The organism is Pseudomonas sp. Os17, from assembly GCF_001547895.1.
Lineage (GTDB): Bacteria > Pseudomonadota > Gammaproteobacteria > Pseudomonadales > Pseudomonadaceae > Aquipseudomonas.
The window spans coordinates 54889-111358 of sequence record NZ_AP014627.1 but is presented as its reverse complement, the minus strand read 5'-3'; the positions used below and the strand labels follow the sequence as shown (position 1 = coordinate 111358).

The 56470-nt window shown below is 63.8% G+C and carries 54 protein-coding genes (2 of these 54 running past the window's edge); 25 read left to right on the top strand and 29 right to left on the bottom strand.

Annotation, left to right across the window (positions count from 1 at the left end; translation table 11 throughout):
• Positions 1-333 carry the 3' portion of a DUF7844 domain-containing protein gene (locus POS17_RS00555; RefSeq protein WP_060836904.1) on the top strand. Its footprint begins 1629 nt before the window's first position, so only the last 333 of its 1962 coding nucleotides appear in the window; its start codon lies off the left edge, out of view; its stop codon occupies positions 331-333.
• A 101-nt stretch (positions 334-434) separates the two neighbouring features.
• Here the strand turns inward: POS17_RS00555 and POS17_RS00550 are convergent, their stop codons facing one another.
• The gene (locus tag POS17_RS00550; protein WP_060836903.1) at positions 435-836 is read right to left on the bottom strand and encodes a GFA family protein; all 402 of its coding nucleotides are present in this window, start codon (positions 834-836) and stop codon (positions 435-437) included.
• 319 nt (positions 837-1155) lie between these two features.
• On the opposite strand from POS17_RS00550, the gene POS17_RS00545 reads away from it, so the two are divergent.
• The 9 genes from POS17_RS00545 to POS17_RS00505 all read left to right on the top strand — a co-directional run bounded on the left by POS17_RS00545 (position 1156) and on the right by POS17_RS00505 (position 11387).
• Positions 1156-2463: a CitMHS family transporter gene (locus POS17_RS00545; protein ID WP_060836902.1), complete on the top strand. Its 1308-nt coding sequence runs from the start codon at positions 1156-1158 to the stop codon at positions 2461-2463.
• Positions 2464-2530: 67 nt separating this feature from the next.
• A complete protein-coding gene (locus POS17_RS00540; protein ID WP_060836901.1) occupies positions 2531-3298 on the top strand; it encodes a TerC family protein in 768 nt (255 codons plus the stop codon).
• Between the two features lie 216 nt (positions 3299-3514).
• The gene (locus POS17_RS00535) at positions 3515-5173 is read left to right on the top strand and encodes a Na/Pi cotransporter family protein (RefSeq protein ID WP_060836900.1); all 1659 of its coding nucleotides are present in this window, start codon (positions 3515-3517) and stop codon (positions 5171-5173) included.
• Between the two features lie 56 nt (positions 5174-5229).
• On the top strand, positions 5230-6624 hold the full coding sequence (locus POS17_RS00530) for a M16 family metallopeptidase (RefSeq protein WP_060836899.1): 1395 nt from the start codon (positions 5230-5232) through the stop codon (positions 6622-6624).
• 150 nt (positions 6625-6774) lie between these two features.
• Positions 6775-7818, top strand: a complete 1044-nt coding sequence (locus POS17_RS00525; RefSeq protein WP_060836898.1) for a DUF5924 family protein — start codon at positions 6775-6777, stop codon at positions 7816-7818.
• Positions 7819-7872: 54 nt separating this feature from the next.
• Positions 7873-9021, top strand: coding sequence for an ABC transporter permease (locus tag POS17_RS00520; protein ID WP_060836897.1), 1149 nt, complete (start codon positions 7873-7875; stop codon positions 9019-9021).
• Positions 9018-9821 carry an ABC transporter ATP-binding protein gene (locus tag POS17_RS00515; protein WP_060836896.1) on the top strand — a complete coding sequence of 268 codons (804 nt, stop codon included), beginning with the start codon at positions 9018-9020 and terminating at the stop codon, positions 9819-9821. The genes POS17_RS00520 and POS17_RS00515 overlap by 4 nt, the downstream gene beginning before the upstream one ends.
• 1 nt (position 9822) lies before the next feature.
• A complete protein-coding gene (locus tag POS17_RS00510) occupies positions 9823-10761 on the top strand; it encodes an MlaD family protein (RefSeq protein ID WP_060836895.1) in 939 nt (312 codons plus the stop codon).
• Complete coding sequence (locus tag POS17_RS00505) at positions 10758-11387, top strand: ABC-type transport auxiliary lipoprotein family protein (protein WP_060836894.1); 630 nt, start codon at positions 10758-10760, stop codon at positions 11385-11387. Before POS17_RS00510 ends, POS17_RS00505 begins: the two co-directional genes overlap by 4 nt.
• Before the next feature lie 72 nt (positions 11388-11459).
• Here the strand turns inward: POS17_RS00505 and POS17_RS00500 are convergent, their stop codons facing one another.
• The 5 genes from POS17_RS00500 to POS17_RS00485 form a co-directional block, all read right to left on the bottom strand.
• Entirely contained in the window at positions 11460-12689 is a 1230-nt protein-coding gene (locus tag POS17_RS00500; protein ID WP_060836893.1) for a nucleoside recognition domain-containing protein, read from the bottom strand.
• A gap of 176 nt (positions 12690-12865) precedes the next feature.
• Complete coding sequence (gltP, locus tag POS17_RS00495; protein WP_060836892.1) at positions 12866-14197, bottom strand: glutamate/aspartate:proton symporter GltP; 1332 nt, start codon at positions 14195-14197, stop codon at positions 12866-12868.
• 744 nt (positions 14198-14941) lie between these two features.
• Positions 14942-15409 (bottom strand): inhibitor of vertebrate lysozyme family protein, encoded by a 468-nt coding sequence (locus POS17_RS00490; protein WP_060836891.1) that lies wholly within the window; start codon positions 15407-15409, stop codon positions 14942-14944.
• 2 nt (positions 15410-15411) lie between these two features.
• Complete coding sequence (locus tag POS17_RS30640) at positions 15412-15576, bottom strand: DUF1328 domain-containing protein (RefSeq protein WP_003170804.1); 165 nt, start codon at positions 15574-15576, stop codon at positions 15412-15414.
• Positions 15577-15657: 81 nt separating this feature from the next.
• Positions 15658-15942: a hypothetical protein gene (locus POS17_RS00485; RefSeq protein ID WP_060836890.1), complete on the bottom strand. Its 285-nt coding sequence runs from the start codon at positions 15940-15942 to the stop codon at positions 15658-15660.
• Positions 15943-16382: 440 nt separating this feature from the next.
• Here POS17_RS00485 and algB point away from each other — a divergent pair, with 440 nt between their 5' ends.
• Positions 16383-17729: a sigma-54-dependent response regulator transcription factor AlgB gene (algB, locus tag POS17_RS00480; RefSeq protein WP_016963951.1), complete on the top strand. Its 1347-nt coding sequence runs from the start codon at positions 16383-16385 to the stop codon at positions 17727-17729.
• Between the two features lie 10 nt (positions 17730-17739).
• Positions 17740-19524, top strand: a complete 1785-nt coding sequence (locus POS17_RS00475; RefSeq protein ID WP_060836889.1) for an ATP-binding protein — start codon at positions 17740-17742, stop codon at positions 19522-19524.
• A 4-nt stretch (positions 19525-19528) separates the two neighbouring features.
• On the opposite strand, the gene POS17_RS00470 is transcribed toward POS17_RS00475, so the two are convergent.
• The 7 genes from POS17_RS00470 to POS17_RS00440 form a co-directional block, all read right to left on the bottom strand.
• The gene (locus tag POS17_RS00470) at positions 19529-21148 is read right to left on the bottom strand and encodes an EAL domain-containing protein (protein WP_060836888.1); all 1620 of its coding nucleotides are present in this window, start codon (positions 21146-21148) and stop codon (positions 19529-19531) included.
• 75 nt (positions 21149-21223) lie between these two features.
• On the bottom strand, positions 21224-22003 hold the full coding sequence (locus POS17_RS00465) for an N-acetylmuramoyl-L-alanine amidase (RefSeq protein ID WP_060836887.1): 780 nt from the start codon (positions 22001-22003) through the stop codon (positions 21224-21226).
• Between the two features lie 103 nt (positions 22004-22106).
• The gene (locus POS17_RS00460) at positions 22107-24314 is read right to left on the bottom strand and encodes a GGDEF domain-containing protein (protein WP_060836886.1); all 2208 of its coding nucleotides are present in this window, start codon (positions 24312-24314) and stop codon (positions 22107-22109) included.
• Positions 24311-25189, bottom strand: a complete 879-nt coding sequence (locus POS17_RS00455; protein WP_060836885.1) for an endonuclease/exonuclease/phosphatase family protein — start codon at positions 25187-25189, stop codon at positions 24311-24313. Before POS17_RS00455 ends, POS17_RS00460 begins: the two co-directional genes overlap by 4 nt.
• An 11-nt stretch (positions 25190-25200) precedes the next feature.
• Complete coding sequence (locus POS17_RS00450) at positions 25201-25830, bottom strand: thiol:disulfide interchange protein DsbA/DsbL (protein WP_016963942.1); 630 nt, start codon at positions 25828-25830, stop codon at positions 25201-25203.
• 195 nt (positions 25831-26025) lie between these two features.
• Positions 26026-26631, bottom strand: coding sequence for a c-type cytochrome (locus POS17_RS00445; RefSeq protein ID WP_060836884.1), 606 nt, complete (start codon positions 26629-26631; stop codon positions 26026-26028).
• Between the two features lie 45 nt (positions 26632-26676).
• Positions 26677-26967 carry a c-type cytochrome gene (locus POS17_RS00440; protein WP_016963939.1) on the bottom strand — a complete coding sequence of 97 codons (291 nt, stop codon included), beginning with the start codon at positions 26965-26967 and terminating at the stop codon, positions 26677-26679.
• Between the two features lie 193 nt (positions 26968-27160).
• On the opposite strand from POS17_RS00440, the gene yihA reads away from it, so the two are divergent.
• Complete coding sequence (gene yihA / locus POS17_RS00435) at positions 27161-27802, top strand: ribosome biogenesis GTP-binding protein YihA/YsxC (protein ID WP_060836883.1); 642 nt, start codon at positions 27161-27163, stop codon at positions 27800-27802.
• Between the two features lie 411 nt (positions 27803-28213).
• Here the strand turns inward: yihA and polA are convergent, their stop codons facing one another.
• On the bottom strand, positions 28214-31006 hold the full coding sequence (gene polA / locus POS17_RS00430) for a DNA polymerase I (RefSeq protein WP_060836882.1): 2793 nt from the start codon (positions 31004-31006) through the stop codon (positions 28214-28216).
• A gap of 74 nt (positions 31007-31080) precedes the next feature.
• Here polA and POS17_RS00425 point away from each other — a divergent pair, with 74 nt between their 5' ends.
• Positions 31081-31368, top strand: coding sequence for a DUF2782 domain-containing protein (locus POS17_RS00425; protein WP_047306771.1), 288 nt, complete (start codon positions 31081-31083; stop codon positions 31366-31368).
• 65 nt (positions 31369-31433) lie between these two features.
• The gene (locus POS17_RS00420) at positions 31434-32384 is read left to right on the top strand and encodes a homoserine kinase (RefSeq protein WP_060836881.1); all 951 of its coding nucleotides are present in this window, start codon (positions 31434-31436) and stop codon (positions 32382-32384) included.
• A gap of 85 nt (positions 32385-32469) precedes the next feature.
• Here POS17_RS00420 and POS17_RS00415 read toward each other — a convergent pair whose 3' ends face one another.
• On the bottom strand, positions 32470-33390 hold the full coding sequence (locus POS17_RS00415; RefSeq protein ID WP_060836880.1) for a zinc ABC transporter substrate-binding protein ZnuA: 921 nt from the start codon (positions 33388-33390) through the stop codon (positions 32470-32472).
• 66 nt (positions 33391-33456) lie between these two features.
• Between POS17_RS00415 and zur the strand changes: the two genes are divergently transcribed.
• Genes zur through POS17_RS00395 form a run of 4 tightly spaced genes read left to right on the top strand, consistent with a single transcriptional unit; the run spans position 33457 to position 36262 of the window.
• Positions 33457-33939 (top strand): zinc uptake transcriptional repressor Zur, encoded by a 483-nt coding sequence (gene zur / locus POS17_RS00410; RefSeq protein WP_060836879.1) that lies wholly within the window; start codon positions 33457-33459, stop codon positions 33937-33939.
• Positions 33939-34724: a zinc ABC transporter ATP-binding protein ZnuC gene (gene znuC, locus POS17_RS00405; protein WP_060836878.1), complete on the top strand. Its 786-nt coding sequence runs from the start codon at positions 33939-33941 to the stop codon at positions 34722-34724. Before zur ends, znuC begins: the two co-directional genes overlap by 1 nt.
• Entirely contained in the window at positions 34717-35505 is a 789-nt protein-coding gene (gene znuB / locus POS17_RS00400; RefSeq protein WP_060836877.1) for a zinc ABC transporter permease subunit ZnuB, read from the top strand. Before znuC ends, znuB begins: the two co-directional genes overlap by 8 nt.
• A gap of 37 nt (positions 35506-35542) precedes the next feature.
• On the top strand, positions 35543-36262 hold the full coding sequence (locus tag POS17_RS00395) for a PA5502 family lipoprotein (protein ID WP_060836876.1): 720 nt from the start codon (positions 35543-35545) through the stop codon (positions 36260-36262).
• Positions 36263-36318: 56 nt separating this feature from the next.
• On the opposite strand, the gene katE is transcribed toward POS17_RS00395, so the two are convergent.
• Positions 36319-38514 (bottom strand): catalase HPII, encoded by a 2196-nt coding sequence (gene katE, locus POS17_RS00390; protein WP_269451981.1) that lies wholly within the window; start codon positions 38512-38514, stop codon positions 36319-36321.
• 212 nt (positions 38515-38726) lie between these two features.
• On the opposite strand from katE, the gene POS17_RS00385 reads away from it, so the two are divergent.
• The 3 genes from POS17_RS00385 (at position 38727) to POS17_RS00375 (ending at position 41245) form a co-directional block, all read left to right on the top strand.
• On the top strand, positions 38727-39734 hold the full coding sequence (locus POS17_RS00385) for a methionine ABC transporter ATP-binding protein (protein ID WP_060836874.1): 1008 nt from the start codon (positions 38727-38729) through the stop codon (positions 39732-39734).
• Positions 39734-40408: a methionine ABC transporter permease gene (locus POS17_RS00380; RefSeq protein ID WP_060836873.1), complete on the top strand. Its 675-nt coding sequence runs from the start codon at positions 39734-39736 to the stop codon at positions 40406-40408. Before POS17_RS00385 ends, POS17_RS00380 begins: the two co-directional genes overlap by 1 nt.
• Before the next feature lie 63 nt (positions 40409-40471).
• A complete protein-coding gene (locus POS17_RS00375) occupies positions 40472-41245 on the top strand; it encodes a MetQ/NlpA family ABC transporter substrate-binding protein (RefSeq protein WP_060836872.1) in 774 nt (257 codons plus the stop codon).
• 251 nt (positions 41246-41496) lie between these two features.
• Here POS17_RS00375 and POS17_RS00370 read toward each other — a convergent pair whose 3' ends face one another.
• Genes POS17_RS00370 through POS17_RS00350 form a run of 5 tightly spaced genes read right to left on the bottom strand, consistent with a single transcriptional unit; the run spans position 41497 to position 45405 of the window.
• Positions 41497-42132, bottom strand: a complete 636-nt coding sequence (locus tag POS17_RS00370) for an SCO family protein (RefSeq protein ID WP_060836871.1) — start codon at positions 42130-42132, stop codon at positions 41497-41499.
• Positions 42129-43031, bottom strand: coding sequence for a heme o synthase (gene cyoE / locus POS17_RS00365; RefSeq protein WP_060836870.1), 903 nt, complete (start codon positions 43029-43031; stop codon positions 42129-42131). Before cyoE ends, POS17_RS00370 begins: the two co-directional genes overlap by 4 nt.
• Entirely contained in the window at positions 43019-44098 is a 1080-nt protein-coding gene (locus POS17_RS00360; protein WP_060836869.1) for a COX15/CtaA family protein, read from the bottom strand. The genes cyoE and POS17_RS00360 overlap by 13 nt, the downstream gene beginning before the upstream one ends.
• A gap of 10 nt (positions 44099-44108) precedes the next feature.
• Positions 44109-44699 carry a hypothetical protein gene (locus tag POS17_RS00355; RefSeq protein ID WP_060836868.1) on the bottom strand — a complete coding sequence of 197 codons (591 nt, stop codon included), beginning with the start codon at positions 44697-44699 and terminating at the stop codon, positions 44109-44111.
• Positions 44665-45405, bottom strand: a complete 741-nt coding sequence (locus POS17_RS00350) for an SURF1 family protein (protein WP_060841855.1) — start codon at positions 45403-45405, stop codon at positions 44665-44667. The genes POS17_RS00355 and POS17_RS00350 overlap by 35 nt, the downstream gene beginning before the upstream one ends.
• A 70-nt stretch (positions 45406-45475) precedes the next feature.
• Here POS17_RS00350 and POS17_RS00345 point away from each other — a divergent pair, with 70 nt between their 5' ends.
• Positions 45476-45679, top strand: a complete 204-nt coding sequence (locus POS17_RS00345; RefSeq protein ID WP_060836867.1) for a twin transmembrane helix small protein — start codon at positions 45476-45478, stop codon at positions 45677-45679.
• 25 nt (positions 45680-45704) lie between these two features.
• On the opposite strand, the gene POS17_RS00340 is transcribed toward POS17_RS00345, so the two are convergent.
• From POS17_RS00340 to coxB, 4 genes are all read right to left on the bottom strand, one after another.
• On the bottom strand, positions 45705-46592 hold the full coding sequence (locus POS17_RS00340) for a cytochrome c oxidase subunit 3 (protein ID WP_060836866.1): 888 nt from the start codon (positions 46590-46592) through the stop codon (positions 45705-45707).
• A 33-nt stretch (positions 46593-46625) separates the two neighbouring features.
• A complete protein-coding gene (locus POS17_RS00335; protein WP_060836865.1) occupies positions 46626-47183 on the bottom strand; it encodes a cytochrome c oxidase assembly protein in 558 nt (185 codons plus the stop codon).
• 111 nt (positions 47184-47294) lie between these two features.
• A complete protein-coding gene (gene ctaD, locus POS17_RS00330; RefSeq protein WP_060836864.1) occupies positions 47295-48890 on the bottom strand; it encodes a cytochrome c oxidase subunit I in 1596 nt (531 codons plus the stop codon).
• 82 nt (positions 48891-48972) lie between these two features.
• Positions 48973-50100 carry a cytochrome c oxidase subunit II gene (coxB, locus tag POS17_RS00325; RefSeq protein ID WP_060836863.1) on the bottom strand — a complete coding sequence of 376 codons (1128 nt, stop codon included), beginning with the start codon at positions 50098-50100 and terminating at the stop codon, positions 48973-48975.
• A 370-nt stretch (positions 50101-50470) separates the two neighbouring features.
• Here coxB and POS17_RS00320 point away from each other — a divergent pair, with 370 nt between their 5' ends.
• On the top strand, positions 50471-51121 hold the full coding sequence (locus POS17_RS00320) for a hypothetical protein (RefSeq protein WP_060836862.1): 651 nt from the start codon (positions 50471-50473) through the stop codon (positions 51119-51121).
• 65 nt (positions 51122-51186) lie between these two features.
• On the opposite strand, the gene POS17_RS00315 is transcribed toward POS17_RS00320, so the two are convergent.
• The 3 genes from POS17_RS00315 to POS17_RS00305 all read right to left on the bottom strand — a co-directional run bounded on the left by POS17_RS00315 (position 51187) and on the right by POS17_RS00305 (position 54849).
• Positions 51187-52722: a SulP family inorganic anion transporter gene (locus POS17_RS00315; RefSeq protein ID WP_060836861.1), complete on the bottom strand. Its 1536-nt coding sequence runs from the start codon at positions 52720-52722 to the stop codon at positions 51187-51189.
• Between the two features lie 92 nt (positions 52723-52814).
• Entirely contained in the window at positions 52815-53549 is a 735-nt protein-coding gene (locus tag POS17_RS00310) for a carbonic anhydrase (RefSeq protein ID WP_011058446.1), read from the bottom strand.
• Positions 53550-53790: 241 nt separating this feature from the next.
• Complete coding sequence (locus tag POS17_RS00305; RefSeq protein ID WP_060836860.1) at positions 53791-54849, bottom strand: PA0069 family radical SAM protein; 1059 nt, start codon at positions 54847-54849, stop codon at positions 53791-53793.
• A 196-nt stretch (positions 54850-55045) separates the two neighbouring features.
• Here POS17_RS00305 and POS17_RS00300 point away from each other — a divergent pair, with 196 nt between their 5' ends.
• The gene (locus POS17_RS00300) at positions 55046-55462 is read left to right on the top strand and encodes a hypothetical protein (protein WP_231978993.1); all 417 of its coding nucleotides are present in this window, start codon (positions 55046-55048) and stop codon (positions 55460-55462) included.
• On the opposite strand, the gene POS17_RS00295 is transcribed toward POS17_RS00300, so the two are convergent.
• Positions 55449-56470, bottom strand: partial view of a c-type cytochrome gene (locus tag POS17_RS00295; protein WP_060836859.1) — the 3' portion only. 283 nt of this gene lie beyond the right edge of the window; the window shows 1022 of its 1305 coding nt (coding positions 284-1305); its start codon lies beyond the right edge, outside the window — the gene reads right to left on this strand; its stop codon occupies positions 55449-55451. The genes POS17_RS00300 and POS17_RS00295 overlap by 14 nt on opposite strands.

Sequence of the window (56470 nt, the reverse complement as noted above, 5' to 3'; positions counted from 1 at the left end):
GCTCGCGAGCTGAAGAACGGCGGCATGGAAAAGGCCAACAAGACCTTGCAGGAAATTCTCGCCAACAGCGGCTTCCTCAGCCGCCCGGCGGAACTGCTGGGCAGCAGCGGCTATGGCTTGCCACAACCTGGTGAATGGCAACGCCTGGAGTCCGAAAGCAGCGAGCGGCAAAAGCAGCTGCAATCCTTGACCGGTGAACTGGACAAGGAAGTGCGAGCCCTGCTGGAGCCGGAGCGGGCCGCTGAGATTGCCGCCAACGAGGCCAACCTGAAGCAGGTGGGCGAGCATCTGCGGGCTCTGCACAAGGCGGCGGGCGGGCTGGAACTGCCGTAGCCACCGGCGGCGAAAGGGCCCAAGGCTCCGGCCTGGAAGCTTCCTGCCAAGCCATCGGCGGCCTTGAGAACCGCGCTAACGCTGCGCGCCTGCGGCAGGGCCTACAGGGTTTCTTGCGACTCTTGCGGCAGGTGCTGGTCCAGGTGCAGCCAGGGCAGGCGGCTGTCGGTCCAGATGTGCCGGTCCGCCGGCGCCAGCTCCGGGTGGTCCAGGGTGGCGATGGTGACATCAATGCTGTCCGGGCTCAGGTGGGTGACCAACGCCAGGTGAGCCCCACAGTTGCCGCAGAAATAGCGCGCGCAACTTGCAGAAGAGTCGTAGCGGGCGGGAACCCCCTCCAGCCAGGTGAAAGCCGAGGCGGGCAGGGTGATCCAGGTGGTCACCAGGCCGCCACTGGTCCGGCGGCAGATCGAGCAATGACAGTGGGCGATATCCCGCAGCGGCCCGCTGAACTGGTAGCGCAGCCGCCCGCAGTGGCAGCCTCCGGTGTGCAACTCACTCATGTGCATCCCTCCTGTGGGCCAATGCCCGTTACTGTATGCCACTGGTCGCCTGGCGGAACATCCAGCCTTTCCTTTCAACGGCGAAAGCTGGCTGAAAGCTTCCCCGATTAGCATCGCCTCCACTACCGGCAACAGACCGGTTGGCCACAGCGGGCGTTTCTCGCGCTCCCGGCCCTATTAACAACAACAATGGTGATTCTGATGTCCGCTCGTACCCGCCTGTTCGCTACAACTCCTCCCGTACGCCTCGTGCTTGCCGTTCTGCGCTGATCCCACCCGGTTCGCCATTCCCTAGCCGCGCTACGCCTGGAGTATTCCCATGCTGACTTTCCTTGGCTTTGCCATGGTCATCACGTTCATGTTCCTGATCATGACCAAGCGCCTGTCGGCGCTGATCGCGCTGATCATCGTGCCTATTTTGTTCGCCCTGTTCGGCGGTTTCGCGCCGAAAATCGGCCCGATGATGCTCGAAGGCATCACCAAGCTGGCGCCCACCGGCGTGATGCTGATGTTCGCCATTCTGTATTTCGCCCTGATGATCGACTCCGGGCTGTTCGACCCGGCGGTGCGCAAGATCCTCAAGCTGGTCAAGGGCGACCCGCTGAAGGTTTCGGTGGGTACAGCGGTGCTGGCCCTGGTGGTGTCCCTGGACGGTGACGGCGCCACCACCTACATGATCTGCGTGGCCGCCATGCTGCCGCTGTACAGCCGCATCGGCATGAGCCCGCGGATCATGGCCGGGCTGATCATTCTCGCCGGCGGCGTGATGAACATGACTCCCTGGGGCGGCCCCACCGCTCGGGCCGCCAGCGCCCTGCACGTGGACCCCTCGGACATCTTCGTGCCCATGATCCCGGCGATGCTCGCCGGCGTGGTGGCGATCCTGCTGATCGCCTACCTGTACGGCAAGCGTGAGCGGGCGCGCCTGGGCGAACTGCACCTGGCGGGCGACGAGATCGACCACAGCGAAATCAGCGTGTCGCAGTACCCGGATGCGCGCCGGCCGAAGCTGATCTGGTTCAACGGCGCCCTGACCTTCGCCCTGATGTGCGCGCTGATCGCCGGCCTGTTGCCGCTGCCGGTGCTGTTCATGGTGGCCTTCAGCATCGCCATGATCGTCAACTACCCCTGCCTGCAGCAGCAGAAGGACCGGGTCGCGGCCCACGCCGGCAGCGTGCTGGCGGTGGTCGGGCTGATCTTCGCGGCGGGCATCTTCACCGGCATCCTGTCGGGCACCGGCATGGTCGACGCCATGTCCAAGAGCCTGCTGGCGGTGATCCCGGACGCCCTGGGGCCGTACCTCGCGGTGATTACCGCGCTGGTGAGCATGCCGTTCACCTTCTTCATGTCCAACGATGCCTTCTACTACGGCGTGCTGCCGGTGCTGGCCGAAGCCGCCAGCCACTACGGCATCACCGCGGTGGAAATGGCCCGGGCGTCAATCGTCGGCCAACCGGTGCACCTGCTCAGCCCGCTGGTACCCTCGACCTACCTGCTGGTGGCCCTGGCCGGCATCGAGTTTGGCGACCATCAACGCTTCACCCTCAAGTGGGCAGTGCTGGTCTGCCTGTGCATAATGTTCGCCGCTTTGCTGATGGGGATCTTTCCGCTGTTCAGCACGCTTTAAAGGCAATGATTCCCCGCCCGGGCCGGCGTCACGGCCCGGGCCATAACACTCGCGCAAAGGACTACACATGGAATGGCTGACCAACCCGGAAATCTGGGTTGCCTTCTTCACCCTGACCGCCCTGGAAATCGTCCTGGGCATCGACAACATCATCATGATCTCGATCCTGGTCAGCCGCATGCCCAAGCACATGCAGCCGCGCACCCGGATCTTCGGCCTGGCGCTGGCCATGGTCACGCGCATTCTGTTGCTGCTGTCGATCACCTGGGTCATGCGCCTCACGGCCGACCTGTTCGTGGTCTTCGGCCAAGGCATTTCCGGGCGTGACCTGATCCTGTTCTTCGGCGGCCTGTTCCTGCTGTGGAAAAGCTCCCAGGAGATGTACCACGCCCTGGAAGGCGAGGACGAAACCCTGGATGAGCCCAAAGGCAAGGGCGGCAACTTCTTCTACACCATCATCCAGATCGCGATCATCGACATCGTCTTCTCCCTGGACTCGGTGATCACCGCGGTGGGCATGGTCTCCCACGTACCGGTGATGGTGGCGGCGATCATTGTCGCGGTGCTGGTGATGATGCTGGCCGCCGGGACCATCAGCGAGTTCATCGACAAGCACCCGTCGCTGAAGATGCTCGCGCTGTCGTTCCTGCTGGTGGTGGGTACGGTTCTGATCGCCGAGGCCTTCGACGTGCACGTGCCAAAAGGCTACGTCTACTTCGCCATGGCCTTCTCCCTGGCGGTGGAAGCCATCAACATCAAGATGCGCACCGCCATCGCGAAGAAGAAAAAACAGCAGGATCCGGTGAAACTGCGCAAGGACGTTCCCGGTCAATAACCGCGAATACGCGTCAGGAACAAGGGGCTTTCGAGCCCCTTTTTCACGTCTGCAGCCGGTTGTTTTCATGACAGTTTTGTTTCAAACACCGCTTGAGCTATGCGATGCTGGCGCCCTGTGCGTTAGCCAACTACAGCTTAAATACATAACGTAGAACCTCGCGCAACAACGTCCACTGGCCCCGCTTGGGGCTCTTCACCCCAGGGGGGCCCTCTCATGCTGACCCTGCTCAATCTGCTTTCCGCCGTGGCCCTGCTGATCTGGGGCACGCACATCGTCCGTACCGGCATCCTGCGGGTCTACGGTTCCAACCTGCGCCATGTGATCGGCCAGAACATGGCCCGACGACCGCTGGCCTTCGTTGCCGGCATCCTGGTGACGGCCATGGTCCAGAGCAGCAACGCCACGGCGATGCTGGTGACCTCCTTTGTCGGCCAGGGCCTGATGGCCCTGACCCCGGCGCTGGCGACCATGCTCGGCGCCGATGTCGGCACCGCGCTGATGGCCCGGGTGCTGACCTTCGACCTGTCGTGGCTGTCGCCGCTGCTGATCTTCCTTGGGGTGATCTTCTTCCTCTCGCGCAAGCAGACCCGTGCCGGGCAGCTGGGCCGGGTCGGCATCGGCCTGGGCCTGATCATCCTGGCCCTGCAACTGATCGTCGAAGCCGCCGCACCGATTACCCACGCCCAGGGGGTGAAGGTGCTGTTCGCCTCGCTGACCGGCGACATCCTTCTGGATGCCCTGATGGGCGCGGTCTTCGCCATGGTGTCCTACTCCAGCCTGGCGGCGGTGTTGCTCACCGCCACCCTGGCCGGGGCCGGCGTCATCAGCCTGCCGGTGGCCATCGGCCTGGTGATCGGCGCCAACATCGGCAGCGGGGTGCTGGCCTTCCTCGGCACCAGCATGCAAAACGCCGCCGGCCGCCAGGTGGCCCTGGGCAGCCTGCTGTACAAACTGATCGGCCTGTTGCTGATCATCCCGGTGCTCGACCCCCTGGCCCACTGGATGGACAGCCTGGACTTCAGCCCCCAGGAAGTGGTGATCGGCTTCCACCTGCTGTACAACACCGCGCGCTGCCTGTTGCTGCTGCCCAGTGTCGGCCCCATGGCCCGGCTCTGCACCTGGCTGCTGCCGGAACGACCCCAGGACAATGGCCGCGCGCGCCCACGGCACCTGGACCCGGCCGCCCTGGCCACCCCGAGCCTGGCCCTGGCCAACGCCGCCCGGGAGACCCTGCGCATCGGCGATCTGATCGACAACATGCTGGAAGCCATGCGTGATGTGCTGCGGGGCAAACAGACCGCCATCACCCAGGAGTTGCGTGCCCTGAGCGATGATGTCGAAGCGCTGTACAGCGCCATCAAGCTGTACCTCGCGCAGATGCCCCGGGAGGACCTCAGCGAGCAGGACAGCCGACGCTGGGCGGAAATCATCGAACTGGCGATCAACCTCAAGCTGGCCAGCGACCTGATCGAACGCATGCTGCGCAAGGTCCAGCAGCAAAAGACCTCGCAACGCCGATCCTTCTCCGACGTCGGCCTGGAAGAACTGACCGGCCTGCATGGCCAGCTGATCGCCAACCTGCGCCTGGGACTTTCGGTGTTCCTCAGCGCCGACCCGGAAAGCGCCCGGCAACTGCTGCGGGAGAAGCGCCGCTTCCGCGCCCAGGAACGGCGCCTGGCCCACGCCCACGTCAGCCGCCTGCAGCGCAAGATCGTGCAAAGCATCGAAACCAGCTCCCTGCACCTGGAACTGATCGCCGACATGAAGCGTCTCAACTCGCTGTTCTGCAGCAGCGCCTACGTGGTCCTGGAAACCTCGGACACCGGAGCCCTGCAAGTCGAAGACATGGCTGACATCACCCATTCACCCTGAACGTCCAGAGTTACATGCAGTCTCTAAAACTTACGCACGCCGTAAGGAAGCTTGTTATGCGTTGTCTGTTATTCGCCTGCCTGCTGCTGGGCAGCGCACAAGGTTGGGCCCTGGATCGTTTCCAGGTCGAAGGCTACACCCTGCCCAACGGCCTGCAGCTGCTGCTCAAGCCCGGTAGCGAACGCGGCCACGTGGCGATCCGCCTGGTGGTGGGGGTCGGCCTGGACGATTTCGCCTGTGCCGACAAGGAACTGCCGCACCTGCTGGAACACCTGCTGTTCAGCGGCATCGACGCCAGCGGCGAAGGCGGCCTGGAAGAGCGCATGCAAGCCCTGGGCGGCGAATGGAATGCCTACACCAGCAATGCCGACACCACTTTCGTCATCGAGGCCCCGGCGAGAAACCAGCGCAAGGTCCTCGACCTGCTGCTGTCACTGCTGACCCGCACCCGCCTTGACGACAACGCCGTGGCCGCCGCCAAACAGGTGGTGGAGCGCGAAGACGGTGGCCATTACTCGCACCTGCAGCGCTGGCTCGACCGCCAGGACCTGGGCCACAAGGCCGGCAACCAGCTGGCGGTGGAGCTGGGGCTCAAATGTGCCGAGCGCGCCGAGGTCGGGCACCTGACCCTGGCCCGCCTGGAGCAGGTGCGCCGGGACTGGTACGCCCCCAACAACATGACCCTGATCGTGGTCGGCGAACTCGACCGCCTGCTGCCGGCCTATCTGCAGCGCACCTACGGTGCCCTGGTTCCGGTGGAGCCCAGCGAGCACCCCGATTTGCCGCAGATCCAGGGCACGGCCGCCGCCGAGCGCGACCTGATCCATGGCTGGGTCGGGCAGAGCGCACAGCTGCACTGGCTGTTTCCCGAACCCCTGCTGGAACAGCAACACGACGAGACGTTCGACCTGCTCAAGGACTACCTGGACTGGGCGCTGTACCGTCAGCTGCGCCTGGAGCACGAACTGTCCTACGGCCCCTGGAGCGATCGGGAAGTCTTCGGTGGGGTAGGGTTTCTCAGCCTCAACGCCGACCTGGAGCGTGATGCGCTGCCCCAGGCCCGGAACGTGGTCGAACAGCTCAAGGCGAGCCTGCTCAAGGACGGCCTCGACCCGGCCACCTTCGAACGCCTGAAACAGGCCGCCATCGACCGCCAGGCCTGGGCAGTGCAAGGCAACAGCGCCCTGGCGGACTACTACTGGAGCGCCCTGGGAGACTTCGACAACGGCCGTTTCAGCGACCCGGCCAAGCGCCTGCGAGCAGTCAGCCTGGACCAGGCCAATCGGGCCCTGAAGCAACTGCTGCAACAGCCGGGCTACCTGCGCATCGAAAAGCCGCTGCTGGGCGATGAACAACTGCTGTGGCTGGGCGCCGGCCTGCTGGGCCTGATCCTCTGCGCCAGCCTCGGCGCCTGCCTGTGGCACCGTCGGCGCCCCGCAAGTCGGCTGTAGCAGGAGCACAGGCATTGGCCCCGCAGCTTGCATCCGACGGCGGGGCCGGGCCGCGTTGCAGGCTCCAGCCCGGGCAAGCTCCCTCGCCACGGGCAGCGGCCAACGGTATCCTGTCGCGGTTTTTCCCTGCCCAGACTGTGACCCCGCCCGATGCCTAACCTGACCCTCTATATTCAGCGCGTTCTGGAACTGATCAAGCGCTACCCGGGGGTCATTGCGCTCGGCGGTTTCATCTCCGGAGTCGGCAGCTTCATCCTGGTGGACCGACAGCAGAGCCTGGCCTCGTGGATCGCCGTGATCCTGCTGGTGAGCTGGCTCTGGCTGATGCTGGAAAACAGCCTGACCCAACTGTTCACCAAGGTCTTCAAGCGCGAGATCCCCCAGCCGCTGCTGCGTTACGCCACGCAGATGATCCATCAGGAAAGCCTGTTCTTCGTCCTGCCGTTCTTCTTCATCACCACCAGCTGGAACAGCGGCCAACTGGTGTTCACCGGCTTGCTGGGGGCGGCAGCACTGATCTCCATCACCGACCCGCTGTACTACAAATGGCTGGCCCCGCGGCGCTGGCTGTTCCTCGCCCTGCACACCCTGACGCTGTTCGCCGCACTGCTCACCGCGCTGCCGTTGATCCTGCACCTGACCACGGCCCAGAGCTTCAAGCTGGCCCTGGGCATCGCCATGCTCCTGTCCTTCCCCAGCCTGGCGTCGATCCTGCCGATCCGCAGCCTGCGCAGTGCCCTGGCGGTGCTGTGCATCACCCTGGCCATCGGCAGCACCGGCTGGCTGCTGCGCTCCTGGGTGCCGCCGGCCACCCTGTGGCTGACCGAGGACGCCATCAGCACCCAGCTTCAGGACCGCACGCCGGGAGACAGCCTGGAACAGGTCAGCAGCCGCCAGGTGCGCAGCGACGGCTTGTACGCCTACACCGCGATCAACGCTCCCCGGGGCCTGGACGAGCGCATCTATCACGTCTGGCAGTTCAACGGCAACGAAGTGGACCGCATCGCCCTGGATATCCACGGCGGGCGCAAGGAGGGCTACCGCGCCTGGTCCCACAAGCAGAATTTCCCGGCCAACCCGGCGGGCAACTGGCAGGTGCGGGTCATCACCGAGGACGGGCAGGTGATCGGCGTGCTGCGTTTCGAGATCACCGATCCAGATCAAGATGCGGCCAAGAGCGGCGAGGCAAAGTAACGGCGATCGTGCTATTACGTAGCACTGCGCAATCGCCACGCAAGCTCGGAGCTTATGAATACCCGCATGACGCCCGGCACCGCTCAACTGGACAACGCCCACTCTCCGGCGCAACTGCGCATCGGCGGCGACTGGACGCTGGCCCACTACAGCGACCTCAAGCGTCTCTGCCAGAGCCTCGACGGCCACTACGACAGCAGCACCCACATCGACCTCAACGGCCTGGGAGCCCTGGACACCGCCGGCGCCTCGCTGCTGGTGGAGCTGCTGGGCGCCGAGCGCCTGGGCCAGTCCGCCGAACACCCGGGCTGCACCCTGTCCAGCGCCGACCGCGCGCTGCTGCACACGGTCTATAGCTCGCTCAACGATTTCTGTGTGCCGGTCAGGGAGCCGGAGATTTCCGTCAGCGTGCAATTGCTCTCGCGCATCGGCAGCGCGGTCTACACCGTCTGGCAGGACACCCTGAAAGCCCTCGGCTTCATCGGCCTGATTCTCGAAACCCTGGCCCGCGGCCTGCTGCGCCCCAAACGCTGGCGCATCACCCCGGTGGTGGCGCATATCGAACAGACCGGCCTCGACGCCGCCCCCATCGTCGCCTTGCTGACCTTCCTGGTGGGCGCTGTGGTGGCCTTTCTCGGGGCCACGGTGCTGGCCAATTTCGGCGCCAGCATCTTCACCGTGGACCTGGTGGCGTTTTCCTTTCTACGGGAGTTCGGCGTCCTGCTCACCGCGATTCTCATGGCCGGACGCACCGCCAGCGCCTTCACCGCACAGATCGGCTCGATGAAGGCCAACGAAGAGATCGATGCGATCCGTACCCTGGGCCTGGACCCGATGGAGCTGCTGGTACTGCCCCGGGTCCTGGCATTGCTGGTGGCGCTGCCGATGCTGACCTTCCTGGCGATGCTCTCGGGAATCATAGGCGGCGCCGTGGTCTGTGCCCTGTCCCTGGATATCTCGCCGGCGATGTTCCTTTCCCTGCTGCATTCGGACATCGGTGTTAAGCACTTCCTGCTGGGCCTGGTGAAAGCGCCGATCTTCGCCTTACTGATCGCCGCCATCGGTTGCCTGGAGGGTTTCAAGGTCAGCGGCAGCGCCGAGTCGGTGGGGGCCCACACCACCTCCAGCGTGGTGCAGTCGATCTTCGTGGTGATCGTCATCGACGCCGTGGCCGCGCTGTTCTTCATGGAGATGGGCTGGTGAGCCGGGCACCGCGGGCACCTGCCGAGGCAGTGATCGAGGTCCGGGGCCTGTGCAATCGCTTCGGCAAGCAGAGCGTGCACGAGAACCTCGACCTGGACGTGTACAAGGGCGAGATTCTTGGCGTGGTCGGCGGCTCGGGCAGCGGCAAGTCGGTGCTGCTGCGCAGCATCGTCGGCCTGCGCCAGCCCAGCGAAGGTTCGGTACGGGTGTTTGGCCAGGACCTGCCGAGCCTGCCGGAACAACAACGCTCGTTGATCGAACGGCGCTTTGGCGTGCTGTTCCAGAAGGGCGCGCTGTTCACCTCGCTGACAGTGACCGAGAACGTCGCCCTGCCACTGATCGAACATGCCGGGCTGTCTCGCGCCGACGCCGAGCACCTGGCGGCGGTCAAGCTGGCACTGGCCGGGCTGCCACTGTCGGCGGCGGACAAATACCCGGCCTCGCTGTCCGGCGGCATGATCAAGCGTGCGGCCCTGGCCCGCGCCCTGGCTCTGGACCCGGACATCCTGTTTCTCGACGAACCCACCGCCGGCCTCGACCCGGTGGGGGCCGCCGCCTTCGACCAGTTGATCCTGACCCTGCGCGATGCCCTGGGCCTGAGCGTGTTCCTGGTCACCCACGACCTGGACACGCTCTACACCATCACCGACCGGGTGGCGGTGCTGGCGCAGAAAAAAGTGCTGGTGGCGGACGCCATCGACGTGGTCGCCGAAACCCCGGACGAGTGGATCCACCAGTACTTCCATGGCCCTCGCGGCCGCGCGGCCTACCAGGCCGCTACACAGACCAACGAGGGATGACATGGAAACCCGAGCCCATCATGTACTGATCGGCCTGTTCACCGTGATCGTGGTGGCCGGCGCCCTGCTGTTCGGCCTGTGGCTGGCCAAGTCCAGCGTCGACAGCGCCTTCCAGGACTACGAGATCGTCTTCAACGAGGCGGTCAGCGGCCTGTCCAAGGGCAGTGCCGTGCAATACAGCGGGATCAAGGTCGGCGATGTGGTCAACCTGCGCCTGGACCCCAAGGACCCGCGCCGGGTGCTGGCGCAGATCCGCCTGGGCAGTGAAACCCCGATCAAGGAAGACACCCAGGCCAAGCTGGCCCTGACCGGCATCACCGGCACCTCGATCATCCAGCTCAGCGGCGGCACGCCGCAAAGCCCGCCCCTCAAGGGCAAGGACGGCCACCTGCCGACCATCATCGCCTCGCCATCGCCCATTGCCCGCCTGCTGAACAACAGCAACGACCTGATGACCGGGGTCAACCTGCTGCTGCACAACGCCAACCGCATGTTCTCCCCGGACAACGTGGAACGGGTCAGCAGCACCCTGGACAACCTGCAGAAAACCTCGGCGAGCATCGCCGGCCAACGTGATGACCTGCGCCAGCTGATGCAGCAGCTGGGCACCATCAGCAAGCAGACCAGCGCCATGCTGGAACAGACCACCGCGCTGATGCGCAACGCCAACGGCCTGCTCAGCGACCAGGGCAAACAGATGGTTGGCAGCGCCGCACAGGCCATGCGCAACCTGGAGCAGAGCAGCGCCACCCTGAACACCTTGCTGAGCAACAATCAGGACTCGCTGAACAACGGCATGCAGGGCCTCAACGGCCTGGCGCCAGCGGTACGCGAACTGCGCGAGACCCTGGGCTCGCTGCGAAGCATCACCCGCCGCCTGGAAGCCAACCCCGGCGGTTACTTGCTGGGTAACGAGAAGAACAAGGAGTTCACGCCATGAAGCGTGCCGATCGCCTGTTTGCCCCCCTGGCCCTGAGTGCCGTACTGGCCCTGACCAGCGCCTGCTCGATCCTGCCCAAGGGCGAGCCGCTGGACATCTATCGGCTACCGGTGAGCCAGGCTGGCGCCACGGCCCCGAGCCAGGCCCTGCCGTGGTCCTTGCAGCTGCTCAAGCCCCAGGCCAGCGATGCGCTGAACAGCGCGCGGATCGCGGTGATTCCCCAGGGCAATCTGATCAGCAGCTACAAGGCTTCGCGCTGGAGCGACCCGGCGCCGATCCTGCTGCGCAACCGTCTGCTGGACGGCTTCCAGCGCGATGGCCGGGTGCAGCTGTTGAGTACCGATGACAGCAACCTGCAGACCGACCTGGCCCTGGGCGGCGACCTGCAAGCCTTCCAGACCGAATACCAGGGCAGCGCCGCCCAGGTGGTGATCCGCCTGGATGCGCGGCTGATACGTGGCAATGACCAGAAGATCCTCGCCAGTCGACGTTTTGAAGTGCACCAGCCGCTGACTGAAACCGCGGTGCCGGCGGTGGTGACGGGATTTGGCCAGGCCGGCGATGCGCTGACCCGCCAGGTGGTGGATTGGGCGGTGGGGCAGGGCAATCGGGCGCTCAAGCATTGAGCGCCCATTCGCCGGCAAGCCGGCTCCTACGGGTGGTGTAGGAGCCGGCTTGCTGGCGAAGACTCGGTCAACTCAGCCAAAGAACCAGTAGCAAACCGCAATCGCCGCCACCACGCCGGCGAACTCCGCCAGCAAGGCACAGCCCACGGCGTGCCGCACCCGCTGGATGCCCACCGCGCCGAAGTAGACCGCCAGCACATAGAAGGTGGTTTCGGTGCTGCCCTGGATGGTCGCCGCCACCAGGGCCGGGAAGCTGTCCACGCCCTGGGTCTTCATGGTTTCGATCAGCATGGCCCGGGCGGCACTGCCGGAGAACGGCTTGACCATGGCGGTGGGCAGGGCATCGACGAAGCGCGTGTCCCAACCGGCCCAGGCCACCAGGTGGCGAATGCCGTCGAGGCCGAAATCCAGGGCCCCGGAAGCCCGCAGCACGCCGATGGCGCAGAGCATCGCCACCAGGTACGGCAAGAGGTTCTTGGCCACCTCGAAGCCTTCCTTGGCGCCTTCGACAAAGGCCTCGTAGACCTTGACCTTGCGCAGCGCGCCAATCACCAGGAACAGCATGATCAGCCCAAACAGCGTGAGGTTGCCGAGGATCGACGACAGCGACGCCAGGGCCGTGGCCGAGAGGGTCGCCAGCAAGGCCATGAAGGCGCCCAGGGCCAGGGCCCCGGGGATCAGGTAGGCCAGCACCACCGGGTCCCACAGACGCAGGCGCTGCATCACCGCCACCGACAGCAGGCCCACCAGGGTCGAGGCACTGGTAGCCAGGAGGATCGGCAGGAACACCAGGGTCGGGTCCGCCGCGCCTTGCTGGGCGCGGTACATGAAGATGGTCACCGGCAGCAGGGTCAGGGACGAGGCGTTGAGCACCAGGAACAGGATCTGCGCATTGCTGGCGGTGGTGGCGCTGGGATTGAGCTCCTGCAAGGCACGCATGGCCTTGAGGCCGATGGGCGTGGCGGCGTTGTCCAGGCCCAGGCCGTTGGCGGCGAAGTTCAGGGTGATCAGGCCCAGGGCCGGGTGGCCGGGCGGCACCTCCGGCATCAGGCGCTTGAACAGCGGACCCAGGACCTTGGCCAGCCATTCGACGATGCCGGCCTTCTCGGCGATCCGCAGAAAGCCCAGCCACAGGGTCAGGGTGCCGAACAGCAGCACCATCACCTCCACCGACAGCTTGGCCATGGCGAAGATGCTTTCCACCATGGCGGCGAAAATCCCGGCATTGCCGCCCACCAGCCACTGGGCCATGGCCGACACGGTCGCCACGACAAAGAAGCCAAGCCACAGGCCATTGAGCATCGGTCATACCCCTCGAAAGATGCGGCGAATGATAGCGGGGCGGGCAGAAACGACAAACCCCGGATTAACCGGGGTCTGTCATCTGTAGGAGCCGGCTTGCCGGCGAAGGCGAGCCTCAGGCATGTGCAGGGCTTGGGGGCTCTTCGCTGGCAAGCCAGCTCCTACGCAGTAGGCGCTTAGCCCTTGGTGATTTCGCCGGCAGGCAGCTTCTCTTTGCTGCGCCAGTGCGGCAGGGAGTTCCAGTAGCGCTGGCCCTTGGCGTCGTCGTACATGCCTTCCCAACGAGCGATGACCAGTACCGCCAGGGCGTTGCCGATCACGTTCAGGGCGGTACGCGCCATGTCCATCACACGGTCGACACCGGCGATGAAGGCCAGGCCTTCCAGCGGAATGCCCACGCTGCCCAGGGTGGCCAGCAGCACCACGAAGGACACGCCCGGAACCCCGGCAATGCCTTTGGAGGTGACCATCAGGGTCAGCACCAGCAGCAATTGCTGGCTGATGGACAGGTCGATGCCGTACAGCTGGGCGATGAAGATGGCCGCGATGCTCTGGTACAGGGTCGAACCGTCGAGGTTGAAGGAGTAGCCGGTCGGCACCACGAAGCTGCAGATGGCTTTCGGTGCGCCGTAGGCTTCCATCTTCTCGATGACCCGCGGCAGCACGGTTTCCGAGCTGGCGGTGGAGTAGGCGAGCACCAGCTCATCCTTGAAGATGCGCATCAGCTTGAGCACCGAGAAGCCGAACAGGCGGGCGATCAGGCCGAGGATCACGAAGGCGAAGAAGGCGATGGCCACGTAGACCAGGATCACCAGCTTGGCCAACGGCAGCAGGGAAGCGAAGCCGAAGTTGGCGACGGTCACCGAAATCAGCGCGAATACGCCGATGGGGGCGTAGTTCATGATCATGTGGGTGACTTTGAACATGCTCTCGGAGACGCCCTGGAACATCTTCACCAGCGGCTCGCGCAGATCGGACTGCAGGCTCGACAGGCCCAGGCCGAACAGCACCGAGAAGAAAATGATCGGCAGCATCTCGCCGCGGGCCATGGCCGCGAAGATGTTCGACGGAATCAGGTTGAGGATGGTCTCGATGAACGCATGTTCATGCTGCACTTCGGCGGCGGTGGCCTGGTACTTGGAGATGTCCACGGTGCCCAGGGTGCTCATGTCGATGCCTGCGCCCGGATGGAACAGGTTGGCCAGCAGCAGGCCGACGACGATGGCGATGGTGGTGACGATTTCGAAGTAGATGATGGTCTTCAGACCGATGCGGCCAAGTTTCTTGGCGTCGCCGACCCCGGCAATGCCGACGATCAGGGAGGAGATGACGATCGGGATCACGATCATCTTGATCAAGCGGATAAAGATATCGCCCGCAGGTTGCAGGACGTTGCTGACCCACCAGGCTTTTTCAGCACTGAAATGATTGAGTAGCGCGCCAATCGCAATCCCAAGGACCAGACCGATGAGGATCTGCCAGGCGAGGCTTAATTTTGCCTTCTTCATATCATTACCCTTACTTCAGTTGGACTCGGGCTGATGCGCGAACTGGAACGCTCAATGGCGGAAAAGTTTGTGCATCGGCCCCCGTATAAGGTCATCCCGAGCGAGCATTTACAGCTCTGTGCGGGCGAAAAAAGGCGCAACTATTCCGATGCAAGGGGGGAACGTCTAATGCCGTAAACGCCTACCCTATGCCGAATCGGCATGAGTTTTTCCAAATAAAACGAACGTCCCAACCGGTTCGAATACGACATTTCGGCAGGCATAAATGCCGTGAAACGGCCATTTCAGGCGGCGTGCAGGCATGTCGGAGAGGTCAGGAAAAGGTCGTAAAAAACATGGGAATGTTCTGATTCGGTCGCCTGGAAACGCTGCGATTATTCCGCAAAGTTTCTCGATATACGGTCGCAGAGAAACACCCGGAAACGTTTGATCGGGGTCAAAGGAAGATTTTTTTCGGGATACGCTTCGGCGCAGATATAGCAACAGCTCTAGAACAGGACTTTGCTCATTCAAGCACGCCGCAAGCTCTTCAAGTCGATGACGACTTGGGAGCTTGCGCCGCCGCTCTTTCCTGACCCGGCCCTTGCGGAGGCACTCCCTGTACCCCTAGGTCACTCCGATCATGCAAGCATCAGAACATCCCGGCCCCTTGGTCATGCACGCGCCTTCCTCGGGCGGTGCAAAGTCGAAAGCGCCTGGGAGGCCCTTTCGCCTATCTGTTATGCAATATCGGCAATACCGGACTCAGTACCAGTTCGGATCTTTGCGCAATTGCTCTTGCAGCAAAGCCTGCATGCCGTCGTCCGGCTTACCGAGGAAACGGTAACTGGCATGCCGCGTCGGCGACTTGTCCGCGGGCAAGCCGGCCGGCACTTCGACCCACAGGGCGTAGGCATGCTTCTTGTTGAAGCTGAAGGCGACGACCAGCCGCTGGTTCTGACAGCTCTGCGCGGTTTCACACAGCGGTCCGACCAGGTACTGGTCGCCCCCTTCGGTCACTGCATTCATCTGTTGCGGCGCATCGCCCGACAGGTTCATCACCCATTCGGGCAGACGCTCCTCTTTTTGCACGACCTTCTGCCAGGTTTCACGAAACTGCGGATCGGAACCCAGCAGCTGGTTGGCACGGGCCTGGCCATCATTGGCGGCCACCGCCAGGGCGCTGGCGCCCAGCAACAGCGCGGCGGCCAAGGTCTTCAACGAGGGGCTCATGGTCAGCCTCGGCCACGACGGCCAAAGAAGAACGAAGCGATGAACATCACCAGGAACACCACAAAGAGAATCTTGGCGATACCCGTGGCGGTGCCCGCGATACCACCGAAGCCCAGTACCGCAGCGACAATGGCAATGATCAGGAATGTGATTGCCCAGCTCAGCATGATGATTCTCCTTACTCTTCTATTAGTGATGGTGCCGGTGGAGCCGCCGGACGCCGCCTAAGGCGGGCCGACCCTTGGTGCCTAGAACACCCAGCGTTCCTGACGTGGCGCCTCAAGCGCCGGCTGCGCCTGATCGACGGCCATCAGTTGCACGGGTGTCGCATCGTTGAGCTGGCTGCTCACCGAGCTGAAATGGGTCTGGGTGAAGTGATGGGCCGGCACCCGCGGGGCGGGCGCCTGACTGTCCTGCCAGCGCTGGTACTGTTGCCCGGCGATCAGAGTGACCAGCAACGCCAGACTGGCGAACAGACCTTGCTGAAGGTGCAGTGGCGCAATACGCAATTGGGCAAGACGTTGGCGATTCATCCTGAAACTCCTCCCACACTGGTGGCGATGTTGTTATGGAAGCCATGGCTCGTGCTTCGCTGATAGGAGGGTTATTGCAGTCTGCATGCCAGCTTTCGCCAAGGAATAAATATCAATAAAATCAACAACTTAATGCCATTCAAAAGTACCACCCCACACGCATCCTGCACGATGCACGCTGGCCGACCGTGCGAAATGCACGATCGGCGCGGACCGCCTGGAGGGCTTTTTGATATGAGGGGGAACTTTGCCGAGCGGCGGACGGCCTGATACAGACCCGGCCCATGCCCAGCAGCTGTAAAAGCCATTGAGTTTCAGTCGGTTAGCCATTTCGGCCGGAGATATCTAACCTGCATGCCGTGGAATGGATCAGAATCAACCTTGCAACTTGCCCGATTTATCCGGGACTAAATAAGATCATTCATAAAGGAGCCTGCGAAATGGAGTCAGCGCCGGAGAATCAAGGCCGCATCCTTCTGGTGGATGACGAATCCGCAATCCTTCGCACCTTCCGTTACTGCCTGGAAGACGAGGGCTACACCGTGGCCACCGCCAACAGCGCAGCCCAGGCCGATGCACTGCTGCAACGCCAGGTGTTCGACCTGTGCTTCCTCGACCTGCGCCTGGGCGAAGACAACGGCCTGGACGTGCTGGCGCAGATGCGCACCCAGGCGCCCTGGATGCGGGTGGTGATCGTCACCGCCCACTCCGCCGTGGATACCGCGGTGGATGCGATCCAGGCCGGTGCCGCCGATTACCTGGTCAAGCCCTGCAGCCCCGATCAACTGCGCCTGGCCACCGCCAAGCAACTGGAAGTGCGCCAGCTCTCGGCGCGTCTGGAAGCCCTGGAAGGTGAAGTACGCAAGCCCAAGGACGGCCTGGACTCCCACAGCCCGGCCATGAAAGTGGTGCTGGAAACCGCGCGCCAGGTGGCCGGCACCGACGCCAACATTCTGATTCTCGGTGAATCGGGCACCGGCAAGGGCGAGCTGGCACGGGCCATCCACGGCTGGAGCAAGCGGGCGAAGAAGTCCTGCGTGACCATCAACTGCCCGTCCCTGACCGCCGAACTGATGGAAAGCGAGCTGTTCGGCCACAGCCGCGGGGCGTTCACCGGGGCCAGCGAAAGCACCCTGGGCCGGGTCAATCAGGCCGACGGCGGCACCCTGTTCCTCGATGAGATCGGCGACTTTCCCCTGACCCTGCAGCCCAAGCTGCTGCGCTTCATCCAGGACAAGGAATACGAACGCGTCGGTGACCCGGTGACCCGCCGGGCCGATGTGCGGATTCTTGCCGCCACCAACCTCAACCTGGAGGACATGGTGCGCGACGGGCGCTTTCGCGAAGACCTGCTGTACCGCCTGAACGTGATCACCCTGCACCTGCCGCCCCTGCGCGAACGCAGCGAAGACATCCTGACCCTGGCCGATCGCTTCCTCGCACGCTTCGTCAAGGAGTATTCGCGACCGGCCCGGGGCTTTTGCGACGAGGCCCGGGAAGCCCTGCTCAACTATCGCTGGCCGGGCAACATCCGCGAGCTGCGCAACGTGGTGGAACGGGCGAGCATCATCTGTCCCCAGGAACGGGTGGAGATCATCCACCTGGGCATGGCCGAACAACCCACCAACAATGCCCCGCGGATCGGTGCAGCGCTGAGCCTGGACGAGCTGGAAAAGGCCCATATCGGCGCGGTCCTGGCCACCAGCGACACCCTGGACCAAGCGGCCAAGACCCTGGGCATCGACGCCTCGACCCTGTACCGCAAACGCAAACAGTACAACCTGTGAGCGCTCCCCCATGAAGTTAGCGATGAAACTGCGAACCCGGCTGTTTCTGAGCATCTCGGCCCTGATCACCGTCGCCCTGCTGGGGCTGGTGCTCGGGCTGGTCAGCGTGATGCAGATGGCCAATACCCAGGAGTCGCTGATCCGCAACAACTTCATCACCCTGGACCTGGGGCTCAAGCTGCGCCAGACCCTGGGCGACCAGTTGATCATCATGCTCAGCAAGGAGCCCGACCGTGCCGCCCTGGAAACCTCCCGGGAGCACTACCTGGCATTGCTCGACCAGGGCATCGCCCAGGAACAGCAGAACCAGGGCAGCCAGCACTTTCAGCAGGCCCGCGATGACTACCTGAGTTTCTTCCAGGCCTTCGAACGCATCAGCGGCGCCCCCGGAATCAGCGACAACCAAGCGCTGACCGAGCGCTTCAATGCCTTGCGCAACGGCCTGATCAACGAACACAAGAGTGCCCTGGACAACATCAGCCAGGTGGAACGCCAGGCCCGTGACCGCGCCCTGCTGGTGGCCGGCCTGCTGGGCCTGGTGGCCCTGGCGGTGCTGATCATCGGCTTTATCACCGCCCATGCCATCGCCCGGCGTTTTGGCGGCCCCATCGAGGCCCTGGCCAAGGCCGCGGACAAGATTGGCCAAGGCAATTTCGACGTCACCCTGCCCATCTCCGCGGCCGCGGAAATGAACCTGCTGACCCGGCGCTTCGGCATCATGGCCGAGGCCCTGCGCCAGCATCAGGCAACCAATGTCGACGAACTGCTGGCCGGCCAGCAGCGCCTGCAGGCGGTGCTCGACAGCATCGACGACGGTCTGCTGATGATCGACCGCCAAGGCCGCCTGGAGCACCTCAATCCGGTGGCCCAGCGCCAGTTGGGCTGGGATCAGGAGCGCCTCGGCCAAGGCCTGGGCAGCGCCCTGCAACGCCCGGAGCTGGATGAACAGCTGCAGTTGGTGCTGCGCGGCGGCACCCTGGAGCGGGCCCCGGAAGACCTGGATGTGGAGGTCGACGGCGAGTCCCGTCTGCTGACCTACAGCCTGACCCCGGTGAGCCACACCCAGGGTCATATTCTCGGGGCGGTGATGGTGCTCCACGACGTCACCGAACAGCGTGCCTTCGAGCGGGTGCGCAGTGAATTCGTGCTGCGCGCCTCTCACGAGCTGCGCACCCCGGTCACCGGCATGCACATGGCGTTCGGCCTGCTCCAGGAACGCCTGCACTTTGCCGAAGAGTCCCGGGAAACCGACCTGCTCAATACGGTCAACGAAGAAATGCAGCGCCTGATGCAGTTGATCAATGATCTGCTGAACTTCTCGCGCTATCAGAACGGCCTGCAGAAGCTCACCCTCGCTCCCTGTTCCCTTGAAGAGCTGCTGGAGCAGGCTCTGGAGCGCTTTCGCGAACAGGCACAGCGCCAGGACATCGACCTGCTGCTGGACCTCCAGGCGCCGCTGCCGCGCCTGCACGCCGACCGGCCGCAGCTGGAACGGGTCCTGGACAACCTGATCGACAATGCCTTGCGCCATACCGCCAGCGGCGGCCAGATCCGCCTGCAGGCCCGGCGCCATGGCGAGCGGGTCATCATCAGCGTCGAGGACAACGGCGAGGGCATTGCCTACGGCCAGCAGGGACGGATCTTCGAGCCTTTCGTCCAGGTCGGGCGCAAGAAAGGCGGCGCCGGGCTCGGGCTGGCGCTGTGCAAGGAAATCGTCCAGCTCCACGGCGGCCGCATGGGGGTCTACTCAAGGCCCGGACAAGGCACCCAGTTCTACCTGGCCTTGCCCCTGTAGGGCATCAGGCTTCGTCGTCCAGGCGCCGGGGCACCAGGCGCCGCCCCCGGGTAATCAGCTCGGTGAACTGCAACGCGCTCAGGGCGTGGGCGAACAGCCAGCCCTGACCGTAGCTCACGCCTTCGCTGTTGAGCAGCGATGCCTGGTCTTCGAACTCGATGCCCTCGGCGATCACCTTGAGCTTCAGGGCATGGGCCATGCGGATGATGTGGGGCGCCACGCCACTGCTGGCGGCGTCATGCCCCAGGGCGTCGATGAACGCCTTGTCGATCTTCAGGCAATCCACCGGCAGGCTTTGCAGGTAGGCCAGGCTGCAGTAGCCGGTGCCGAAATCATCGATCAGCACTTGATGCCCCACGTCCCGTAGCGCCTGCAGGTTGTCCCGCGCCACCACCACATCGATCAGGCCACGCTCGGTGACCTCGAAGGCGATCTGCCGCGCGGCCACCTTGTGCAAGGCCAGGAGCCGCGCCATGACCTGGCCGATGCGCGGCACCATGACATCACAGGCCGCCAGGTTGACCGAGATGTACAACTGCGGATTGGCCCGCAGCACGTGCCCCAGTTGTTCCAGCAGGCGCTGCAGGACAAAGTCGGTGATCTGGCGGATCTGCCCGGTGTTTTCCGCCAGCGGAATGAACAGGTCGGGGCTGGTCAGGGTGCCATCCGGACGGCGCCAGCGCAGCAAGGCTTCGGCCCCGACGCAGACCCGGCTGCTGAGGTCGAAGATCGGCTGGTACAGCACCTGCAACTCGCCACGGCGCAGAGCGCCTTGCAGCTCCGCCCCGAGGGATTGGCGCTGACGCGCCAGCTGATACACCAGCCCGCCGATACACAGCGCCAGCAACAGGCTGATCGGCAACAGCCACCACCAGCCATCGAGCATTTCCGCCTGCATGCTGGCCCGGGGCGTGATCAGCACCAACTGGTACTCGGGATTCTGGGTCGGCATGCGATAGATCAGCAGGTCCGGGGTCACCTGCAGCGGCCCGTCGCGACCGGCGCGCCAAGGTTCCACCGGCGGCCAGGCACGGGCCTGGCCCAGTACCGGAATCGCCCGGGCACCATGCTCCACCACCACCATCAGGCTGCCACCGGCCGGCAGGTCCACCACATCGGTCAGGTGCCCGCGGGAAGTGGCCACGCGAAAATCGCCCCGGCCCAGCATTAGCGCGGCCAGGTTTTCATTGGGCTGGGCAGAGGTGTTGAGCCAGTAGCTGTAGGTCGGCCCGCGGATATCCGGAGCCCTGAGCGAGGGCATCAGGCTCTGGCGCGGCGAGTTGGAGCAGCTCTGGGTGGCGTCCATGTAGGCCGCTTCATAAATGAAGCGGTAGTTGAAGCTGACCTGCTGCAGGGCGCTGATCAGCTCGGCGCTGCACTCGCGCAGCGGCTGGGCTTCGAGCTCGTCCAGTCCTTCACGCAGTTGCCCGAACAGTTGTTCCAGACGCTCCAGGAAGCGCTTGCCCTGGGCATTCATCTGTTCGCTTTCCCGTTGCTGGACCTGATGCATGGCCACCCCGGCACTGCCGAGCACCAGCAGCGCCGCGCTCAGCGCAGCCGCCAGCGTCGCCAACAACCAGGGGCGATGGAACCAGGTGCGCAGGGGCTCACGAGGGACGGGCATCGTGGAGGATCCGAGGGATACCAATGAGTTATAGCAACTGATTGGGTAATCGGCCCGGACCGTCCGGCGGCGTCATTATTTTGTCTGATTGAGGACCTGGAGCATCGCAGCACTTTCGGCATCCGGAATGCCATCGAAACGGCTCGGGCGATAGTGCATCTGGAAAGCCGCCAGCACGTGCCGGGTGGCCTGATCCAGCTCGCCGGTCTGCGGGGTGGCGTAGCCCAGCTGGGCCAGTTGCTGCTGGAACCAGCCGATGCTCGGCAGGCTCACCGCGAAGTACGCCTGCTGACGGGCCACCGCCTGGGCATTGGGCCACAGGCCGAGGCCGGCGTCGGCCAGGCGTTTCCAGGGGAACAGCGGTCCCGGATCGAGCTTGCGCGACGGCGCGATGTCGCTATGACCGATGATGTGACGCGGGGAGATGTTGTTGCGCTTGCTGATGTCTTTGAGCAGCACGATCAGATTCTGGATCTGCGCTTCGCTGTAGGGATACCAGAGCCGTCCGTTGGGACCATCGCGAAAGCCCGGGTTGACGATCTCAATGCCGATCGAGCTGGAGTTGAGCCAGGTACGCCCCTGCCACTGGCTTTCGCCGGCGTGCCAGGCGCGGTATTGCTCGTCCACCAGCTTGTAGATGGTGGCCGACTTGTCATCGCCGATCAGGTAGTGGCTGCTGACCTGGCCGCGCGTCAGCAGGGCCAGGGAACGCTCCAGAGACGCGGAGGTGTAGTGAACGATGATGAACTGGGCCCGCTGATCGTAATTCACCGAGGGGTGGCTGGTGTCGATACGCGGACCGCTGGCGCAGCCGGCCAGGAGCAGGAGCGAGAAGGCAAGAGCAAGGCGTTTCATGGCAGAAGGCAATACGCTGAAGACAAAGAATGCAACAGTGTAACGTACTGCCCGCGCCACCATGGGCAAAAACCGTGGCTTGAGACAGGAATCGGCCTGCGCCTCAGCCTGCCTCCACCCGGTTGCGACCGGCGTCCTTGGCCCGATACAGCGCCTGATCGGCTCGTTTGATCACCAGTTCGCTGCGATCACCGGGCTTGAACGCACTGAGGCCGACGGACACGGTGATGGTCACCCGCTCTCCCTTGAAATGAAACGGGCAAGCCTCAATCGCCGCCCGCAGCGCTTCCACGATTCGCGCACCAACCGGCCAGGGGGTATTGGGCAGCAGCAGGACGAACTCCTCGCCACCGAAGCGAGCGATGAAATCGCTGCCCCGTAGACGCTTGCGCAGCACGTTGGCGATGATCTTCAACACCTTGTCCCCGGCCAGATGACCGTAGTTGTCGTTGATCCGCTTGAAGTGATCGAGGTCGAGCATGGCCAGCAGCAGGCTGTTGCCATGTTGCTGCCATTGGCCGATCTCGTGCTCCAGGCGCTCGCTCCAGGCCGCGCGGTTGGGCAAGCCGGTCAAGGGGTCGATCAGCGCCTTCTGCCGCTGTTCTTCGAGGTGTTCACGGTAGCCCTGGGCTTCCTGCTCCATGCTCGATACACGTTCTGCCAGGCTTTGCAGGCGGGCGGCCACTTCCTTCTCGCGCTCGTCGCGCTGCTTCTGGTGCTGATCCATGGTGCCCAGCAGACCTTCCAGATGACTTTCCAGCACCTGCTTGAGGTCATCCAGGTCCGCCGCTTCCTGCACACTGCTTTGCAGGCCATCGACCTGTTGGCGGATCTGCGAGTCCATGGCCCGCGCCGCCGAGCTGCTGTCGGCATGGCCGTCGCTGGCCGCCTGCAGATTGCTCTGGAAGGCTTCCAGACGCTCGTTGAGCTGTTTGAGGTAGGCCTCGAACTCGTGTTGGCCCGAGTCGGTGATCGCCAGCATCAGTACCGCCAGATCATCGAGGATCGGCAGCAATTCATACCAGTTCAACCCATGCTGCAGACGATCGCGCATGGCTTCCGCCTGGGGTCGATGGCGCTCCGGCAGGCTCAGGTCGTCGAGCAGCCCCAGCAGGGTGTGCTCGATATGCTTGGCCACCGAGCTATAGGACGGCTCGGGGGAGTCCGGCAGGGCGTAGAGCACATCGTGCTCGGACTGCTCCGGATCGATGGCGGCCAGGGCCTCGGCCATGACCGGCGGCAAGGGCAGGCTGTCGAGCAGCACCGCCGGGGAAACCGCAGGCAGAGGCAGCAACTCATCGGGGTTGGGCGCAGCCGGCTCGCTCTGAGGCTCGCTTGGAGCCTCTGCCGGCGACTCGGCGAGCGCGACCGGAGCGGCGTCGACGGATGCCGGAGCCTGATCTGCCAGTTCGAGCGCAACGGGCGCTTGCATCTCGACCTGGGGCGCCGGCTCCTGCGGCTGTTCCTGCGCCAGGACAGGGGGCACGAATGCCACCACCGAAGGCGCGGCCGAGGCGCCGACAGCTTCGGCCTCAATCCTGGCCGGCGCGTCGGATGCAGGCTCCGCAAGCACGAGCGCCTCGGGTTCGGCCGGGGCGGGGGCCACGGCCAAGGGTGCCGGAGGAATGGCGGCGACTTCCGGCAAGTCCGTGGTCGGGGTCTGGTAGTGCTCGCGAGCCACTGCCTCCGGTTCTGCAACTGCCTCGGCCGGAGGAGGGGATTGCACGCTCGCAGCGGGAACAGGCGCCGCGGGCGGGGCCGTTTCGGCCTGGGGCGCTTCACCGGCGTCTCGTCCCCCGAACAGGCGCTGCAGCAGACTCGGGCGACCTGGCTCGGCCGGGGTTTCCAGCTGGCTCAGGGCCTTGCCCTGAAGGCTGCTGAGCTCCCCCAGCAACAGGGGAATCTCCCGCGCCTGGCCGACCCGCCCATCCAACTGCTTGGCGAAGGCCTTCAACGGGCGGCTGACTTCCCGGGGCAAGGGCAGGGACTGCAATTGGGTCACCAGCGCCGTCAAGGCGCTGCTCATCTGTTCGATCCTGGTTTCACGCCGTTGCTCGGAATCCAGCACGGCCTTTTCCAGGCGCGGCAACAGGGCCGCAAGCCCCGCATCCATGTCGTCGGTGCGCACCACCTCGCGCATTTCCTTCATGCACTGGTCGACCGCACGGTCGGTGCCTTCCGCCGCCAGGGTGCTGCGCACCAGGCCGCGACGCAGCAAGTCCAAGCGAGCGGCCCAACGGCGCTCAAGCTTTTCCTGCTGTTCGATACTTTTGAGGTACTTCTCTTTCCAGCGCTGGGCGTCGTCGCTCATTCATCGGTTCCGCGAGGTGCAGGACTCAACGCGGGCAATGCATCGGCCGTGAGCGAACCCGGCAGACGAATCTCTACCGCGACCGGCAGGTGATCGGATATGGGTTGGGCCAGGACTTCGACTCGCTCCAGGGTCAGGCTGGGGCTGAGCAGGATATGGTCCAGGCAGCGTTGCGGACGCCAGCTGGGGAAGGTCGCCTGCAGTTGCGGCGCCAACAGGCTGAGGTCGCGTAAAGGGGAGTGCTCCAGCAGATCGCTGGCGTGGGTGTTCATGTCCCCCATCAGCACCTGATGTTTGTAGCCGCCGATCAACTCGCGGATATACGCCAGTTGCCGGGTTCGGACCCGGGCACCCAATGCCAGGTGCATCATCACCACCACCAGCGCTTCGGGGCCTTCACCAAAACGCAGGAGGATCGCTCCGCGTCCCTTGGGGCCGGGCAGCGGATGGTCTTCAATGGCCCAGGGACGCAAGCGGCTGAGCACGCCGTTGCTGTGCTGCGCCAGGCGTCCAAGGTTGCGATTGAGCTGTTGATACCAGTAGGGGAAGGCGCCCAGCTGAGCCAGGTGCTCCACTTGATTGACGTAGCCCGAACGCAGGCTGCCGCCATCGGCTTCCTGCAGGGCTACCAGGTCGAAGTCCCCCAGCAGGTTGCCGATCTTCTGCAGGTTTTCGGCACGCCCGTTGTGAGGCAGCAGGTGCTGCCAGCCACGCGTCAGGTAATGGCGATAGCGCTCGGTACTGATACCGACCTGGATATTGAAACTGAGCAAACGCAGACGACTGTCCGCTGGCAGGCCGGTCGACGCCAAATGGTGTTCGTTGACCTGCGGATCATGCAGGCCAACGATGCGTTCCGAGCCCCAGCGCGGCATGACGGCGGCGCTTACTTGGCTGCACGCTCTTTGGCGATCAGCTGGTCGGCCACGCTCAGCGCGCCTTCAGGACCACCGGCGGTGCCCAGGTCGAAACGGTACTTGCCGTTGACCACCATGGTCGGTACGCCGGTGATCTGATAGGCCTGGGCCTTCTTCTTGGCGTCCTCGACCTTGCCTTTGACGGCGAAGGAGTTGTAGGTGCTCAGGAACTTGTCCTTGTCGACGCCTTCGGCGGCCAGGAACTCGGCCATTTCCTCGGGAGTGGCGAGCTTCTTGCCGTTGTGGATGGCTTCGAATACGGCTTTGTGAACCTTGTGCTCGACGCCCATGGCTTCCAGGGTGATGAACAGTTGGCCATGAACGTTCCAGATGCCACCAAACATGGCTGGAATGCGCACGAAGTTGACGTCGGCAGGGAGTTTCTCAACCCAGGGATTGATGGTCGGCTCGAAGGCGTAGCAGTGTGGGCAGCCATACCAGAACAGCTCTACGACCTCGATCTTGCCAGGCACGGCAACCGGAACGGCGCTGCTCAGCTCGACGTAGGTTTTACCGGCTTCAAGCGGCTCGGCAGCTTGAGCGGTCACGCCAAACAGGCTGGCGGTGACGAGAGCGGCGCTGAGAATCAGATTACGCATGCTTTACTCCTGGACAATTTTGGCGCCTCGCGCGACCTGAATTCAGACAGATCATGGCGGGCTTGAGTTCGCTAGTGTAGCGGCAGACGCCATAAAAAAGGGCGGCCTGAGCCACCCTTTATGCTTGCACCGTCAGATTAATCGATCATTAACGTTGCCGCGGCTCAACACCCTCGGCAACTTGATCGAGCCGGCTTAGTGCAGGCCCTGAATATAGCTGGACACCGCTTCGATGTCTTTGTTGCTCAACTTGGCGGCGATGCTGCGCATGACCATGGTGTCGCCGTCGTTGGTACGGTTGCCTTCGCGGAAGTCGGTCAGTTGCTTGGCCACATACTGCGCGTGCTGGCCACCCAGATGCGGGAAACCGGCCGCTGCGTTACCCGCGCCATTTGGCGAGTGGCAGCCGGTGCAGGCAGGCATGCCCTGGTCGAGCTTGCCACCACGGAAGAGCTCTTCGCCGCGGGCCACGACCTTGGGATCGGCGGCACCGACGCTGCCTTTCTGGATGGCGAAGTAAGCGGCGATGTCAGCCAGGTCCTGATCGCTCAGGTTGGTCAACAGGCCGGTCATTTCCAGCACTTGGCGCTTGCCGGACTTGATATCGTGCAGCTGCTTGTCCAGGTACTTTTCCCCCTGGCCGGCCAGCTTGGGAAAGTTTGGCGCCATGCTGTTCCCATCAGGACCGTGGCATGCGCCACAGACTGCGGCTTTCGCCTGACCGGCAGCAGCGTCGCCTGCGGCATGGGCTACACCTGTGATGCCCAAGGTCAACAGCAGACTCACGAGTAATTTGTTCATCAGCTAATCCAACTACGGCTAAGGGTTAAGAGTTATGGGCCGGGATCACTCGCTCATCCAGTGGATGATGGCTCGGTAATCCTCGGCACTGCAGTCCATGCACAAACCACGCGGCGGCATCGCCTTGAAACCCTGGGTCACGTGTTGCACCAGCGTCTCCATACCTTGCGCCAACCTCGGCGCCCAAGCTTCCTGGTCACCCTTGCGGGGCGCCGTGGGTAGTTGGCCGGAATGACAAGCCCCACAAACACGGTTGTACACAGCTTCCGGATCCTGTGTAGCCTGAGCGCTGTAAAGCGGCATCAAGACACCGGCAGCTAGCAGCCATTTCGTCATAAAACGACCTTTTCAGGGTTGAGAGCGTGCTGCGTTCTAGTGCGCAGTCAAGGTTTATCGCTCTCGTGAACTTCATCCTACGCTGGGACAAAGCGCACACAAAATCTGCGGCATTATATACTGGCGCTACTGAAACGGAAACGACACCGCTCGCCGCGTCCACTCTCGGCATCGCCCCTATCTCGGAAATCCCATGCAACTCAAGAACCCCATCCTCGGTCTGTGCCAACAGGCTACGTTCATGCTCAGCGCCGCCAAGGTCGACCAATGCCCGGACGATGACGGCTTTGAAGTGGCCTTCGCCGGGCGTTCCAACGCCGGTAAGTCCAGCGCCCTGAACACCCTGACCCATGCCAGCCTGGCACGCACCTCGAAAACCCCGGGGCGCACGCAGTTGTTGAACTTCTTCAAGCTAGACGACGATCGCCGTCTGGTCGACCTGCCGGGCTACGGCTACGCCAAAGTGCCGATCCCCTTGAAGCAGCACTGGCAGCGCCACCTGGAAGCCTATCTGGGCAGCCGCGAGAGCCTCAAAGGCCTGATCCTGATGATGGACATCCGGCATCCCATGACCGATTTCGACCTGCTGATGCTGGACTGGGCCGTAGCCAGCGGCATGCCGATGCACATCCTGCTGACCAAGGCCGACAAGCTGACCTACGGCGCGGCCAAGAACACCTTGCTCAAGGTCCAATCGCAGATCCGCAAGGGCTGGGGCGAAGCGGTCACCATCCAACTGTTCTCGGCCCCCAAGCGCATGGGCCTGGAAGAGGCTTACACCGTACTGGCGGGCTGGATGGAACTGGCCGACAAAGGCGCTGAAACCGAGGCCTGAGCGGTAGATAAAAATTGTCTGCGCGGTGATCAGGCAAGGCAAAAAGCGGCGGGAAAGCGGAGTTTAGGGGCCTAAATGAGCATTTCCCGCCGCTTTTTAACGCAGCTTGGGCGCCGCGCAGGTAATTTTCAGGCAAAAAAAACCCCGGACTTCGTATGGGGAGGGGGAAGTTCGGGGTTCAAGTTCTAGACCGCTAGGGCGGGGTCCAGATATCTGCCAACACTTAACACAACATAGGAGCATCGAAGGGCTTCACCAGCCATTCAGTAACTCTGAGTGGGCTTTCACTGGATTAGTTCCAGCGGGTTGCAAAAACTATTGGCAATAAGCGATGAAATTTTCCGTGCTAATAGCCAGTCGCCAGTTTTTGCCGCGACACTATGCCGCGGCAAAAAGCACTGAAAAGTGCCCTTAATGGGCCTCATCCCAGTTATTTCCCACCCCGACTTCCACCAATAACGGCACATCCAGGGTCGCGGCACCGCTCATGTAGCCACGAATCTCGTCGCGCACCTGGTCCACCAGGTCCTCACGCACTTCCAGCACCAGTTCGTCGTGCACCTGAAGGATGACCCGGGCATCCAGCTGCGAAGACTCCAGCCAGTTGTCCACCGCCACCATGGCTTTCTTGATGATGTCCGCCGCCGTGCCCTGCATCGGCGCGTTGATCGCGGTACGCTCGGCACCGGCTCGCTCCTGCGGCTTGTTGGAGTTGATCTCCGGCAGGTACAGCCGACGACCGAAGATGGTCTCGACATAGCCCTGATCCGCCGCCTGGGCGCGGGTTCGATCCATGTATTGGCGAACCCCCGGATAGCGGGCGAAATAGGTGTCGATATAGGCCTTGGCCGTTTTGGTATCGACCCCTATGTCCTTGCCCAGCTTCTGCGCGCCCATGCCGTAGATCAGGCCGAAGTTGATGGCCTTGGCGCTGCGACGCTGATCGGACGTCACATCCTTGAGCTCCACCTTGAACACTTCGGCCGCAGTGGCGGTGTGCACATCCAGGTTGTTGCGGAAGGCATTGAGCAGGCCTTCGTCCCGGGACAGGTGAGCCATGATCCGCAGCTCGATCTGCGAATAGTCCGCCGCCAGCAGCTTGTAGCCGGGCGGGGCGATAAAAGCCTGGCGAATGCGCCGGCCCTCGGCGGTGCGCACAGGAATGTTCTGCAGGTTCGGATCGCTGGAGGACAACCGGCCGGTGGAAGCCACCGCCTGGTGATAGGACGTGTGGATGCGCCCGGTACGCGGATTGATCTGCTCGGGCAGACGATCGGTGTAGGTGCTCTTCAGCTTGCTCATGGAGCGGTACTGCATCAGCACCCGCGGCAACGGATAGTCGTCCTCGGCGAGCTTGGCCAGCACCTCTTCAGCCGTGGAAGGCTGGCCCTTGGCGGTCTTTTTCAGCACCGGCAGGCCAAGCTTGTCGTAGAGGATGCTGCCCAATTGCTTGGGCGAACCCAGGTTGAACTCCTCACCGGCGATCTCGAAGGCTTCGCGCTCCAGGGCCACCATCTTGTCCCCCAGCTCGATGCTCTGCACGCCCAGGAGCTTGTCATCCACCAGTGCGCCCTGGCGCTCGATGCGTGCCAGGACCGGCACCAGCGGCATCTCGATATCGGTGAGGACGCTGGCCAGACTCGGGATAGCGGTCAGTTTTTCGAAGAGCGTCTGATGCAGACGCAGGGTGATATCGGCGTCTTCAGCGGCGTAGGGACCGGCCTGCTCGAGCGGAATCTGATCGAAAGTCAGCTGCTTGGCACCCTTGCCGGCAATGTCCTGGAAGCTCACGGTGGTGTGGTCCAGGTACTTCTGCGCCAGGCTGTCCATGTCATGGCGGGTGGCGGTGGAGTTGAGCACGTAGGACTCAAGCATGGTGTCGAAGGCGATGCCGCGCACAGTGATGCCATTGGCCTGATCGCCGCCAATCGCGCAATTGGCCAGGATGTTCATGTCGAACTTGGCGTGCTGACCGACCTTGAGCAGCTTGGGGTCCTCCAGCAACGGCTTCAGGGCCAGCAACACGGTGTCGCGGTCCAGTTGCTCCGGCACGCCCATGTAGGAGTGGGTCAACGGGATGTAGGCCGCTTCCCCGGCCTTGACCGCAAACGACAGCCCCACCAGTTGCGCCTGCTGGGCATCGATGCCGGTGGTCTCGGTATCGAAGGCAATCAGCTTGGCGTTCTTCAGTTTTTCCAGCCAGACGGCAAAACGCTCCTGGTCGAGGATGGTTTCGTACTGCAGCTCAAGCGCTGGCTGTTCGGCAGCCGGCGGCTGCGGCGCAGCGGCCGGCGCCGGCTCGGCTTCACTGAGCTCGACGCGCTTGGCGTCGCGCTGCAACTCGTCAAGCCAGCTCTTGAATTCCAGCAGGCTGTAGAGCTCCACCAGCTTCTCGCGATCCGGCTCGCCCAGGTGCAGGTCGTCGAGCCCGATATCCAGCGGCACGTCCACCTTGATGGTTGCCAACTGATAGGACAGGAAGGCCATTTCCTTGTGCTCTTCGAGCTTGGCCGGCAGGGTCTTGGCCCCGCGAATCGGCAGGGTCGGCACGATATCGAGCTGCTCGTACAACTCCTTGAGCCCGCCGTTGACCCCTACCAGCAGCCCGGAAGCCGTCTTCGGACCGATACCCGGCACCCCAGGGATGTTGTCGGAAGAGTCGCCCATCAATGCCAGGTAATCGATGATCTGCTCGGGAGCGACACCGAATTTCTCCTTCACGCCTTCCACATCCATGCTGCTACCAGACATGGTGTTGACCAGCGTAATGTGCCCATCCACCAACTGGGCCATGTCCTTGTCACCGGTGGAGATCACCACCGGACGATCCGCCGCCGCGCTGCTGCGGGCCAGGGTGCCGATCACGTCGTCGGCCTCGACCCCTTCCACACACAGCAACGGGAAACCCAGGGCGATCACACTGGCGTGCAAGGGCTCGATCTGCACCCGCATATCGTCGGGCATGCTCGGACGGTTGGCCTTGTAATGGGCATACATGTCGTCGCGGAAGGTCCCGCCCTTGGCGTCGAAGACCACGGCGAACGGGCTGTCCGGGTACTGCTTGCGCAGACTCTTGAGCATGTTCAGCACGCCCTTGACCGCGCCCGTGGGCAGGCCTTTGGAAGTGGTCAGCGGTGGCAACGCATGAAACGCGCGGTACAGATAAGAAGAACCGTCCACCAGGACGAGGGGGGCTTGGCTCATGAGCGGGATCAACCTTTTCGGCGGGTCCGGCGCTAGAATAGCGGGACCGTTGACGACAAAGGGACAAGGTTATCATGCGCACACTAAATCGCTTGCTGCTGGCCGGCTTGATTGCAATCGCTCCAATGGCCGTGATCGCCGCAGAAGATGCGCCGTCAGCGGACCCGCAAGTCACCATTCGCACGGAAGGCGACAAGACCATCCAGGAATACCGGCAAAATGGCTTTCTGTACGCCATCAAGGTCACGCCCAAGGGCGGCAAGCCCTATTTCCTGGTGCGCGCTGATGGCTCCGACGGTAACTTCATCCGTTCGGATCAGCCGGATATGCTGATCCCTGCGTGGAAAATCTTTGAGTGGTAAGCCACTCCGACTTCAACTCAATGGCGCTGGCTGAATAGCGGCGCCCGTACTGGCAGTTTTTAACCATGTCTGTGTTCACCCCCCTGGCTCGGCCCGAGCTGGAAACCTTTCTCGCCCCGTATGGGCTCGGCCGCCTGCTTGACTTCCAGGGGATCGCCGCTGGTAGCGAAAACACCAACTTCTTCATCAGCCTGGAACAGGGCGAATTCGTCCTGACCCTGGTGGAGCGCGGCCCGGTCCAGGAAATGCCGTTCTTCATCGATCTGCTGGACGTGCTGCACCAAGCCAACCTGCCGGTGCCCTACGCCCTGCGCACCACCGATGGCGTCGCCCTGCGGGAGCTGGCGGGCAAGCCGGCGCTGCTGCAACCGCGGCTGGCGGGCAAGCACATCAAGGAAGCCAACGCCCAGCATTGCGCCCAGGTCGGTGAGTTGCTCGGCCACCTGCACGTGGCCACCAAGGACAACATGATCAAGCGCAAGACCGATCGTGGCCTGGACTGGATGCAGGAAGAGGGCGCACAACTGCTGTCGCACCTGGATGCCGCCGCTCAAGACCTGCTGCAGCGGGCGCTGGATGAAATCGTCGCACAGAAGACCCGGATTCTCGCCCTGCCCAGGGCCAACATCCACGCCGATCTGTTCCGCGACAACGCCATGTTCGAAGGCACCCACCTGACCGGCCTGATCGACTTCTACAACGCCTGCTCGGGACCGATGCTCTACGACGTGGCCATTGCCCTGAACGACTGGTGCTCCGACGCCGAAGGCGTGATCGACGGCCAGCGCGCTCGAGCCCTGCTCGGCGCCTACGCCAGCTTGCGGCCCTTCACTGCGGCAGAGGCCGAGCTCTGGCCGACCATGCTGCGGGTCGCCTGCGTGCGCTTCTGGCTGTCACGGCTGATTGCCGCCGAGAGCTTCGCCGGACAGGACGTGCTGATTCACGATCCGATGGAGTTCCAGCAGCGCCTGGCACAGCGGCAACGGATCAACATCGCGCTGCCGTTCGCCCTGTAAAACGCTTCGCGGGCAAGCCCGCTCCTACAGAGCGCACCTGTAGGAGCGGGCTTGCCCGCGAAAGACACCCCGCAACAATCCCTGCTTAAAGCTGCTCCAGACAGCCCGCCAGATCGTTCCCCAATTTCTCCAGCACCTGCTCATAGCCCTGAGCGGTCGCGGGCGTATACCCGCCCAGCGCATCCAGCTCCGCCAGCGTCACCGGCAGCCCGGCCACCAGGGTTTCCGCCAACCGCGGACGCAGAGGCGGCTCGCTGAACACACAGGTCTTGCCCACTTGCTGCAACCGCGCGCGCATGGCGGCGACATGCTGGGCCCCCGGCTGCACTTCCGCGGCAACGCTGAACACTCCGGTGTGCTTGAGGCCATAGGCATCTTCGAAGTAGTCGAAGGCTTCGTGGAAGACGAAGTAAGGCTTGCCGGCGATGCCTGCCAGACGGGTTTTCAAGCGGGCGTCCAGGGCATCCAGACGCTCATTGAAGGCTTTCAGGTTGCTCTGGTAGCGAGCGGCATTGGCCGGGTCGGCGGCGCTCAGGTCGGCGGCCATGCGGGTGGCGATCACCCGAGCATTGACCGGCGACAGCCACAGGTGCGCATCCAGGGTGCCAGGGCGGTGGTCATGGTCATGTTCGTCGGCATCTTCGGCGTGAGAATGGCTATCTTCGGCGAAATGGCGAAGTTTCATGCCCGGCAGATCCTGCACCGCCACCGATGGCAGGCTGCGGCCCTTCAGCACCCGCGGCAGGAAACCTTCCATGTCCGGGCCGATCCAGTACAGCAGGTCGACGCTTTGCACCTTGCGCACGTCCGAAGGGCGCAGCGCATAGTTGTGCGGCGAGGCTCCCGGCGGCAACAGCACTTCGGGCACCGCCACGCCGTCCTGCACCGCCGCGGCAATCAGTTGCAAGGGTTTGATGCTGGTGAGGACCCGGACTTCGGCCTGGGCCGAGCCGATCGCGAACAGGCTGAAGGTAAAAGCGACAAAAAGGCGAAAAAGTCTGGACACGATGGACACTCGAAGAGGCGAGAACGGGTAACATAATAACGTCTCTCACAAACCTCGTCGCCGCTCATGCCTAAAACACCCCTCGCCAGCCGTCCCCACGACCACTCTCACTGCGTGCACAGCGCACTGTCTGAGGCCGACGCTCTGTGCGCACGGCAAGGCCTGCGCCTGACCGCCCTGCGCCGGCGGGTGCTGGAACTGGTGTGGCAAAGCCACAAGCCCCTGGGGGCCTACGACATCCTGGCCGTGCTCAGCGAGCAGGACGGCCGCCGCGCCGCGCCGCCAACGGTGTACCGGGCGCTGGATTTCCTCCTGGAAAACGGCCTGGTGCACCGCATTGCCTCGCTCAACGCCTTCGTCGGCTGCAACCACCCGGAGCACGCGCACCAGGGTCAGTTCCTGATCTGCCGCGAGTGCCACGCAGCCATCGAGCTGGAACAGAAATCCATCAGCGACGCCATCATCACCAGCGCCCGCGACGTCGGCTTCGTGGTCGAGGGCCAGACCGTCGAAGTGGTCGGGCTCTGCTCGGGCTGCCAGGGGGCTTGATGAGCACAGCGTTGATCCGCCTCGAGCAGGTCGGGGTGACCTTTGCCGGGCAGAGCGTGCTGGACAACATCCAGCTCAGCGTCGAGCCGGGGCAGATCGTGACCCTGATCGGCCCCAATGGCGCCGGCAAGACCACCCTGGTGCGCGCCGTGCTCGGCCTGCTCAAGCCCGATACCGGCAGTGTCTGGCGCAAACCGCGGCTGCGGGTGGGCTACATGCCGCAGAAACTCCACGTCGACCCGACCCTGCCGCTGTCGGTGCTGCGCTTTCTGCGCCTGGTGCCGGGGGTGGATCGCAACCGAGCGCTGGCGGCCCTCAAGGAAGTCGGCGCCGAACAGGTGATCGACAGCCCGGTGCAAAGCATTTCCGGCGGCGAGATGCAGCGCGTGCTGCTGGCCCGGGCCCTGCTGCGCGAGCCCGAACTGCTGGTGCTCGACGAACCGGTGCAAGGCGTCGACGTGGCCGGCCAGGCCGAGCTCTACAGCCTGATCACCCGCCTGCGGGACCGTCACGGTTGCGGCGTGTTGATGGTCTCCCACGACCTGCACCTGGTAATGAGTACCACCGACCAGGTGGTCTGCCTCAACCGCCACGTCTGCTGCTCCGGGCACCCCGAGCAGGTCAGCGGCGACCCGGCCTTCGTCGAGCTGTTCGGCAAGAACGCGCCGAGCCTGGCGATCTACCACCATCACCACGATCACGCCCATGACCTGCATGGCTCCGTGGTCACCCAGCCCGCCGCGGGCCACGTCCATGTCCACGGAGAAAACTGCAAGCATGGCTGATTTTCTGCTCTACGCCCTGCTCGCAGGTCTGGCTCTGGCGGTGGTCGCCGGGCCCTTGGGCTCGTTCGTGGTCTGGCGGCGCATGGCCTACTTTGGCGACACCCTGTCCCACGCCGCGCTGCTGGGGGTGGCCCTGGGTTTCCTGCTGGATGTCAGCCCGGCGGTAGCGGTCACCGTAGGCTGCCTGCTGCTGGCGGTGCTGCTGGTGACCCTGCAACAACGCCAGCCCCTGGCATCCGACACGCTGCTGGGGATTCTTGCTCCCAGCACCCTGTCCCTGGGCCTGGTAGTACTAAGCTTCATGCATGAAGTGCGAATCGACCTGATGGCCTACCTGTTCGGTGACCTGCTGGCGATCAGCCCGGGCGATCTGGCGTGGATTCTCGGCGGCAGCGCGGCGGTGCTCCTGCTGCTGGTGGCCCTGTGGCGCCCTCTGCTGGCAATCACCGTGCACGAGGAACTGGCCAGGGTCGAAGGCCTGCCCGTGGCATCGCTGCGCCTGGCGCTGATGCTGCTGATCGCCGTGGTCATTGCGGTGGCGATGAAGATTGTCGGGGTGTTGCTGATTACCTCGTTGCTGATCATCCCGGCCGCTGCGGCACAGCGTCACGCCCGCTCGCCGGAGCAGATGGCCCTGGGCGCGAGCCTGCTGGGCATGCTCGCGGTCTGTGGCGGACTGGCGCTCTCCTGGTTCAAGGACACCCCGGCCGGACCGTCGATCGTGGTGGTGGCCGCCGCACTGTTTCTGCTGAGTTTTGTTCTGCCCCGTCGAGGGGTGTAGACTTGCTCGCTTTTTGCGCAATTAGAGAGTCGCAGGAATGAAGCCGTTCGCCTCCCGTTATCTGCTCCTTGTCGCATTCTCCCTGCTGCTGGGGGCCTGCCAAAGCACGCCACCGGCGACCACCGAGGTCCCCGATGCGCGGGCCACGGCCATCGCGCAGCTGGAACAAAACATTGCCAGCAACGAGCTGGCGACAGCGGAAGATCAGCTCAGTGCATTGCAGGCACAAACCCCTGACGACCCGCAGCTGGTGCAATACCAGCGGCAGATTGCCGAGGCCTACCTGCAACGCAGCCAGATCGTCCTGCAAAAGGGTGACGTGAATGCCGCCGCCACCGCCCTGAGCCGGGCCCGGGCGCTGATGCCCAAGGCACCGGCGCTGACCGGAGGGGTCAACAACGCCATTGCCCATGCGCGCAAGGCCGAGCTGGAACAGGCCGAAGCCGCCTTGAAGGCCGCCGAGGCGCGTCCAGCGGCCCGGCTGATCGATCCTTCCGCCCAGAGCAGCACCATTGCCCTGAATGTCACCGATATCCGCAAGCTGCGTAAGCAGCTCGATGCGCTGGCCGCCGACGTGGTGAATTACCAGTGCGATGTGCACATTCAGGTGCCGCGCACCGAGGACTACCCTTGGCTGTCGACCCTGCTGAGCAAGCGGGTGAAGAAGCTCGATCCGGACTTCGAACAGAAAATCAGCAGACAGATCGTGCGCCATGTCCCGGCGCAAATGGTCTTGAGCCCACGCAAGGCGCAGTAAAGCCTCAGTCGGCCAGCCGGTTCCCTACGGGAGCGGGCTGGCCGGCGAAAGCGTGTTCAGGCCGGGATCGCCTTGGCCCTTTCCTCCCGACTCCACACCCGATGCTGAGCCATGGCGGCAAAGAACGCCTTCAGCGCCTTGGCATCGCCCCCCAGAATCAAGCCGTCATCCGCCTCCAGCCTGAGCACGTCCAGCAACTCCCGGGCTTCGCCGTGCAAGGCGATGGCCTTGAGATGCTTGTAGGCCTCCAACAGGTAATGCAAAGCCACACCATTGCCGCTCAGGGTCTTGATCGATTGCGCACCACCCGGCACGAACACCGCGTCGAAAGCCACTGAAGGCAAGCCCTCCATGGAGGCATCCACCGCCAGGCGCTGGCCATCCGCGGTGGTCACCGGCGCCGAGGTCGGCCCCAGCAGCTTGGCGTGAGCACCCTGGGCCTTGAGGGCCTTCTTCAACCCTTCGATCGCCGCACCATCGACGCCGTTGGCCGCCAGAATCGCCACTTTCCGGGTTTTGATATCCCCCGACAGCAGGTTGGCCTGGCTCAGGGCCGGCGAGCGGGTCAATGCGGTCTTGCGCTCGGCCACCGTGGCCTGCTTCGGCGCCGCCAAGCCTAGGTTTTCCGCCACGCGCGCGGCCAGTTGCAGATCGATGTTGGCCAGGATCTCGTTGACCTGCCGCTCGCGGATCCACGGCCGCTCGACCTTGCCCAACTCGAAGCTGTAGGCCGCGATGATGTGTTCCTGCTCGTGCTTGCTCATGCTGTTGAAGAACAGCCGCGCCTGGGAGAAGTGATCACCAAACGACTCGCTGCGCTGGCGGATCTTGTGGGCATCGATGCGCTCGTTGTAGCTCTCGAAGCCACCGTCCTGGGCCGCCGGCGGAGTTTCTCTGGGCCAGCCACCATCGATGGAGTTCGGCTCGTAGGCAGCCCGCCCCCTGTCGATGGTGCTGCGGTGCATGGCGTCGCGCTGCCCGTTGTGCAGCGGGGTCAACGGACGGTTGATCGGCAGTTCATGAAAGTTCGGCCCGCCCAGGCGACTGATCTGGGTATCGGTGTAGGAAAACAGCCGCCCTTGCAGCAGCGGGTCATTGGAGAAGTCGATCCCCGGCACGATGTGCCCCGGGCAGAAGGCGACCTGCTCGGTTTCGGCGAAGTAATTGTCGGGGTTGCGGTTGAGCACCATCTTGCCCAGGGGCGTGATCGGCACCAGCTCCTCGGGGATCAGCTTGGTGGGGTCGAGAATGTCGAAGTCGAAATTGTGTTCGTCCTCTTCGGCGATGATCTGCACGCCGAACTCCCACTCCGGGTAATCCCCGGTTTCGATGGCGTCCCACAGGTCGCGGCGATGAAAGTCGGTGTCCTTGCCCGCGAGCTTCTGCGCCTCGTCCCAGACCAGGGAACAGGTGCCCACCGCCGGCCGCCAGTGGAACTTGACGAAGCTTGCGCGCCCCTCGGCGTTGATCAGGCGAAAGGTGTGCACGCCAAAGCCCTGCATGCTGCGCAGGCTTTTCGGAATGGCCCGGTCGGACATGGCCCAGATCACCATGTGCGCCGACTCCGGCTGCAGGGAGACGAAGTCCCAGAAGGTGTCGTGGGCCGAGCCGCCGGTGGGGATTTCGTTGTGGGGCTCGGGCTTCACGGCATGCACGAAGTCGGGAAACTTGATCGCGTCCTGGATGAAGAACACCGGCATGTTGTTGCCCACCAGATCGAAGTTGCCCTCGTCGGTGAAGAACTTCACTGCAAAACCCCGGACATCGCGCACGGTATCGCCGGAGCCTCTTGGCCCCTGGACCGTGGAAAAGCGCACGAACACCGGGGTCTTCTTCTGCGGATCACGCAGGAAACCGGCCTTGGTCAGCGCCGAATGATTGTCGTAGCTCTGGAAGTAACCATGGGCACCGACGCCGCGGGCATGGACGATGCGCTCGGGGATCCGCTCATGGTCAAAGTGGGTGATCTTCTCCCGCATGATGAAGTCTTCCAGCAGCGAAGGCCCGCGGGCGCCCAGTTTCAGGCTGTTCTGGTTGTCGGCGACTTTCACCCCCTGATTGGTCCGCAAGGCCTGGCCGGTGGCGTCGGAGCGGAACGGCTCCAGGCTCTGCAACTTGCGGTTGCTGTTGCCGCGGTCCAGGGTATCGGTCCCGGCCATCTGGCTTTTCGGGGCATTGGGCTTTTTCGTACTCATCAGGCAAGAACTCCTCGTTGGCGAAATCCCTGGCGCGCCGGGGCTTCGTGAACACAGGCCCACAGGCACGGTACCTGGGGCTTTCGAGTGGCTTAAGTAGTGACTGACGAGAAACGGCGAGCGTTCCTTTTTTATGACCTTTGATCGCGTTATCGCCAAATGGCAGGATGTTCGCGAAATAAATGCTAAGAACCTCTATACGGACAGGCTAAAATGCGCGCCCGGCTAACCGCTGATCCTTTTCTAACGCGCCCCACAAGGTTCGCTACGTGATCGAGTTTCAAAACGTCCATAAAACCTACCGGGTCACCGGTAAGGATATTCCCGCCCTGCACCCGACCAGTCTTCGGGTCGAGAATGGCCAGGTGTTCGGCCTGATCGGTCATTCCGGGGCGGGCAAAAGTACCCTGCTGCGCCTGATCAACCGCCTGGAAAACCCCAGCGGCGGTCAGATCATCGTCGACGGCGAAGAGGTCACCGCGCTGAATGCCAATGGCCTGCGCCGCTTCCGCCAGCAGGTCGGGATGATCTTCCAGCACTTCAACCTGCTGTCGTCCAAGACCGTGGCCGACAACGTCGCGCTGCCCCTGACCCTGGCCGGCGAGCTGTCACGCAGCGACATCGAGCGTCGCGTAGCCGAGCTGCTGGATCGGGTCGGCCTGGCCGACCACGCCAAGAAATACCCGGCGCAGCTGTCCGGCGGCCAGAAGCAGCGCGTCGGCATCGCCCGCGCCCTGGCCACCAAGCCGAAGATCCTTTTGTGCGACGAAGCCACCAGCGCCCTCGATCCGCAGACCACCGCCTCGGTCCTGCAACTGCTGGCCGAGATCAACCGCGAGCTGAAGCTGACCATCGTCCTGATCACCCATGAGATGGACGTGATCCGTCGCGTCTGCGATCAGGTGGCGGTGATGGACGCCGGCCGCATCGTCGAACAGGGGCCGGTGGCCGAGGTGTTCCTGCACCCCAAGCACCCGACCACCAAGCGTTTCGTCCAGGAAGACGAGCAGATCGACGAGAACGAGCAGCGCGACGACTTCGCCCATGTGCCGGGGCGCATCGTGCGCCTGACCTTCCAGGGCGAGGCCACCTACGCGCCGTTGCTGGGCACCGTGGCCCGGGAGACCGGGGTCGACTACAGCATCCTCGCCGGACGCATCGACCGCATCAAAGACACCCCTTACGGGCAACTGACCCTGGCCATCACCGGCGGTGACATGGAAGCGGCCTTCGCCCGCTTCACCGCAGCGGATGTCCACATGGAGGTGCTGCGCTAATGAGCGGCTTACTGCATTACTTCGACAACGTTGACTGGGCCGATATCGGGGTGGCGACCAGCGACACCATGGTCATGCTCAGCACGTCCCTGTTCTTCACCGTACTGGTGGGCCTGCCACTGGGCGTCCTGCTGTTCCTGTGCAGCCCGAAGCAGTTGCTGGAACAGAAAAATGTCTATTCGGTCCTGGGCTTCGTGGTCAACGCCATCCGCTCGCTGCCGTTCATCATCCTGCTGATCGTGATGATTCCCACCACCATCCTCATCACCGGCACCTCCCTGGGTGTGGCGGGGGCCATTCCGCCGCTGGTGGTGGGCGCCTCCACCTTCTTCGCCCGACTGGTGGAAACCGCGCTGCGTGAAGTGGATCGCGGCATCATCGAGGCCACCCAGGCCATGGGCGCCACCACCCGGCAGATCATCATGAACGCCCTGCTGCCCGAGGCTTGCCCCGGTATCATCGCGGCGATCACGGTCACCGCCATCGCCCTGGTCGGCTACACCGCCATGGCCGGTGTCGTGGGTGCCGGCGGCCTCGGCGATCTGGCTATCCGCTATGGCTACCAGCGCTTCCAGGACGATGTGATGGTGGTGACCGTGGTGCTGCTGATTGTATTGGTTCAGGTTCTGCAAACCGTCGGCGATAAGCTGGTGGTGCATTTTTCCCGCAAATAATTGCAAACGCCGGCCCTGGCCGGCAGGTGCCCGGGGTCGGGCGACTTACAAGGAGCTTGTTCGATGAAAAAACTACTCGTCGCTTTCGCAGCCGTTGCCGCGTTCTCCGCGCACGCCGCCGAAACCCTGACCGTGGCCGCCACACCGGTGCCCCACGCCGAGATCCTGGAGTTCGTCAAACCGGCCCTGGCCAAAGAAGGCGTGGACCTGAAGGTCAAGGTCTTCACCGACTACGTTCAGCCCAACGTGCAAGTGGCCGAGAAACGCCTGGACGCCAACTTCTTCCAGCACCAGCCGTACCTGGATGAGTTCAACAAGACCAAGGGCACCAAGCTGGTGAGCGTGGCCGGCGTGCACGTGGAGCCCCTGGGCGCCTACTCCAGCAAGTACAAGCAACTGTCCGAACTGCCAGGCGGCGCCACCGTGGTGATCCCCAACGACGCCACCAACGGCGGCCGCGCGCTGCTGCTGCTGGACAAGGCCGGCCTGATCAAGCTCAAGGATTCCAACAGCATCCTGGCCACCGTCAAGGACATCACCGAGAACCCCAAGGACCTGAAGTTCCGTGAACTGGAAGCCGCCACCATCCCGCGCGTGCTGACCCAGGTCGACCTGGCCCTGATCAACACCAACTACGCCCTGGAAGCCAAGCTGGACCCGTCCAAGGACGCCCTGGTGATCGAAGGCAAGGACTCGCCTTACGTGAACATTCTGGTGGCCCGCCCTGATGACAAGGACTCGGACGCCATGAAGAAACTGATCGCGGCCCTGCACAGCCCGCAAGTGAAGCAATTCATTATCGAGAAGTACAAAGGCGCGATCGTGCCGGCATTCTGATCGGTTGCAGAAACACAAACGGGGCGCCTTGGGGCGCCCCGTTTTGTTTGTAGCCGCTGCCGAAGGCTGCGATAAGGCGCGAAGCGCCTTCCGAGGGCCTCGAAGAGCACGCGTCCTCTTCGAGGCCGATCGCAGCCTGCGGCAGCGGCTACAGGGTTCAGCAGTTCAGCAGTTCAGCAGTTCAGCAGTTCAGCAGTTCAGCAGTTCAGCAGTTCAGCAGTTCAGCAGTTCAGCAGTTCAAGCATGCCGCGTCATTGGCGCTGCAACATCACCGGCAGCTGCGCCACCAGCTTCTGGTTGTTCAGCGGTGCGCGGATAAAGCCGCGCTGGCGACCGTCCGGACCGATCACCGCCAGGTTGCCGCTGTGGTCCACGGTGTAGTTGGGCTTGCTGGTGTCCGCCGGAATGAACGGAATGCTCACGGCATTGGCCAGCTTCTGCAGGTCTTCCACCGAAGCGGCGGTCAGTCCCTTGAAGTCCTTGTCGAAGTAGCCCAGGTACTGCTTGAGCTGTTGCGGCGTATCGCGGTTGGGGTCGACGCTGACCAGGATCACCTGCAGCTTGTCCACCGCCTCCTTGGGCAGCTCGCTCTTGATCTGCCGCAGTTGCGCCAGGGTGGTGGGACAGATGTCCGGGCAGAAGGTGTAGCCGAAAAACAGCAGCGACCATTTGCCCTTCAACTCATCGATCACCACGGGCTGGCCATCCTGGTCGAGCATCTTCACCGCCGGCAGCGTGCGGCTCTGGGGCAGGAGGATGATGCCGGCATCGATCAATGCGGTGGGATCACCCTGACCCTTGCCGGACAGTACTTTGTTGACGGTCAGCCCCAGGACCAGGGCCACCAGTGCAACGAGAATAAAGACGGTTTTCTGAGTTCGAGTCATAGGTTCAACAGTAGGTAGTGGTCTACGAGCAGGGCGATGAACAGCAGGAACAAGTAATAAATAGAGTACTTGAAGGTGTTGATCGCCGCGTGCGGCCGAGTGCCACGGTACAGCACCCAGGCCCATTGCAGGAAGCGCCCGCCCAGGACCAGGGCGCACACCAGGTACAGCACGCCGCTCATGTGAATGGCATAGGGCAGCAGGCTCACCGCCAGCAGGGCAAAGGTATAGAGCAGGATGTGCACCTTGGTGTAATGCTCGCCGTGAGTCACCGGCAACATCGGAATATCGGCCTTGGCGTACTCCTCCTTGCGATGGATGGCCAGGGCCCAGAAGTGCGGCGGGGTCCAGGCGAAGATGATCAGCACCAGCAACAGCGGTTCGGCGCTCAGGTGCCCGGTGGCGGCGACCCAGCCCAGCAGCGGCGGGGCCGCGCCGGCCAGCCCGCCGATCACGATGTTCTGCGGCGTCGCGCGCTTCAGAAAGCCGGTGTAGACCACCGCATAGCCCAGCAGGGAGGCCAGGGTCAGCCAGGCCGTCAGCGGATTGGTGAAGGCCAGCAGCAGGGCCTGCCCGGCCAGGGCCAGGCACAGGGCAAACGCCAGGGCGGCCCGGGGTGAAACCCGGCCTTCGGCCAGGGGCCGCTTGTGGGTCCGGGCCATCAGCGCATCGATGCGCCGGTCCACCACATGGTTCACCGCCGCCGCGCCACCTGCGCACAGGGCAATGCCCAGGTTGCCGAACACCAGCACCGTCCACGGCACCCCGGCGCGGGTCGCAAGGAACATGCCCACCAGGGAGGTGATGAGCATCAACACCACCACCTTGGGTTTGGTCAGCTCCAGATAATCACGCCAGATCGCCCGGGGCTGCTGACGTTCGCCAATCAGAGTCGCCATGGCATCTCTCCTTTGATGGTGATGGGACCGGCCACCTGTTTGCGCGGGCTCAGACGCCAGCCCAGGGGCAGGCGATCCCGGGCCTGCACCAGGCTGGTACGAGCGTGATAGTTGACCAGCACCAGGGTCAGCAGCAGCGCCGCGCCGCCGGCGTTGTGCGCCACCGCCACCGGCAGAGGCAGGTGGAACAGCACGTTGCTCAGGCCCAGGCTGATCTGCGCCCCCAGGGCCAGCAGTACCAGCCCGGCCAGACGGGTCATGCCGGTCTGTCGCAGTTGCCAGGCCAGGCCCAGCAACACCAGGGTCACCAACACCGCGCCCACCCGGTGGGTCATGTGGATGGCGGTGCGGGCGTCACTGTCCAGTTGCCCGCCCAGGTAGTTGGGGCCGATGTGCTGGGTCAGGTGAAAGCCGTTGGCAAAGTCCATGTTCGGCCACCACTGGCCATGGCAGGTGGGCAGGTCGATACAGGCCACCGCCGCATAGTTGGAGCTGACCCAGCCGCCCAGGGCGATCTGCCCGATCACCAGCACCAGCCCGGCCGTGGCCCAGTACTGCAGGCGCCGCGGCACGATCAGCGCCGGCAGCACACCGGACAGGCGCAAGGTCAGCAGGAACAGCAGGCTCAAGGTGGCAAAGCCCCCCAGCAGATGCGCGGTGACCACCTGGGGCCAGAGCTTGAGGGTCACCGTCCACATGCCGAAGGCCGCCTGGGCGAACACCACCGCCAGGAGGAACAGCGGCAGCTTCAGCGGCTGCCCGGGATGCCGGCGATGGCTCCAGGCGCGGGCCGCCAGCAGCACGATCAACAGCCCCAGGGTGCCGGCGAAGTAGCGGTGGATCATCTCGTTCCAGCCCTTGTGGGCCTCCACCGGGGTATCGGGAAAGTGCCGCTCGGCATGGGCCAGCTGCGCCTCGCTTTGCGGCACGCTGATAAAGCCGTAGCAGCCGGGCCAGTCCGGACAGCCCAGCCCGGCATGGGTCAGCCGGGTGTAGGCGCCGAGCAACACCACGATCAGGGCCAGCAAGGTGGCTAACAACGCGAGGCGAAATCCAGGTTTGGCCATGACGATGCCCTTATCCGATGTTCGACAGTTTCAGCAGATGGCGCAGGTCGTTGAGCAGGTCCTTGCCGTTGACCCGAGCGTCATAACGCAGCACCAGGTTGCTGTGGGGATCGACTATCCACAGCTGCGGCGCCTCCGGGTCGTGAACCCCCTTGGCGAAGGTCGCCAGGTCCAGGGGATAGCGTTGCAACTGCGGGTATTCACGCTGCAGCCTGGCGGCGTACTCGGCACTCAGCGGCTGGGCACTGGCCAGGGCATGGCTGGCCCGGGAAGCGTCGCGGCCCAGGGCCACCTGGATCTGCCGCGCCAGGTACACCAACTGCTGGCAGTCCGCCTCGCAAGCCTTGGGCGCGGTGACCAGGATCTGCCAGCGATCCTCCTCGGACTGCACGCCGATCTGCGCCCGGGTCTGGCCGTTGCCGATCAGTTCGCCGTGGTAACTGCGGCTTTCCGGCACCCAGAACTGCAGCTTGTACATGCCGGTAGCGAGGATCATCGGACCGATCACCATCAGCAGGATCAGGATCAGCTGCCAGCGGCCGCGGCGGCGGTTGGCTGCTGGAGCTTCAGAGATGTTGGGTGGATTCATGGCCGTTCCCATGGCGTTTCTCCCGTGCGTTGTGCCAGCCGAAATAGAGGTAGAGGGCAAACAGCGCCAGGGCCATGGCAAACCACTGCACGGCGTAGCCCTGGTGTTTTTCCGGTCCCATGGCCACCACCGGCCAAGCCGTCAGGTAGGCACCCGGACCGGACTCCTGGCGCACCTCGTGGTTGAAGCCACTGCGATCCAGCTCGGCCCAGAGTGCCTCCGGGGCCACGGCGGTGATCAGCCGCGGCCAGCGCGCAGCGGCCGGGTCGGCCTGCAGTTGGAACACCGCTCCCGGAGAAACGTAGACCCAGGCATCCAGGCTCAGGCTCTGCTCCGGGGTGCTGAAGAACGGTGGCGTGCGCCGGTCGGGCCAGGGCAGCCAGCCCCGATTGACCAGCAGCCAGCGCCCGCTGGTCTGGTCGAGGAAGGGTTGCAGCAACTCGACCCCGGCCTGGCCGTCGTGCAGGCGGTTGTCCAGCAGCAGGCTGTGCTCGGCATCGAAATGGCCGTACAGGCGCAGGCGGCGAAAGGCCGGATCCTCGGCGCCCAGCAACTCCAGCAGCGGCACCGGCGGGGCCACACCGCGCTCGGCGTAACTGGCCAGCAGCTGGCGCTTCTGCTCGCCGCGCCCCAGTTGCCAGAAGCCCAGGTAAACCAGCACCGGTAGCAGCAACAGCACCACCAGGGTCGGCACGACGCCGGGCCGGAAGCCTTTCATGACCGGCCCGCAAGCTTGAGAAATCCACTCGCTATACTGCTGTACATCGCGTTCCCCCCGGAGTCCCAGCATGCTCAAAGCAGCCATCGTCCTGATGCTGATTGCCACGGTGATCAGCCTGTTCAGCGGCCTGTTCTTTCTGGTCAAGGACGACAGCCAATCCAAGCGTCTGGTGACCGCCCTGAGTGTTCGGGTGTGCCTGGCCGCGATCACCTTGGGCTTGATCGCCTGGGGTTTCTTCAGCGGCCAGCTGGTCTCCCACGCGCCCTGGTAGGACGCAGCAACTCCTAAACAGCGCCTCAGAGCACGTAGACGAAGACGAACAAGCCGATCCACACCACGTCGACGAAGTGCCAGTACCAACTGGCCGCCTCGAAGCCGAACTGATGCTCGGCGTCGAAATGCCCGCGCATGATGCGCATCAGCATCACGAACAGGATCAAGGTGCCGATGGTCACGTGGGCCCCGTGGAACCCGGTGAGCATGAAGAAGGTCGCGCCGTAGATCCCCGAGCCCAGGGTCAGCCCCAGTTCGTGATAGGCGTGGATGTATTCCTCGGCCTGGAAACCGAGGAAGGCGCAGCCCAGCAGCACGGTCAGCGCCAGCCAGATCTTCAGTGCACCGCGATGGCCTTTCTTCAGGGCATGGTGGGCGATGGTCACGGTGACGCTGGAACTGACCAGCAGCACGGTGTTGAGCAGCGGCAGGCCCCAGGGGCTGATGGTGGATTTGGGCGGTGGAAAGAGTTTCGGATCGGGGTTGTTGAGCAGCGGCCAGACGAACTCGAAGTTCGGCCAGAGCATATGGGCGATGCCCTTGTGCCCCTCACCGCCGAGCCAGGGCCCGGACAGGTGCCGCACATAGAACAGCGCGCCGAAGAAGGCCATGAAGAACATCACTTCGGAGAAGATGAACCAGCTCATGCCCCAGCGGAACGAGCGATCGAGCTGGGCGCTGTACAGCCCGGCGCGACTCTCCTTGACCACCGCGCCGAACCAGCCGAACAGCATGTAGGCCAGCAGCAGGCCGCCAACGAAAAAGATCAGTGGCCCATGGGATTCCGGGCGCGCCGCCTTCAGATCGTTGAACCAGGTTGCCAGGCCGAACACGGTGACGAACATGCCCACCGTCGCGATGATCGGCCACTTGCTCTGGGCCGGAACGTAATAGTGCTCATGAGTCGCCATGGGTCGTTCTCCTTATCGGGCACGCCAGATCGTCTATCCACCGGTCTTGGCGGCCACCGCCACCGGTGGATGACGCGCGGTGATATCGAACAGCGTGTAAGCCAGCGTCAGGTGCTTCACATCCTTGGGCATGTCGCGGTCAACGATGAAACGCACCGGCATCTCGATCTTCTCCCCGGGCTGCAGCACCTGCTGGGTAAAGCAGAAGCACTCGGTCTTGTGGAAGTACATGGCCGCGCTGCTGGGGGAAATGCTCGGGATGGCCTGAGCGCTCATCGGATGATCACTGGGGTTGCGGGCGATGAAGATCATCTCGTTCACTGCCCCCGGATGGACCACGATGTCATCGGCCTTGGGATAGAAATCCCAGACCATGTCGATGGCGTTGGTGGACAGGAACTGCACCCGCACCTGGCGCGACTCATCCACCTGCTGCCTCTGGTCCGCGTACTGCCCGCCGGTCTTGCCATTGATCCCCAGGGCCTTGCACATCACGTCGTAGATCGGCACCAGGGCAAAACCGAAGACGAACATCGCCGTCACCACCAGCAATAGGCGGGTCACCAGTTTCTTCAGCGAGATCTCGGCCATCTCAACCTCCTCCCGAACCTGTAGGAGCCGGCTTGCCGGCGAACCGGGCGACGCCTTCCAGCGCCTGGCCCGACGCCTTCGCGAGCCAGCTCGCTCCTACAACACGGCTGTTCATTTCACTTCCGGCGGGGTGACAAAGGTGTGGTAGGGCGCCGGCGAAGGGATGCTCCACTCCAGGCCCTCGGCGCCTTCCCACGGCTTGGCCGGGGCCGGTTTGCCACCGCGAATGCACTTGATGACGATGAACAGGAAGAAGATCTGCGTGGCGCCGAAAGTGAAGGCGCCGATGGAGGACACCATGTTGAAGTCGGCGAACTGCAGGTTGTAGTCCGGAATCCGCCGCGGCATGCCCGCCAGCCCGACGAAGTGCATGGGGAAGAACGCCATGTTCATGCCGACGAAGGACAGCCAGAAGTGCAGCTTGCCCAGGGTTTCGTCGTACATGTGCCCGGTCCACTTGGGCAGCCAGTAATAGGCCGAGGCGAAGATCCCGAAGATCGCTCCCGGCACCAGCACGTAGTGGAAGTGCGCCACCACGAAGTAGGTGTCCTGGTACTGGAAGTCCGCCGGGGCGATGGCCAGCATCAGCCCGGAAAAACCGCCGATGGTGAACAGGATGACGAAGGCCACGGCGAACAGCATCGGCGTCTCGAAGGTCAGCGCGCCCTGCCACATGGTGCTCACCCAGTTGAACACCTTGACCCCGGTGGGCACGGCGATCAGCAGGGTGGCGTACATGAAGAACAGTTCGCCCACCAGGGGGATGCCGACCACGAACATGTGGTGCGCCCAGACGATGAACGACAGGAAGGCGATCGCCCCGGTGGCATAGACCATCGAGGTGTAGCCGAACAGCGGCTTGCGGCTGAAGGTCGGGATGATCGAGCTGACCGCGCCGAAGGCCGGCAGGATCATGATGTACACCTCGGGGTGGCCGAAGAACCAGAACACGTGCTGGAACAAGACCGGGTCGCCGCCGCCGGCGGCACTGAAGAAGCTGGTGCCGAAGTGGATGTCCATCAGCATCATGGTCACGCAACCGGCCAGCACCGGCATCACCGCAATCAGCAGGAAGGCGGTGATCAGCCAGGTCCAGACGAACAGCGGCATCTTCATCAGGGTCATGCCCGGGGCACGCAGGTTGAGGATGGTGGCGATCACGTTGATCGCCCCCATGATCGAGCTGATGCCCATCAGGTGAATGGCGAAGATGAAGAAGGTCACGCTTTCCGGGGCGTAGGTGGTGGACAGCGGGGCGTAGAAGGTCCAGCCGAAGTTCGGCCCGCCACCGGGCATGAACAGGGTCGAGACCAGCAGCAGGAAGGCCGCCGGCAACAACCAGAAGCTGAAGTTGTTCATCCGCGGCAGGGCCATGTCCGGGGCACCGATCATCAGCGGGATCATCCAGTTGGCCAGGCCGACGAAGGCCGGCATCACCGCACCGAAGACCATCACCAGGCCGTGCATGGTGGTCATCTGGTTGAAGAACGCCGGCTCGACGATCTGCAGCCCGGGCTGGAACAGTTCGGCGCGGATCACCATGGCGAACGAGCCGCCGAGGAGGAACATGCAGAAGCTGAACCACAGGTACAGGGTGCCGATGTCCTTGTGGTTGGTGGTCAGAACCCAGCGCATCAGACCCTTGGCGGGACCATGGGCGTGGTCATCATGGCCGGCGTGGCCGTGGTCATCGATCACAGCACTCATGTCCTGTCTCCTGCGAGCGAATGGACGGGATGATCGGCAGCGACGTGCCGCGACCGCTTGCGCAAATACTCGATGAACCGGCTCATTTGCTTTCCGCCTGTTTCAGCGCCAGGACATCCTTGGGCGTCACCATGTCGCCCTTGTTGTTGCCCCAGGCGTTGCGTTCGTAGGTGACCACGGCGGCGATGTCGACTTCCGAGAGCTGCTTGCCGAACGCCGCCATGGCGGTGCCCGGCTTGCCGTGGAACACCAGGCTCAGGTGAGCCTCCTTGGGACCGGTGGCGATCTTCGAGCCCTTGAGCGCCGGGAACATCGGTGGCAGGCCCTGGCCCTCGGCCTGGTGACAGGCGACGCAGGTGGTGTGGTAGACCTTGTCGCCACGGGCCACCAGCTCGTCCAGGGTCCATTCCTTGCTGGTCAGCTCCTTGAGCTTGGCCGCCTCGGCCTTGCGTTCGCCGAGCCAGGTGTCGTAGTCGGCCTGACTCTTGACCTCGACCACGATCGGCATGAAGCCGTGGTCCTTGCCGCACAGCTCGGCGCACTGGCCGCGGTAGATGCCGGGCTTGTCGACCCGGGTCCAGGCCTCGTTGACGAAGCCGGGGATGGCGTCACGCTTGACCGCGAAGGCCGGCACCCACCAGGAGTGAATGACATCGGCGGCGGTCACCAGGAAGCGCACCTTGGCCCCCACCGGCAGCACCAGCGGCTGGTCGACTTCCAACAGGTAGTGCTCGCCCTTGGCGGTCTTGTTGTGGATCTGCTCGGCGGGAGTGGCCAGGTTGCTGAAGAACTCCACATCCTGGCCCAGGTACTTGTAGTGCCACTTCCACTGGTAGCCGGTGATCTGGATGTCCACGTCCGGCTCGCTGGTGTCGTACATCTTGATCAGCGTTGCCGTGGCAGGCACGGCCATGGCCACCAGGATCAGGAAGGGAATGATGGTCCAGAGGATTTCCACCGTGGTGCTTTCGTGGAAGCGGGCCGGGACCTGGCCGGTGGAGCGACGGTGCACGATCATCGACCAGAACATCGCGCCGAAGACGATCAGCCCGATCACCACACAGATCCAGAAGATGGTCATGTGCAGGTCGAATACCGCGTGGCTTATCTCGGTCGCCCCAGGCGTCATATTCACCGTCCAGGCGGCTTGCGCCTGGCTGAATACCGACCACAACAGGAGGCCCATCCAGACATGTGGATGTCGCATCATTGCGGGTTCCCCTTATCGTTCTTGTTATCCCGGAGGCTCAACACCTGCGGCAAGGGAGCGGCTGCCTAGACTACGAACTTAAACCGGCCGGGGCCTCGCTGCGTTTGCAGTCGAGCGTCATCAGCTAACTTCATTCCTTGGCGAGTATAGACAGCGACTCTCACCTCGCAACGCGCTGGCGAAAATCACCTGAAACACCGGAAAAGGCCTTTGCAGGCCACGGCGCGAAAGGGGTCGGGAGCAGGGGCGCACACCACGATATAACCGCGATGACTAAGCATGAAATAATTATGACAAATGCGTCTTAACCGCTTTTGTAAGCACGCTAACTTATGTGCTCCCTATTCATGTCCTTGTCCCTGGAGTTTTCATGAACACCGTCGCATTGCGCGAGCAGATCCAGCTGGCCCAGCAACACGAAGCCAGCACGGGCCTTCTGACCCGTCAGCTGGAAACGCAACTGCCTCACCTGCACCCCTCCATCCAGCTGCCCGAAGTCGACGCCAAGGGCGTCCTGACCCGTTTCGTCAGCGCCTACATCGACCAGGTTCCGGACCTGCTGGACGCCGCCAACGCGGTGGCCCGCGAAGCCGGCATCGAGTCGCAGATCAAGCCGGTACTGAAGATCGCCGAGCAATTCTTCCTCCAGCCGCCGGCCATCTTGGATGGCCACGTCGGCCTCGACAGCCTGCTGGACGAAGCCTACCTGGCCCTGCGCCTGGTGGAGGAAGTCAACGACCTGTACATCAAGCATTTCGGCCGTCCGCTGATCCCCCTGGACATGACGGTCGCCAACCTCATCGCCCACCAACTGATCGGCGAAACCTTCGCCAACCAGCTGGATGAAGCGGTGCACCACGCCGTCGACGCCATGCTCAACGAAGAGAGCTTCGCCCTGGAATCGGTGGAAGCCTACCGCGACACACTCAACAGCCCGGACACCGAGGCCGCCTGGAAGCGCTGGCCCTGCCTGTCGCGCCAGCTGGGCGTGGAACTGGAACTGGACCAGCCCGCCGCCTGACCCCACTCCTCGCCAGCAAGGCTCGCTCCGAGCCTTGTGGCGAAGGGGCCAACCTCCTCGCCGACTCAACTGCGTACCGGCACCGCGCCCACGACACCGGCCGGGCTCAGCCGCCCCTCCAGACGCCGCCGCAAACCCCGCGCCTCGATCAACAACTTCGAGCCCCTGGCGCTGTTGGCCCGTGCCCATTCCTCCAGCAACTCCAGACAGGCGTGATCGATATAGCTCAGGTGATTGAGCGGCACATGCACGGTGCTGCCCGGTGCAATCGTCGCCAGCACCCGCGTCAGGGCCGGGACTTTGAGAAAGGTCGCCGCGCCCACCAGGCGCAACTCCAGCTCGCCCTCGCGCTCCAGCCCGATCAGGCTGATCTTCAGGCGCGCAGCCTTGAACGCCAGCTTGGCCAGAGTCAGGGCAAAGCCGATCAGCACCCCGGTCAGCAGATCACTGAAGACAATCGCCAGGGCCGTCAGCGCGTAGGTGAACATCGGCATGCGCCCGTAACGCCCCAGGCCGCGAAAGGCCTTCAGGTCCACCAGCTTGCAGCCGGTATAGACCAGCACCCCGGCCAGGCTCGCCACCGGAATGCTCTGCAGCACACTGGACAGCAGCAACACGAAAGCCAGCAGCCACAGACCATGGAACACCGTCGAGAAACGGGTCTGGGCCCCGGCCTGGACGTTGGCCGAGCTGCGCACGATGACCCCGGTCATCGGCAGGGCGCCCAGCAGGCCGCAGAGCATGTTGCCCACGCCCTGGGCCGAGAGTTCCCGGTCGAAATCCGAACGCACCCCGCTGTGCATGCGATCCACGGCCGCCGCCGAGAGCAGGGTTTCGGCACTGGCGATGAAGGCCACGGCGAAGGCCGCCACCAGCAGGGTCGGGTCCGCCAGATCGAGCAGGTCGGCAGGGCGCAGCCAGTCGATGGCCTCGGCCAGGTTGGCAGGCACCTCGACCCGCTTCACTTCCAGGGCCAGGAGCAGGCTGGCCAGGGTCGTCAGTCCCACCCCCAACAAGGCACCGGGAATGAACCGCAGTGCCCGGGGCCGCCACCGGTCCCAGCCCCACATCAGCGCCATGGTCGACAGCCCCAGCAGGCCGGCCTGCCAGCCCAGGCTCGGCAAGGCCTGGGCCAGGGTCCGGGGCAAGCCGAGGAGGTTGTCCAGCCCCGAAGCCAGGGGCGCGGCATCGAACATCACATGCACCTGGGACAACACAATCAACACCCCGATGCCCGCCAGCATGCCGTAGACCACCGCCGGCGCCGTGACCCTGAACCAGCAGCCCAGACGCAGGCGCCCGGCGAGCAATTGCAGCAACCCGGCCAACAGCAGGATCGGCCCGAGCATGGCCACGCCGTGCTGGCGCACCAGTTCGAACACCAGCACCGCCAGCCCGGCGGCCGGGCCGCTGACCTGCAACGGCGAGCCCGCCAGCCAGCCCACCACCAGGCCACCGATGATCCCGGTAATCAGCCCCTTGGCCGGTGGCAGACCGGAAGCGATGGCAATCCCCATGCACAGGGGCAGGGCCACCAGGAACACCACCACCGAAGCCAGCAGCTCCCGGGGCAGGACATTTTTCAGCTGTGCTGCACGCATGACGCATCTCCCGACATTTTCTTCAGGCGTGGCAAAGCCGGGCTGCCAAACGGCAGCCCTGGCTACAACCACTCAGGGGGATTTAGGGGGATTCAGAAGCGCGCTTTGGGCGTCGCCACTGGGATCGGATGGCTGCCATCGAGCGGCAGGAAGCAACCCTTGTCCGCGTCGTAGGCCTTGATCGAGCTGGTTTCGATGTCGTAGACCCAGCCATGGATGAACAACTGGCCGTTGGCCATGCGCGAGGCCACGGAAGGGTGGGTGCGCAGGTGCTGCAACTGGGCGATGACGTTCTCTTCGGTCAGCACATGCATGCTGGACGACTCGTCGGCGCAATCGCAGTTTTCGTGGACCATGGTCCGCGCCACTTCGGCATGGCGCAGCCAGGCCTTGACCGTGGGCATCTTCTCCAGGCTCTGGGGATTGAGCACCGCACGCATGGCGCCGCAGTCCGAATGCCCGCAGACGATGATGTGATGCACCCCCAGGGCCAGCACCGCGTACTCGATCGCCGTGGACACACCACCGTTCATCTGCCCGTAAGGCGGCACCACGTTACCCACGTTGCGGGTCACGAACAGGTCGCCCGGGGAGCTTTGGGTGATGAGTTCGGGAACGATGCGCGAATCGGCACAGGCAATGAACATCGCCCGTGGCCGCTGGGCCGTGGCCAGTTTCTTGAACAACTCTTCCTGCTGCGGGAAGACTTCATGATGAAAATGCAAAAAGCCGTCAACGATATGCTGCAGCGCTGCATCGGCGGTTTCGGCAACCTCGGTGGGTGCGGGAGCCGACGCAGCCAACGGCTGTTTATCCTTGTCACTCATGATTCAGCCTCTCTGTCGGATTTGGTGAATTTTCCAGAATTATCCGGCACGACGCCAGCAATCGATTAAAAAACAACCGAGCCGCCGAACGCGACCAATGGGTCACTCGATGAACAAAGTAGCCACAAAAACTTAACTCAAACTGAATGCAAGGCTCTAGAACGCCACTATTGGCGATAGCAAAAGGTGACCGGCGGCCCTCGGCCAACGCCGCCCACCCCTCAAGATAGGCCAATGCCGCTCAGAGCAACGACATCTGTCCGCCGGGCGGACAGAAGGCCGAGCAGTCGAGATCGAACCCCTCGCGGCGGTTGAGCCCCAGACGCCTGAGAGCCTTGGCAAAACGCTGGGCCAGCAGGTCGGCGAAGGGTCCCTCGCCGCGCATGCGGCTGCCAAAGCGACTGTCATACAGCTCGCCGCCGCGGCTCTGGCGGATCAGGCTGAGCACATGGGCAGCCCGTTGCGGGTAATGCGCTGCCAGCCATTCCTCGAACAGCGGCGCCACCTCCAGGGGCAGGCGCAGCATCATGTAGGCGGCGCTCTGCGCCCCGGCGGCATGGGCCTCGTTGAGCAGGCTTTCCAGCTCGCTGTCGTTGATCATCGGGATCATCGGCGAACACAGCACCCCGACCGGAATGCCTGCTTCACGCATCACCCGGATTGCCCGCAATCGCGCCTTGGGCGCCGCCGCCCGGGGTTCGAGAATGCGCTTCAACTCATCGTCCAGGGTGGTCAGGCTGATCATCACCGCCACCAGCCGCTGCCGGGCCAGCTCGGCCAGCAGGTCCAGGTCGCGCAGGATCAGCGAGCCCTTGGTGACGATGGTCACCGGGTGCCGGTAGCGCAGCAGCACCTCCAGGGTGCGCCGGGTCAGTTGCTGCTCGCGCTCGATGGGCTGATAGGGATCGGTGTTGGACCCCAGGTTGATCGGGGCGCAGCGATAGCCGGGCCTGGACAACTGCTGCTCCAGCAGGGCGGCAGCGTTGCTCTTGGCGATCAGCTTGGTTTCAAAGTCCAGCCCCGGCGACATGTCCCAGTAAGCGTGGCTGGGCCGCGCGTAGCAGTAGATGCAGCCATGCTCGCAACCGCGATAGGGATTGATCGAACGGTCGAAGGGCAGGTCCGGCGAACTGTTGCGGGTGATGATCGACTTGGCCGTTTCAAAACGCACCTCGGTGCCCTGGGTCAGCGGCACCTCCTGATACCAGCCGTCGTCCTCGGCCACCGAACGCTTGGGCGCGAAACGGTTGTGCGGATTGCTCGCGGTGCCGCGACCACGGGGAGGCAGGGGGGTGATCATGGGAGCGCTCCATTACTGTATGCGCATACAGTAATGGAGTCGGATTTATCTGACCAGCACCGCCGGACCGAAACACCCCCGCAAGCAAACCTACCCCCGCGCGACGCAGGCCTTAACGCACCTTCGCCGGCAAGCCGGCTCCTACAGGTTTGTGGCGTTAGGGTATAAGGCAGGCTCAAACAACAGGAGCGCAAACATGCCCAGGACGCCCGGCACGCTGGAAAAGATCTTCTACGCGGCAGATGCCTACCTCCCCAGCTACGAACAAGGCGCCGACCTGATCATCGTCAGGGCGCCCGATGGCCAGCTCTGGGGCCTGGCCTGCGAATTCGAGCTGTGCACCCAGGACATCGAAAAGGCCGCGGTGAGCGTCCAGCAACCCTTCGATAAAGCGGACCCGAAGTTCGCCGAAGTGCGCTGGAGCCCCCACCACGATGGCATCGGCCTGCTCCCGGCAAGCTGGGAAGACCTGATGAACGCCGGGCTGGCGGACTGCATCGCCGGCTATCAGCTGCAAAGCCGCTTGGGCATCCAGCGCTTCACCCAGGGCGCAACAGCCAGCGCCGGACCGACGCCCGCAGCGGGCGCCGGCCTTGACGCTAGTGACGAGTGAAGGGCCCCAAATCGTCGTTGGACCTGCTCTGCAGGTCGCCCTTGCGCAGCGCCGCCACGTCCCCGGGCTTGACCGACGAAGCCTGATTGCCCCAACTGCTGCGGATGAAGTTGACCACGTCGGCCACCTCCTGGTCCGACAGGCGCCAGGCGAAGGGCGGCATGGTGAAGGTCGACGGCGCGCTGTGGGTGGCTGGCAAGGTGCCGCCCTTGAGCACGATGTGGATCAGCGAGGTGGCATCCGCCGACTGCAGCACCGGGTTGCCCGCCAACGCCGGGAACACCCGGGTGTAGCCATGGCCGTCGGTACGGTGGCAGGCCGCGCAGTTGTCGATGTACACCGCCGCGCCGGGCTTGCTGTCGTCACCGTTCCACAGGGCTTGGGCCACCTGCTGGTCATACGTGTGCGGCAGGTCCTTGGGGTCCTTGGCCGGCAGTGACTTGAGGTAGCGGGCAATCGCCGTCAGGTCGGCCTCGCTCAGGTACTGCATGCTGTGCACCACCACATCGCTCATGCCGCCGAACACCGCGCTGCGATCACTGCGACCGGTCTTGAGGAACTGCACCAACTGCTCTTCGCTCCAGCTGCCCAGGCCGTCCTGGTGATCGCCCCGCAGGTTCTTGGCGATCCAGCCTTCCAGCGGTGCGCTGCCGGAGAGGAAAGCACTGCCGTCGCTGGCGCTCAAGGCCTTCTCCTGCATGGTCAGGGCCCGTGGTGTATGGCAGGCGCCGCAGTGGCCCAGGCCTTCCACCAGGTAGGCGCCGCGACTGATCACCGGGTCGCTGCCGGTCGCCAGTGCAGGGGTTTCCACACTGGGGGCGAACATCCAGCGCCAGATCGACAACGGCCAGCGCATGCTCAGGGGCCAGGGAATGTCGCTGTCCTGATTGTCCCTGGCCACCGGCGCCACGCCCTTCATGAAGTAGGCGTAGAGCGCCTGCATGTCGGCGTCGCTGACCCGGGCATAGGACGGGAAGGGCATGGCCGGGTACAGGGTACTGCCGCCCT

Excerpts from the sequence above, each read along its gene's own strand:
- POS17_RS00315 (WP_060836861.1), bottom strand. The coding sequence starts at position 52,722 with ATGCGTGCAGCACAGCTGAAAAATGTCCTGCCCCGGGAGCTGCTGGCT.
- POS17_RS00380 (WP_060836873.1), top strand. The coding sequence starts at position 39,734 with ATGAGCGGCTTACTGCATTACTTCGACAACGTTGACTGGGCCGATATC.
- gltP (WP_060836892.1), bottom strand. The coding sequence starts at position 14,197 with ATGAAGAAGGCAAAATTAAGCCTCGCCTGGCAGATCCTCATCGGTCTG.
- POS17_RS00310 (WP_011058446.1), bottom strand. The coding sequence starts at position 53,549 with ATGAGTGACAAGGATAAACAGCCGTTGGCTGCGTCGGCTCCCGCACCC.
- POS17_RS00320 (WP_060836862.1), top strand. The coding sequence starts at position 50,471 with ATGAACACCGTCGCATTGCGCGAGCAGATCCAGCTGGCCCAGCAACAC.
- POS17_RS00510 (WP_060836895.1), top strand. The coding sequence starts at position 9,823 with ATGGAAACCCGAGCCCATCATGTACTGATCGGCCTGTTCACCGTGATC.
- POS17_RS00305 (WP_060836860.1), bottom strand. The coding sequence starts at position 54,849 with ATGATCACCCCCCTGCCTCCCCGTGGTCGCGGCACCGCGAGCAATCCG.
- polA (WP_060836882.1), bottom strand. The coding sequence starts at position 31,006 with ATGAGCCAAGCCCCCCTCGTCCTGGTGGACGGTTCTTCTTATCTGTAC.
- POS17_RS00530 (WP_060836899.1), top strand. The coding sequence starts at position 5,230 with ATGCGTTGTCTGTTATTCGCCTGCCTGCTGCTGGGCAGCGCACAAGGT.
- POS17_RS00420 (WP_060836881.1), top strand. The coding sequence starts at position 31,434 with ATGTCTGTGTTCACCCCCCTGGCTCGGCCCGAGCTGGAAACCTTTCTC.
- POS17_RS00450 (WP_016963942.1), bottom strand. The coding sequence starts at position 25,830 with ATGCGTAATCTGATTCTCAGCGCCGCTCTCGTCACCGCCAGCCTGTTT.
- POS17_RS30640 (WP_003170804.1), bottom strand. The coding sequence starts at position 15,576 with ATGCTGAGCTGGGCAATCACATTCCTGATCATTGCCATTGTCGCTGCG.
- POS17_RS00445 (WP_060836884.1), bottom strand. The coding sequence starts at position 26,631 with ATGAACAAATTACTCGTGAGTCTGCTGTTGACCTTGGGCATCACAGGT.
- POS17_RS00550 (WP_060836903.1), bottom strand. The coding sequence starts at position 836 with ATGAGTGAGTTGCACACCGGAGGCTGCCACTGCGGGCGGCTGCGCTAC.
- POS17_RS00375 (WP_060836872.1), top strand. The coding sequence starts at position 40,472 with ATGAAAAAACTACTCGTCGCTTTCGCAGCCGTTGCCGCGTTCTCCGCG.
- znuC (WP_060836878.1), top strand. The coding sequence starts at position 33,939 with ATGAGCACAGCGTTGATCCGCCTCGAGCAGGTCGGGGTGACCTTTGCC.
- POS17_RS00455 (WP_060836885.1), bottom strand. The coding sequence starts at position 25,189 with ATGCCGCGCTGGGGCTCGGAACGCATCGTTGGCCTGCATGATCCGCAG.
- POS17_RS00475 (WP_060836889.1), top strand. The coding sequence starts at position 17,740 with ATGAAGTTAGCGATGAAACTGCGAACCCGGCTGTTTCTGAGCATCTCG.
- POS17_RS00490 (WP_060836891.1), bottom strand. The coding sequence starts at position 15,409 with ATGAGCCCCTCGTTGAAGACCTTGGCCGCCGCGCTGTTGCTGGGCGCC.
- POS17_RS00505 (WP_060836894.1), top strand. The coding sequence starts at position 10,758 with ATGAAGCGTGCCGATCGCCTGTTTGCCCCCCTGGCCCTGAGTGCCGTA.
- POS17_RS00340 (WP_060836866.1), bottom strand. The coding sequence starts at position 46,592 with ATGGCGACTCATGAGCACTATTACGTTCCGGCCCAGAGCAAGTGGCCG.
- POS17_RS00425 (WP_047306771.1), top strand. The coding sequence starts at position 31,081 with ATGCGCACACTAAATCGCTTGCTGCTGGCCGGCTTGATTGCAATCGCT.
- yihA (WP_060836883.1), top strand. The coding sequence starts at position 27,161 with ATGCAACTCAAGAACCCCATCCTCGGTCTGTGCCAACAGGCTACGTTC.
- POS17_RS00350 (WP_060841855.1), bottom strand. The coding sequence starts at position 45,405 with ATGAAAGGCTTCCGGCCCGGCGTCGTGCCGACCCTGGTGGTGCTGTTG.
- POS17_RS00500 (WP_060836893.1), bottom strand. The coding sequence starts at position 12,689 with ATGCTCAATGGCCTGTGGCTTGGCTTCTTTGTCGTGGCGACCGTGTCG.
- POS17_RS00460 (WP_060836886.1), bottom strand. The coding sequence starts at position 24,314 with ATGAGCGACGACGCCCAGCGCTGGAAAGAGAAGTACCTCAAAAGTATC.
- POS17_RS00345 (WP_060836867.1), top strand. The coding sequence starts at position 45,476 with ATGCTCAAAGCAGCCATCGTCCTGATGCTGATTGCCACGGTGATCAGC.
- POS17_RS00370 (WP_060836871.1), bottom strand. The coding sequence starts at position 42,132 with ATGACTCGAACTCAGAAAACCGTCTTTATTCTCGTTGCACTGGTGGCC.
- POS17_RS00470 (WP_060836888.1), bottom strand. The coding sequence starts at position 21,148 with ATGCCCGTCCCTCGTGAGCCCCTGCGCACCTGGTTCCATCGCCCCTGG.
- coxB (WP_060836863.1), bottom strand. The coding sequence starts at position 50,100 with ATGATGCGACATCCACATGTCTGGATGGGCCTCCTGTTGTGGTCGGTA.
- POS17_RS00525 (WP_060836898.1), top strand. The coding sequence starts at position 6,775 with ATGCCTAACCTGACCCTCTATATTCAGCGCGTTCTGGAACTGATCAAG.
- zur (WP_060836879.1), top strand. The coding sequence starts at position 33,457 with ATGCCTAAAACACCCCTCGCCAGCCGTCCCCACGACCACTCTCACTGC.
- POS17_RS00545 (WP_060836902.1), top strand. The coding sequence starts at position 1,156 with ATGCTGACTTTCCTTGGCTTTGCCATGGTCATCACGTTCATGTTCCTG.
- POS17_RS00520 (WP_060836897.1), top strand. The coding sequence starts at position 7,873 with ATGAATACCCGCATGACGCCCGGCACCGCTCAACTGGACAACGCCCAC.
- POS17_RS00485 (WP_060836890.1), bottom strand. The coding sequence starts at position 15,942 with ATGAATCGCCAACGTCTTGCCCAATTGCGTATTGCGCCACTGCACCTT.
- POS17_RS00465 (WP_060836887.1), bottom strand. The coding sequence starts at position 22,003 with ATGAAACGCCTTGCTCTTGCCTTCTCGCTCCTGCTCCTGGCCGGCTGC.
- POS17_RS00300 (WP_231978993.1), top strand. The coding sequence starts at position 55,046 with ATGCCCAGGACGCCCGGCACGCTGGAAAAGATCTTCTACGCGGCAGAT.
- POS17_RS00335 (WP_060836865.1), bottom strand. The coding sequence starts at position 47,183 with ATGGCCGAGATCTCGCTGAAGAAACTGGTGACCCGCCTATTGCTGGTG.
- algB (WP_016963951.1), top strand. The coding sequence starts at position 16,383 with ATGGAGTCAGCGCCGGAGAATCAAGGCCGCATCCTTCTGGTGGATGAC.
- znuB (WP_060836877.1), top strand. The coding sequence starts at position 34,717 with ATGGCTGATTTTCTGCTCTACGCCCTGCTCGCAGGTCTGGCTCTGGCG.
- cyoE (WP_060836870.1), bottom strand. The coding sequence starts at position 43,031 with ATGGCGACTCTGATTGGCGAACGTCAGCAGCCCCGGGCGATCTGGCGT.
- POS17_RS00360 (WP_060836869.1), bottom strand. The coding sequence starts at position 44,098 with ATGGCCAAACCTGGATTTCGCCTCGCGTTGTTAGCCACCTTGCTGGCC.
- POS17_RS00440 (WP_016963939.1), bottom strand. The coding sequence starts at position 26,967 with ATGACGAAATGGCTGCTAGCTGCCGGTGTCTTGATGCCGCTTTACAGC.
- POS17_RS00395 (WP_060836876.1), top strand. The coding sequence starts at position 35,543 with ATGAAGCCGTTCGCCTCCCGTTATCTGCTCCTTGTCGCATTCTCCCTG.
- POS17_RS00535 (WP_060836900.1), top strand. The coding sequence starts at position 3,515 with ATGCTGACCCTGCTCAATCTGCTTTCCGCCGTGGCCCTGCTGATCTGG.
- ctaD (WP_060836864.1), bottom strand. The coding sequence starts at position 48,890 with ATGAGTGCTGTGATCGATGACCACGGCCACGCCGGCCATGATGACCAC.
- POS17_RS00355 (WP_060836868.1), bottom strand. The coding sequence starts at position 44,699 with ATGGGAACGGCCATGAATCCACCCAACATCTCTGAAGCTCCAGCAGCC.
- POS17_RS00540 (WP_060836901.1), top strand. The coding sequence starts at position 2,531 with ATGGAATGGCTGACCAACCCGGAAATCTGGGTTGCCTTCTTCACCCTG.